The following is a 43,773-nucleotide window of genomic DNA, read 5'->3' on the forward strand; positions in this document are numbered from 1 at the left end:
CGACGTCTTCGAGAGCACGCCCCTCACCGACGCCTGGTTCCCGCGACTCTCCGCCCGCCTCGACGACGGCCGCCTGCTCGTCGAGCTCACCCTGCGGCCGGCTCCGGAGGCGCGGTCCCTCACGAAGCTCAGCACCCGCCTCGACGAGCGGCGCTGGCCGACGCTCAAGGGCCCCGACTTCCCCTCCCTCGCAGAGCTCAGGGCGAGCGTGCACGAGGAGGGTGCGGCCGATGCCCTGCTCGTCGACGAACGCGGCGCGATCACCGAGGCCGCCTACGGGACTGTCGTCGGCTGGCTCGGCGAGACCCTCGTGGTCCCCGCCGCGAGCCGCCGCGTGGCGGGGACGACCCTCGGCGTGCTCCAGAGACTCCTCGCCACAGCGGGCGTCACGCGCGTCGAGGGGGAGATGCTCGCCGACCCGCTCGCCGCATCCGCCGAGCGCGGCTGGGATGAGCTCTGGTACCTCAACACGCTCCACGGCATCAGCCCCGTCTCCATGCTCGACGGCACACGCCTCGGCCTCGACGTCGCCCGCGTGCGCAGGTGGCGGCCTCGCCTGCACGAGACGAGCGCCGTGCCCCGGCCGGATGGGCGCTCGGCGTGATCGTCGTCGTCGACAACCGCGATTCGTACACCTACAACCTCGTCCAGCTGCTCCTGGAGCTCAGCGATCAGGAGGTGCGGGTCGTCGACGCCGGTGACATGCAGGCGGTGGATGCGTGCCTCGGCTGGGTCTCCGAGGGGCTCGTCGCCGGGGTCGTCATCTCGCCCGGCCCCGGGCATCCTGCCGAACCGGCCGACTTCGCGGGCTCGGCCGTCGTGCTCGACGCCGCACTCGCCGAGGAGCGACTGCCCGTTCTCGGGGTGTGCCTCGGCCACGAGGGCATCGCCGTGCGGTACGGCGGGGAGGTCGTGCCGGCCCCCGAGGCGAAGCACGGGTGGCGCAGCCCCCTCTCACACGACGGGTCTGGCCCGTTCGCCGGCGTTCCCCAGGGCTCCCTCGTCACGAGGTACCACTCCCTGGTCGTCAGCGAGCCTCTGCCGTCAGGGCTGCGCGTCACGGCGCGCAGCGAGGACGGCGTCGTGCAGGGCCTCGAGGTCGAGGGCCGGCCGGTCTGGGGTGTGCAGTTCCACCCGGAGTCGATCGCGAGCGAGCATGGCCGGCGGATGGTCGCGAACTTCGTCGACGCCGTGGATGCGGCGGGGCTCGTCGCGCCCGCTCGCGGGGCTCTCGGCGCTCGTCGCGCTCGCGGTCAGCGCGATGCGAGCCGTCGCCCCGCGGAGATCGGGGCGTTCCCGCGGCCCGCAGCTCGCGAGCTGTTCGTCGCGAGTCGCGTCGTGCGCGGCCCGCAGCCGGAGGGCACGGCCGCAGCCGAGGCCGCCGCAGCGGTGATCTACCGCGAGGTGCTCCGCCGAGGCTCTGCCAGCGTCTGGGTGGATGTGCCCGACGACACCGGCCGGCAGGCGCGGTTCAGCATCCTCGCCGACGACGCTCCGATCGGTACCGGGACCTGTACCGGGATCTGCCCCGCGCACGCCGCTCGCCTCGACGGCTCAGATGAGGCAGCGCACGAGACCGAGCCGGGCTGCGAGACGTGCGAGCCCGCTCGGGTGCTGCGCTTGGACGGCGACGGGAGCTTCGAGACCGTGCAGCGGGAGCTCGAGGCCATGCGCGCCGTCGGGGGCGACGGGCTCGCGTTTCGCGGCGGACTGCTCGGCTACTTCGGGTACGAGCTCGGGGTGCGGATGCTCGGCGTGCTGCCCCGGGAGGCGGAGGAGACCGCGTCCCCCCTCCCCGACGCGTGGTGGCTCGACCCGCGGCGCGCGGTGCTCGTCGACCGCGCAACTGGCGCAGTCACCGTCGTCGCGACCGCGTCGAGCGGCGCGCTCGCGGAGGCCGGCGCCGAGCGCTTCAGCGCCGAAGTCGGCGAGGCCCTCGAGGCGTCAGGCGGCGAGCGGCGGCAGGCTCTCCCCGACGCGGGACGCGCCCCGGCGATGTCCCTGGGCTCCGACGCCCTCGCCGACGGCGCCTGGCATACGTCGAGAGAGCAGTACGCCGCCGACATCGAACGCTGCCGCGAGCATCTCCTCGCGGGGGACTCGTACGAACTGTGCCTGACCAACGAGTTCCGGCCGCACGACGACCCCGACCCGCTCAGCCTGTTCCTGGAGGTGCGCGCCGCCGACCCGGCGCCCTACGCCGCACTGCTCGAGTTCGACGGCGGCGCGGTCGTGAGCGCGTCCCCCGAGCGGCTCCTGCGCGGCACCCCGGACGGGGAGTACGAGACGAAGCCCATCAAGGGCACCGCGGCTCGCGCCTCAGACCCCCTCGCCGACGCCGCCGCGGCCAGAGACCTGGCCAACGACCCGAAGGTCTTCGCCGAGAACCTCATGATCGTCGACTTGCTGCGCAACGACCTGGGCCGCGTCTGCAGCCCCGGCTCGGTGCACGTGCCGAGCCTCATGGCCGTCGAGTCGTATACGACCGTGCACCAGCTGGTCACGACCGTTCGCGGTTCGGCCCCCGGCGTGCCGCCGCTCGACGTCGTGCGGGCGCTGTTCCCGGGCGGATCCATGACCGGGGCGCCGAAGCTGCGCAGCGTCGAGCTGCTGCGCGACATCGAAGGCCGCGACCGTGGCGTCTACTCCGGTGCGCTCGGCGTGCTGGGCGCCGACGGATCGACCGAGCTGAGCATCGTCATCCGCACCGCCGTCCGGGATGCGCGCGGCTGGTCGATCGGCGCGGGAGGCGCGATCGTGCTCGCGAGCGACCCGGAATCCGAGACCCTCGAGGTCGAGCTCAAGGCGAGCGCCCTGCGACGCGCGTTCACGCGCGCCGTCTCGCGCTGACGCGCACGCACGGATCGGGCGCGATCAGGCGACGCGGGTGCCCGGCGGCAGCCGCTTCGCGGGTGTCCGCGTGCGCGCCCAGGCACCGAAGAGCAGGCCCCCGGCGAGCACCAGCTGGAGCGCCAGACCGACGAACCAAGTGGGGACCGTCGAATCGAGCACCTCCTGCGACGTCGGGCCGGGCTCGAAGTTCGAGCCAGTCGGGTCAGCGCAGCCGTCGTAGCGCTGCTCGCCCATCTCCGGGGGAATCTGCGACTGACGCAGCAGCAGCTTCGCGCCGGAGAAGAAATCGTCTGGCTGATCGCTCGCGCCGAAGGAGACCGGCGTCGCGTCCGTCAGCACCGCGAACGGATTCGCGGCCAGCACGCCCCAGACGAGGTCGTAGCGCGGAACCTCGTAGGTGTACGTCTCCCAGTCGCCGCACGTGAAGCTGTTCTCGTCGAAGGGCTGCTCCTCGCCGAACTCCGCATAGACGGGGTACCGGGAGGTGTTCGTCACCTCCGCCGTCACCGCAGCACCACCCAGGCCGAACGCGATGCCCGTGCCCACCGTGAGCGCGGCGATCGTCAGATAGCTCGCCGCCACAGAGAAGAGCGGCCTGGCCAGGATGCCGCTGAAGCCGACGCCGATAGCGGCCACGACGCCCACCTCGACGAGCAGCACCAGCAGCGAGACGACCACCTGCACGGGAGCGACGGCCCCCACGAGCCCGGCGAAGATCAGGAACGGCGCCGCGACCGCCAGGAACGCGAGCCCGGTCACCCAGGCGGCCAGGAACTTCGCCGCCACGATCTCGGCCGTCGTCGCGAGCGTCACCTGGATGGGCGCGAGCGTCGCCGCGTCCCGGTCACCGTTGATCGCGTTGCCGCTGAGCGTCGGCGAGACCAGCAGAGCGAGCAGCAGCACGAAGTACACGACGATCGAGTACATCCACGACCCCGACTCCTGCAGGTCGCCGAAGACCACCACCGAGAGCGCGGTCATGCCGAGGAGCAGCACGGCGAAGATGCCGAGCAGCACGTACCAGGCGACGTTGCGGAGGCGCTGGCGCAGTTCGAGGGTGACAAGCGTCGTGACACGGGCGGGGCTCATGACTGCTCTCCGAGGTCGAGGTAGGTGTGCTCGATGTCGCCCAATGCTGGGGCGAACTCCGCGACGTCGATGCCGGCGGTGAGGATCGCGCGCAGGCCGGCCGCGGCCGCGGCGTCAGAGGAGAACGGGACGAGGAACCCGGTCCGTTCGGCGCGGATGCCCGGAGCTCCGGTCCCCAGCACCGCCGCCAGCTGATCAGGCCCGACGCCCTCCGTCAGCACGCGCACCCGCCACTGTCGCTCCCGCGCCGACGCCTGCGCGAGCCGGTCGGCCCGCACCGTCACGCCCGCCTCGATGAAGACGGCATCGTCGACGATCTCGTCGAGCTCGGACAGCACATGGCTCGAGATGAGGATCGTGGAACCGGCCGCCGCAAGCTCCCGCAGGTGCTCGCGCAGGCCGACCCTCGCTCGCGCATCCAGGCCGGAAGCGGGCTCGTCGAGGAGCAGCACGCTCGGGGCGTGCACCAGAGAGCGCGCAAGCCCGAGGAGCTGCTTCTGCCCGCGGGACAGCACGCGAGCCTGCACCTTCGCGAGGTCGCTGAGGCCGACCCGGGCGAGGAGCTCGGTAGCGCGGGCATCCGCCGCGGCGCGCGGCAGGTCGTAGAGGCGGGCCGTCGTCACGAGCGTGTCGTGCACCGACAGCGACGGCCAGGCGCCGAGCGCGTCCGGCATCCAGCCGAGCTGCGCCCGCACCTCGGCTGTCGCCGTCGACGGGTCGAGGCCGTTGATGCGGATCGTCCCCGCATCCGGTCGCAGCAGCGAGGCCAGCATCAGCAGCAGCGTCGTCTTGCCGGAGCCGTTCGGGCCGACGAGCCCCGTGACCGCTCCAGCGCGCGCCGTGAAGCTCACATCGCGGACCGCGTGCGCTGCGCCGAAGGAGCGCCTGACGTTCTCGACGAGGATTCCGCGTTCTGACATGCGGCCAAACGTAGCGAGCGGATGCGACGCCACGCTGAGAGGCGGCGCGGGCCGGTCTGACCAGCATCAGTGCAGGATCAGCCTGTTTCGGCGTCGCGGGCCCGATCTGGCCGCAGATCACACTCATCGCGGACAGCCGCCGCCGATACACCCGCGTCGGGCAGCGCAACCGTCCGTCACACAGCGTCGCGAAGGTGGACCGCACGTGAGGGCTGTCACAGGATAGTCAGATGCTCGTGAGCCGCTCGGCTCCGAACAACACCCGACAGCAAGCTCGACAACCTGGAAGGAGTTCGCACATGTGCCGTCTGCTCGCTTACGCAGCCCCACGTGACACCACCGTCACGAAGGTGATCGGAGACATGAACAGCGACGCCTTCCAGCGCATGACCAGCGTGCACAACGACGGCTGGGGCACCGCCTGGCTCGCCGCCGGCTTCGGCGAGACGCAGCGCGAGATCGAATCCCTGCGCATCTCCACGCCCGGCCAGAACGACCCGCTGCTGTCGACGCTCCTCTCGGACGCCCCCTCCAACGCCCGCATCGTGCACCTGCGCCTCGCGACCGACGACTTCAAACGGACCAAGGTGAACACGCACCCGTTCGTCGCCGAGGGCCTCGCCTTCGCGCACAACGGCTCGATCGTCCCCACCTGGCGCTTCGACGACCTGCTCCGCCCCGAGATCCGCGCCACGGTGGCCGGCGACACCGACAGCGAGCTGTACTTCGGCCTCGTCCGGCAGAACGTGCGCGACGGCCTCTCCCTCGAGGAGGCGGCCACCGCCGCCGTCCGCGTGCTGCGCGACGAGTTCCCCGAGTCGAGCCTCAACGCAACCATCCTCTCCGCAGACGAGCTCGTGGTCGTCCACGCCTCGAGCACGGCACACGTCACGGAAGCGACGTTCGCGCGCTACGGCATCGACGCATCCACCCTCCCCAACGGGCACACCGACGAGTACTACCGGTTGAGCATGCTCCGCGCCGCCGACGGAACCACCGTCTTCTCGTCGACCGGCATCGACACGGCCGGCTGGACCTCGGTGCCCGAGGACACGATCTCCCGCATCGACCTCGCGTCGCTCGACTTCACGCAGCGCGCGCTCTTCTCGAGCACCGCGGAAGCACGCGGAGCAGCGGGCCGTGCAGCGGGCGTCGCCGCTCCCACACCCCCGCGTCTCGTCGCCGTCTAGGCCCGCGACGCACCGCCTCCGCTGGCCGCCTCTCTGGGGCGTGGGTCTCCCCGCGCGTACACTGGCTGGCGTGTCTGTGAACCCTGAACTTGCCGGCCGCCGGTACGAGCTCCCCGAGCCGTACCTCGTGGGCCGAGAGCACATCCGCTCGTTCGCGAAGGCCGTGCTGGCCTCGCACCCGACGCACTTCGACGTCGACGCAGCCCGCGCTGCCGGGTACGCCGACCTCGTCGCACCCGCTACGTTCCCTGCCGTGCTGCAGGATGCGGGGCTGCAGCTCCTGCTCTCCGACCCCGAGGCGCAGATCGAGCTGTCGCACATCGTGCACGGCGACGAGCGCTTCACCTACGAGCGCCCGATCGTCGCGGGCGACGAGCTGCGCGCCGCTCTCGAGGTGAAGAGCGTCAAGTCGCTCGGCGGCAACTCCATGATCAGCGCTCAGACGGTGCTGACGGATGCGGCGGGCGAGCAGGTCGTCACCGCATCGGCAACCCTCGTCGTCCGCGCAACGTCCACCGAGAGCGAGTGACCGCATGACTGACACGATCTCCGTCGCGCAGCTTCCGCGCCCCGACTTCACGAGCCTCGAAGCCGGAACCGTCATCGCGGAGCGCGCCGTCACGCTCACCCGCGATACCCTCGTGCGCTACGCGGGCGCGTCTGGCGACTTCAACCCCATCCACTACCGCGACGACGTGGCCGAAGCGGTCGGGCTGCCCGGTGTGCTCGCGCACGGGATGCTCACCATGGGTGTCGCGTTGCAGCCCGTCGTCGACGCCCTCGGCGACCCTGGCCGCGTCGTCGACTACCAGGTGCGCTTCACGCGGCCCGTCGTCGTCGACCCGCAGACCGGCGCGGAGGTGTCGGTCGTCGCGAAGATCGGTCAGCTCGCCGGCGAGGACGGCGTCGGTCGCATCGACCTCGTCGTGTCCTTCGGCGGGCAGACGGTGCTCGCGAAGTCGCAGGTGCGCGCCGACTTCCGCGGCGAGGTTCCCGCCGTGCTGCCCGCAGAGGCCACCGCGTGACGAGGCTCTCCGAGCTCACGACCACGCAGGTCGGTGGGGAGGCGACGCAGCTCGTCGCCCCCGCGACGCGCCCTGAGCTGATCGCCGCGGCCGAGGAGTTGTTCGCGAACTACGAGCAGCCGCTGATCCTCGGCGGGGGGTCCAACACCATCGCCACCGACGACCGCATCGACGAACCCGTGCTGCACGTCGTGACGAAGGGCATCCACCAGCTGGACGGGCCCGTCGACAAGGTGGGCCAGGCTCGCGTGCGCATCGACGCCGGTGAGTCGTGGAGCGCCCTCGTCGACTACGCCGTCGCTCGCAACTGGAGCGGCATCGAGGCGCTCGCCGGCATTCCCGGCTCCGTCGGCGCGACCCCAGTGCAGAACATCGGGGCGTACGGGCAGGAGCTCTCCGATGTGCTCGCCCGCATCGAGTTCTACGACGCCGACGCCGATACAGTGCGCTGGATCGACGCCGCCGACCTCGGTCTCGGCTACCGCACCTCGGCGATCAAGCGCGGCGAGCTGCGTGGCGTCGTGACTCGCGTCGAACTCGACCTCGTCGAGATGCCGGAGGGCCAGAGCGAACCGGTCCGCTACGACCAGCTCGCGCGCGCGCTCGACGTGCCCCTCGGCGAGCGGATGCCCGTGCACGTCGTCCGCGACGCCGTCATCCGCCTGCGCGCCTCGAAGGGCATGGTGCTGGATGCGCACGACCGCGACTCCGTCTCGTCCGGTTCCTTCTTCATGAACCCGATCGTCCGCTCCTCGTTCGCGAGCGAGCTGCCCGAGATGCCGAAGTTCGACGCGGGCAAGGACGAAGACGGCTCCCCGCTCGTGAAGCTCAGCGCTGCGTGGCTCATCGACCACGCCGGTGTGCAGAAGGGCTTCTCGCTGCCGGGCTCGAACGCCGCCATCTCATCGAAGCACACGCTCGCGATCACGAACCGCGGCGGTGCGACTGCCGAGCAGATCGTGGAGCTCGCCCGCTTCGTCCGTGCGCGCGTCGAAGCGGAATACGGCGTGCGGCTCGTCAACGAGCCTGTCCTCGTCGACCTGACGATCTAGGCACAGCCGGGCGAGACCAGCCGGGTGAGCCGGAAGCCCCGAAGCGCTGCACGCGCTTCGGGGCTTCCCGTTCGGTGCACCCAGCGTCCGCTCGGCACGCGTGTCAGTGGTGCATGCACTGCGCGCACCAGGCGCGGAGTGCGTCCTGCTCGCGGCGGGCGCGCTCCGAACTGTTGCGGCGCCGACGATGCTGCTCGGCGTGGTCCAGTTCGGGTGCTTGACGCCGCGCGCTGCGCATGAGCAGCCACAGTGCGACGCGCAACTCGATGCGGTGGAGCAGCGAAGGCTGCACCGCGGATGTGGGCGTGGACGCGGATGTGGGCGTGATCGTGACGTGCACGGTGCTCGGGTTTGAGGTGTGGACGGTGGTCAGGACGTGATTCATGAGAGTGGTCTCTCCGACAGAAGGCATGCAAGAAGAAGGCGCTCACTCGAGCGGGGCCGCGTTAACGCAGCGCGAGAGACGTGACTGCCGTGCAGTCGACGAATGCGGCGGCTGCTATGCCGCGGCGTATCCGTCGGGTGTGGGGGCAGACTTCACCCACGACACGGAGCTCAGGAGATGTGGGCGCCCAGGGAACGAGTCGCCGACTGCTGAATGCAAAATGTGAACGTACGCATTATCGGGACTCCTCTCTGTCTAGGCGCGTGCTGTGACCCTATCGAGTCTGCGAATACCCGTCAACCTTTTGGCAGGGTAGGGCAGGGCACTCTGGTGGATGCCACGCAGCCCCCGGATGCTCGGGTCAGTCGAGGACGACGGAGGCGCGGGGCTCCTCGCCGTCGAAGCTCACCGTGACAGTCAGCGGCGTGCCCGTGGCGTCGTCGGGGAGGTCGATCTCGCTCGTGTGCGGGGCATAGTCCGCCGTGCATGCCTGGTCGGGGTAGGCCGTGGCCTCGAGGTACTGCAGGTCGAGGGTCTGCGCGTCCACCGCGTTGACTTCGGTGAGGATCGCCGGGCATCCCGAGCTGCCCCACGTCGTGACGGAGATCGAGGAGCCCTCGTCGAGCCACATGACGAGCGGTCCTTCCATGTCGCCGGCTCCGACATCTTCGCCGAATCCCTTGGGCAGGCCGCCGTAGTTGTCGCTCGCGACGCTCGTCGGCGTGGCTGCGGGAGCGCATCCGCTCAAACCGAGCGCGGTGACCGCGATCGTCGGGAGTGCAAGCAGGGCGACGCGTGCAGACTTCATGCGTCAAGCCTACGACTTCGGGCGGAGAGACCCCTGGCCTGGATCCGCAGCAGGGAGGTACGCTTTCGCGCTCATGCGCCTTGGTCCCATGCGGGCCGCTGGGTCCGCCGACGCCCTAGCTCCGGCGGAGCAGGCCGAGATCGAGGCCCCTCGTCACGGCGCGCACCCTGGAGTTGACCTCGAGCTTCGCGAAGACCTTGCCGAGGTGCGTCTTCACGGTCGCCTCACCGATGTGGAGGCGCACGGCGATCTCAGGGTTGGACATGCCGTCGGCGACGAGCTGCAGCACCTGCAGCTCGCGTTCGCTGAGCGCGGGGGCTGAACCGGGCGAACCGGCAGGCGGATGCGCGGTGCTGGAACCGGCGGATGCCGCTGCCCCGGCAGCTCGCGTCTGGGCTACGAGCTTCGCGGTCACCGATGGTGCGAGGGCCAGCTCGCCCGCGGCCACACGACGAACGGCCTCCACGAGCTCTGCCCCGCTGGCCGTCTTGAGCAGGTAGCCGCTTGCCCCGGCTTCGATGGCACCGATGATCGCGTCGTCGCTGTCGTAGGTCGTGACGACGAGGATGCCTGTCTCGGGGAGCGCCGCCAGGATCTGCCTCGTCGCGCTCACACCGTCGGTGCCCGGCATGCGCAGGTCCATGACGACGACGGCGGGCGTCGTCGCGGTCGCGCGAGCAACCGCGTCGGCCCCGTTGGCGGCTTCAGCGACGACCTCGATGTCGGGCTCGTCCTCGAAGATGCCCACGAGTCCGGCGCGCACGATGGGGTGGTCGTCGGCGACCAGGATGCGGATCATCGCTCGGCACTCGCTTTCGCCGGAATCGTCACGGTCACGATCGTGCCACGCCCTGGTGCGCTGGCGATGTCCACGCCACCCCCGATCGCGTTGGCGCGGTCGCGGAGGCTGTCCAACCCGAATCCGCTTGGCTCCGCCTCCAGCTCGAATCCTCGGCCGTCGTCGGTGACGTTCAGCACGACGTTCGCGGCCCCGTGCTCCACTGAGAGCTGCACATTCGTGGCATGAGCGTGCCGCCTCGCATTCGACAGGGCCTCCTGCGCGCATCGCAGCAGGACCACTTCGCTCTCCCGCTCCAGCGTTCCGGCCTCCAGGTCGATTCGAGCCTCGGCCAGCACGCCCGTCTCGCGCCGGAACCGGTCGACGAGGCGCCTCAGGGCATCTGCGAAGGTCGCTTCCGCGGGGTCGGTCGACCGCACCGGCGCGTTCTCGGCGATGAGGCCCCGCGCCTCGGCGAGAGCGTCGCGGGCGAGCGACGCGATGAGGTCGGCCCGTTCCTCCTGCGCGGAGAGCTCCTCGCGCAGGTGAGCCCCCGGGGAGCTCTCGTCGTCGCGCATCCGCCCGATCTCCTTCGCGCTGCGGTCAGCCAGCATCGCGAGGCCGGCCAACGTCTGAGCCAGCGTGTCGTGCAGGTCGCGGGAGATGCGCTCCCGCTCGACGGAGGCGCCGCTCAGCCGAGAGAGCTCCTGCACGTGCTCCTGGGAGGCCGTGAGCTGCTCGAGCAGCTCACGTCGCTCGTCGGCCACTCGCCAGGCGTAGCTGATCGACAGCCCGATGCCGCAGGTCGCCGCAACGCTGAAGAGCTGGCCCGGCAGGATGTCCGGGATCTCCTCGACCCCGTTGTACAGCGCCGACACCGCGCCGATGCCGAACGCGATGCCGATCGAGACGAGGATGCTCCGCCTCGCGCTCACGCACACCAGCCAGACGAGCGGATAGATGAGGGTCTGCACGAAGCCCGTCCAGGGCACGAGCACCATCGAGACCGTCACGAGCAGCGTGACGAGCAGGATCAGCGCCGCGCCGCGGCGCGGGTCGGTGAGCGACCTGACGCCGAAAGCGAGCCACACGACGGGAATGAGCAGGAGCGCCCCCGTCGCCACGAGCGCCTCGGAGCGTTCGGACTCGGTGGCCGCGAAGGCCGCCACCGAGCCCGCGACGACGGTGTTCGCGAGCGCCGTGCCCACGATCAGCAGGTGCCACCAGCGCCCGTCCCGAAACCAGAAGTCGACCATGCGCTCATCCTCCCGCACCCCACCGACATTGCTGCACGGTCGGGTCAGGAGCGTCAACTCCGCCCTCGACTCCAGCGGAAGGTGAGCAGGCTCGCGACGAGCCCGATGACGGTCCAGGCCCCGAGTGTGATCGCCGCGGCCCCCAGTCCCCACGTGCTTCCGACCTCGGCAGCCGCGAAGGCATCTGGCAGGAACACGCTGCGCATCCCGCGCACGAGACCGGCGAGGGGGAAGAGGTTCGACACCTGCTGCATCCACTCGGGCAGGACCGAGAACTGCACGTAGATGCCCGAGAGGAACTGCGGCACGAGCACAAGCGGCAGCACGATGGCGGATGCGGACCGTGCAGAGCGCGGGAGCGCCGAGATCGCGATTCCGAGGGAGGCGAAGCAGAGGATGCCGAGGGCAGCGAGCCAGGCGAAGCGCGCCCACAGCTCGCCATCTTCCGGCAGCGAGATGTCGAAGGCGATGACCGCGAGCCCCATCAGCATCGCCAGCTGCAGCGTGCAGGTGATGAGGACGAGCCCGATCTTCCCGATGAAGAACGACACCGGGCTGAGCGGGGTCGCGCCGAGTCGGGCGAGGCCGCCCTCGTGCTTCTCCGTGGCGATGTCGATGCCGAGGAACTGCATGCCGGAGAGGAGGATCGCCATCGCGAGCATCCCGGTCAGGTAGTACTGCGACATCGTCACGTCGGCGAAGCGTGGGTCGTCGACGACCGTCTCGCCGCTGAAGATCGAGGCGAAGAGCGCGAACATGACGAGCGGGAACAGGAAGACGAAGAACACCTGGTCGGTCTGCCGGAAGTAGCCGCGCAGCTCGAAGGCGATGCGCCGAAGACCGTTGCCGATCGTGGACCTGGGCTGCGACGGTGTGCGTGTGGGCGATTGGATGCTCGGCTGCGCCTTCGCGTCGCCCGAGACCGCGGTCTGGTTCATCGTGTTCCTCCTGCGGGTGCGGCAGCGCGGGCTGCATCGTCGGTCGCCGCGAGTCCCGCGGCGGGTGAGGCAGTCGCGGGCGTTCCGGGGGAGGCGGCCGGGTGCTCGCCGATGATCTCCAGGTAGACGTCCTCCAGGGACGGGCGGGTCACGGTGAGTCCGGCGGGTTCCGGGCCGAGGCGCTCGACGAGCGCGCCGACGAGCTGTGCGGGCGCATCCGTCGTCTCCTCGCGCCACCTGCCGTCCTGCTCCTGCCAGCGAACCCGCGGTGTGCGCGACTTCGGCCCGCCGATCGTCGCGATGTCGCCGATCTCGACGAGCTTCCCGGCGGCGATGATCCCGGCGCGGTCGCTGAGCTGCTCCGCCTCGTCGAGATAGTGCGTCGTGAGCACCATGGTCATGCCCTCGCCCTTGAGCTGCTGGATGAGTCCCCAGAACTCGCGGCGCGCGTTGGGATCGAACCCGGTTGTCGGCTCGTCGAGGAACAGCACCTCCGGGTTGCCGATGATGCCGAGCGCGACATCCACTCGCCGCTTCTGGCCACCGGAGAGGCGACCGACTCGCTGCGACGCGAATGGGGCGATGCCGCACCGCTCGATGGTGTCGTCCACGGCGCGAGGGTTTCGGTAGAGGCTTGCGAAGTGGCGCAGCACCTCGCGGGCCGAGTAGCGCTCGATGTCGGCGCTCGACTGGCTGACGACGCCGATTCGGCCTCGCCACTCGGCGTTGCCGCGGGCCGGGTCCTGCTCGAGCACGCGCGCGGTACCGGAGGTCGCCGTGCGGAAGCCCTCGAGGATCTCGATCGTGGTGCTCTTGCCAGCGCCGTTGGGGCCGAGGAAGGCGAAGGTCTCGCCGTGTCGGACCTCGAAGGAGAGGCCGTCGACGACGTCGCGGTCGCCGTAGCGCTTGACGAGGTCGGTGACCTCGATGGCTGCTTGTGTGCTCATGGTGCAATCAAACGCGCCGCGGGGCGTGCGCGACAGGGCCCGACCGGCGGATACGCATCCACCGTTCGGGGGAGGTGCGGGCCGCGCCGCCGCTGACCAGCTTCCGTGCAATATCCCCTGCACTGGGCCGCAGTGGGGCCCGTTCGCGAGTTTTTGCACTCAAGTTGGTCAGACCTGGGCGGACACACCCGCACATACTGGTGCCATGGCCTCACCCGATCTCGATGAGCTTCGCCGTCTTCGTCGTGCGCGCGACTTCATCGACCGGGAGTTCGCGAGCCCGCTCGATGTGCCGACCATGGCGAAGGCAGCCCACATGTCGGCGGCTCACTTCAGTCGACGCTTCCGAGAGGCGTACGGCGAGACCCCATATGCCCATCTCATGACACGGCGCATCGAGCGTGCCAAGGCGCTGCTGCGCAGCGGCGAGGTGAGCGTGACGGATGCGTGCACGGCGGTCGGGGCCACGAGTCTCGGGTCGTTCAGCAGCCGCTTCGCGGAGATCGTCGGAGAGTCTCCGAGCGCCTATCGGGCGCGTGATGACAGCGGCAGCGTCGTCATCCCGAGCTGCACCTCGCAGATCTGGGGGCGTCCCCGCCGCGTGCGCGACCGACCAGGAATGGCGCAACGGGAAGCCGGCGACGGGCAGGCACGTCTCTGAGCAGTTTCGAAGAAGTGAATGTCGGCGGCCGGTCCTAGCATCGGACACATGACGCTCTCACTCAGCCACGTGCACGTGTTCACCGACGACCCGGATGCGGCGCTCGTGTTCTACCGAGACGCCCTCGGCCTGGAGGTGCGCAGCGAGGTTCCGAATGAGGGGTTCCGCTGGGTCACGCTCTCCGCCCCCGGGCAGCCGGAGCTCGAGATCGTGCTCTCGCACCCTAAGGCGGGGCGTTCGGAGGAAGATGGCGACACGCTCGCAGCGCTGCTGGCGAAGGGGGAGCTGCCCGGCCTCCTGTTCCGAACGAGCGACCTCGACGCGCTGTTCGAGAGGGTGCTGGCGGCGGGCGGAGTCGAGGTGCTGCAAGAGCCCACCGATCAGTTCTGGGGCGTCAGAGATGCCGCATTCCGCGACCCATCCGGCAACATGGTGCGGGTCAGTCAGGCCTAGCCGACGACATATCACCCACATCGATTCGTCCCCGGTCCGGCGCTCGGCTGGCTCCCCGTTTCGAGGCAGAGGATCACGGCATGACTACAGTCGCTGACACGATCGTCGATATCCTCCACGATGCCGGAGTCGAGCGCGTCTACGGGCTACCCGGAGACTCGCTCAACGGATTCACTGACGCCATCCGACGAAACGACGCGGTCGCCTGGTCGCACGTGCGACACGAGGAGGCCGCCGCCTTCGCCGCCTCCGCAGACGCCGCACTCACGGGCGAGCTCGCTGTGTGCGCCGGCAGCTGTGGCCCGGGCAACCTGCACCTCATCAACGGGCTGTACGACGCGAACCGAAGCCGCGTTCCCGTGCTCGCGATCGCCGCCCACATCCCGTCCGCGGAGATCGGCAGCGGCTACTTCCAGGAGACGCACCCGCAGGAGCTCTTCCGGGAGAGCAGCGTGTACTGCGAGATGGTGGGGGTGCCGGAGCAGCTGCCTCGGATCCTGGAGATCGCCATGCGCGCCGCGGTCGAGAAGCGAGGCGTCGCCGTCGTCGTGATTCCCGGCGAGATCTTCCTGCAGGAGAGCGCAGGACGACGCAAGTCGGCACCCATCCTGCCTGCGAAGCCCGTCGTGCGACCTGCCGACGACGAACTGGCGCAGGCCGCCGACATCCTCAACTCGGCGAAGAAGGTCACCATTCTCGGTGGCGCTGGCACACAGGGCGCACACGCGCAGCTGCTTGCCGCCGCTGAGGCGCTGCAGGCACCCATCGTGCACGCGCTCCGCGGGAAGGAGTTCATCGAGTACGACAACCCCTACGACGTCGGCATGACGGGGTTGCTCGGCTTCTCCTCCGGCTACCGGGCCATCGAAGACTGCGACGCGCTCCTCATGCTCGGCACCGACTTCCCGTACCAGCAGTTCTTCCCGTCACAGGCGAAGATCATCCAGGTCGACATCCGCGGCGAGCAGCTCGGCAAGCGCACGCCCCTCGACCTCGGGCTCGTCGGCGACGTCGGCGACACCCTCGACGCCCTCATCCCGCTTCTCGAGGCCAACAAGAGCGGCAGGCACCTCGAAGCCTCGGTGAAGCACTACCGGAAGGCCCGGAAGGACCTCGACGCGCTTGCCGACAACGACCGGGGGCGCGCCCCCATCCACCCGCAGTACGTGGCACGGCTCGTGAGCGAGCTCGCGAGCCACGACGCCGTCTTCATCCCGGATGTCGGTTCCCCCGTCGTCTGGGCGGCCCGCTACCTCGAGATGAACGGCCAGAGGAGGCTCATCGGATCGTTCAGTCACGGCTCCATGGCCAACGCCCTTTCGCAGGCGGTCGGTGCGCAAACCGCCTTCCCTGGGCGCCAGGTGGTGGCGCTCGCGGGAGACGGCGGACTCGCGATGCTCCTGGGGGAGCTGCTCACGCTCAAGCAGAGCAAGCTGCCCGTGAAGATCGTCGTGTTCAACAACTCGTCGCTGAACTTCGTCGAGGTCGAGATGAAGGCCGCCGGATTCGTGAACTACGGCACCGACCTCGACAACCCCGACTTCGCCGAAGTCGCCAAGGCGGTCGGCATCCACGGGCAGCGCGTCGAGAACCCGAACGACCTCGAGGCCGCCCTCCGCGAAGCCTTCGCCCACGACGGGCCCGCGCTCATCGACGTCGTGACCGCACGGCAGGAGCTGTCCATCCCGCCGACCATCACGGCCGAGCAGGTCAAGGGCTTCACCCTCTACGCGCTGCGAACAGTGCTCTCCGGGCGCGGAGACGAGCTCGTCGACCTCGCCGACACGAACCTGCTGCGACGCATCTTCGACTGACCGTCGCCCAGCCGCATGTACCGCCCGCGCCAAGGCAGCTCTCAAGGCAGCTGCCTGGCGCGGGCGGTACTCTCGCAGGCATGACGCAACCGCCCCTCACGCCACCGCCGGGTCAGAACGGCGGGTTCGACCCCCGCCGGCAGCAGCCGGGTGCCGCTCCTCAGGGTGGCCAGGGCGAGTGGGGCGGACCACCGGCCCAGGGCTTCGGTCAGCAAGGGCCTGGTCAGCAGGCCTCTGGTCAGCAAGGTCCCGGTCGGCAAGGTCCGGGGCAGCAGGGCCCCGGTCAGCAGCCTCAGAGGGGAGCGCCGTCGAACGGGCAGCCGCCGGCTCCCGGTCAGTTCCCGCACCCTGGTGCCGGACCTGGCCAGGCTCCTGGCGGCTTTGGCGCGCCGGGTCAGTTCCCTGCTCCCGGGCGACCTCCCGCGCCAGGCCAGCCACAGCATCCCGGGCAGTTCCCAGGCCAGCCGCAGACCGGCATCCCCGGGCAGGCGCCGTTCGTTCAGGCCCCACCGTCGCATCTGCCGGCTGGTGCCCCGCCGCCTCGCTACGCCCCGCAGCAGCAGGCGACACCGCAACCACGGCGTCGAGAGCTCGGCGAAGACCCTGAGCTGCAGAAGCAGCGCAGGCGCCCCGTCGGCCTGCTCCTCGGCGTCGGCATCAGCGGCGTCGCGATCATCGCCCTCGTCGTGGGCCTCTTCATGGCGTTCAGCTCGCCGAACGATCCCACCATCCCCGTCGGCGGCGCCGACCCGAACGCGGCGACCTCGACCCCCGTGCCGACGAGCACGCTCATGCCTGCCGCGCCCCAGGACGCCGCACCCGGGTTCATCCCGATCACGACCGACGTCGTGTTCCCGAACGGCATCACCGTCGTGAACCCACCCCTCGGCGGATGGGAGCAGGACATCTCCGAACGGCAGCCGAACCTCTACATCCTGAGCGACCCCGCATCCGGTGCCTACTTCTCGATCGCCCAGGAGAACCTGCACAAGAGCGAGTACCGGGACGAGGACATGACGAGGTCGGAGCTGAACTCGGCGTCGCTGCAGTTCACCGCCAAGCCGGAGCCGGTTGGCGACCCCGTTCCGCTCGTCCTGAAGGGGGCAGGCGGCTACGAGCTGGAGCTCCTGGCGCAGCGCCTGCGCTGGTCGGACGGCTCCGAGGGAATGATGGCGTCCCGCTACATGCCTTCGACCGGCACCAAGATCACGATCCTGGCGAACGCGTGGGGCGGGGAGCTGGACGACCCGAACTCGCGCATCTCGCAGAAGGTCGCGGAGATCACCTTCACGACGCCGTAGTAACGCCCGCTCGCTGGCCCACGCCCGCCCGCTCGCTGACCCGTCTGCTCGCTGGCCCACGCCCGCCCGCTGACCCACGCCCGCCCGCTGATCCACGCCCGCTTGCAGGCCTGCGCGTCGCCCGCCGCCCCCACGAACCTCGAATAGGCCAGTTTCGCCCCATCCTGAGCGTCCGGATGGGGTGAAACTGGCCTATTCGGGGGAGCGGATGCGCGGCGCGCGGGCGCGGCTGCGAACGCGGGGCCGCGCGGCGCGGGCTAGAGCTCGACGCCCGCGAAGAGCTTCTGCAGGCGCTGCACGCCCTCGAGGAGCGCGTCGTCGCCGAGCGCGTAGCTGAGGCGCAGGTACCCGGATGGGCCGAACGCCTCACCTGGCACGACCGCGACCTCCGCGACGTCGAGGATGAGGTCGGCGAGGTCGAGCGAGGAGTTGATCTGGCGCCCCTCGATCTCCTTCCCGATGAGCCTCTGCACGTCGGCGTACACGTAGAAGGCGCCCTCCGGCGTCGGCACGCGGAAGCCGTTGACCTTGCTCAGCTCCTCGACCATCGTCGTGCGGCGGCGGTCGAAGGCGAGGCGCATCTGCTCGACGGGCTCGGTGGGCCCCGTGAGCGCGGCGAGCGCGGCACGCTGCGCGATGTTGTTGACGTTGCTCGTGAGGTGCGACTGCAGGTTGCCCGCCCCCTTGATGGCGTCGACGGGCCCGACCATCCATCCGACGCGCCAGCCGGTCATCGCGAACGACTTCGCAACGCCGTTGACCAGGATCGTGCGGTCGGCGACCGCCGGGGCGGCCTCGACGATGGACACTGCGCGGACGCCGTCGTACGTGAGGTTCTGGTAGATCTCGTCGGCGATGACCCAGATGCCGTGCTCGGCGGCCCACTCGCCGATGGCGCGCGTCTCGGCCTCGGAGTAGACGGCGCCGGTCGGGTTCGACGGCGAGACGAAGAGCATCGCCTTCGTGGCGGGGGTGCGTGCGGCTTCGAGCTGGTCGACGGTGACCTTGTACTCCTGGTCGGCGCCGGCGAACACGGGAACGGTGGTGCCGCCCGCGAGCTGGATGACCTCGGGGTACGTCGTCCAGTACGGGGCGGGGAGGAGGACCTCGTCGCCTGCGCCGACGACGGTGTTGATGGCCTGGTAGACGGCCTGCTTGCCGCCGTTCGTGACGATGACCTGCGAGGCGGGGACATCCCAGCCCGAGTCGCGCTTCGTCTTCTCGGCGATGGCTTCGCGGAGTTCCGGCAGGCCAGGCGCCGGCGTGTACCGGTGGTTCTTGGGGTCGCTCACGGCGACGAGGGCGGCGTCGACCACGTGCTGCGGAGTCGGGAAGTCGGGCTCGCCCGCCGCGTAGCTGATGACGGGCCGGCCGGCGGCCTTGAGGGCCTTGGCCTTCGCGTCGACCTTGAGGGTTGCGGATTCGGCGATCGCGGCGATGCGAGGAGAGAGACGTGAGTCGGAAACCATGGCCCTGAGTCTAGGTCCGGTGGCCACGCCTCGTCAGCGAGTTGCGCCCGCGTTGGACTTCCGTGTGGCACCTGTCGTATGCTTTCCTGGTTGCCGAAAGCGACATACTGAACCGCGCCTGAAACTGTTCCCTATGGAACGGCTGCAGACGGTATCAGGGTGAACGGATGCACGCATCCGGTGTTCACGCAAAGGGCGGTGGCTCAATTGGTAGAGCAGCGGTCTCCAAAACCGCAGGTTGCAGGTTCGAGTCCTGTCCGCCCTGCATTTCGGTGCTGAACGCACCCACTACGGGGCCCACCATCGAAGGTCTCAACCATCGAAAGGGAGAGCGCGTGAGTCCAAGCAAGTCAGATGAGGCGACAGACGTCGCCGAGTCAAAGCGAGGCTCCGAGCCGAAGCGCGGCATCATCGGCCGTATCGCTCTCTTCTTCCGTCAGGTCATGGGCGAGCTCAAGAAGGTCGTCACCCCGACCCGGGCTGAGCTCTTCAAGTTCACGGGCGTCGTGCTCGTCTTCGTCATCTTCATGATGGCGCTCGTCACGGTGCTCGACCTGCTCTTCGGGTGGGGCGCTTCGTGGGTCTTCGGTCAGGGAAGCTCGTTCTTCCCGAGCGAGCCGGCCGCGACGCCGGTCCCGACGGAATAGCCGGAGCGCGCCAAGCTCTCCACCGGCTCACAGGCCTCCACCGACAACGGGCGAGCAGCCCAGCATCACAGAATCGAGATGAGGAATCGTGTCAGACCCGAACGTCGCCGACCCGAACGGTCTTTACGAGACCGCCCTGGAGCAGGACTCCGAAGTCGTAGAGGCCCAGGAGGGTGACCGCGACATCGACGCAGAGTTCGACGCGGCCCACGAGATCGAAGAGTCCGACGAAGTCGTGACCGAGGAAGACCTCGACGACGGAGAAGGCGCGGACGTCGTCGACCCCGAGGTCGACGCGATCGTCAACGATGTCCTCGAGATCGACACGAGCGAGGAAGAGGCCGCCGCGGCTGCCGCGACCGAGGACGAAGAGGTCGAGGCTCTCGAGGAAGACCCGGACGTCGACCCGTACGAGACCTTCAAGCGCGAGCTGCGCCTCAAGCCGGGCAAGTGGTACGTCATCCACACCTACGCCGGTTTCGAGCGTCGCGTGAAGCAGAACCTGCACCAGCGCACCGAGTCCATGAACATGAGCGACTTCATCTACCAGGTGGAAGTCCCCATGGAAGACGTGGTCGAGATCAAGAACGGCCAGCGCAAGATGGTCACGCGTGTCCGCATCCCCGGATACGTGCTCGTCCGCCTCATGCTCAACGAGGACAGCTGGTCGGTTGTCCGTCACACGCCGGGTGTGACCGGCTTCGTGGGCAACGCCCACAACCCGACCCCGTTGCGCTTCAACGAAGCATTTGAGATGCTGAAGAGTCTGGTCGAAGTCGCTGAAGCACCCGCGAAGGCGAACGCATCCGGTCAGGCTGGCCTCCAGAAGCGCCAGCCCATCGCAGAGATCGACTTCGAGATCGGCGAGACCATCACGATCAAGGAGGGCTCCTTCGAGGGGCTCACCGGATCGATCAGCGAGATCAAGCCCGAGAGCGGCAAGCTCACCGTGCTCGTGTCGCTCTTCGAGCGCGAGACCCCGGTCGAGCTCAGCTTCGACCAGGTCACGAAGCTCTAGATCTCGCTCCAATAGGGCTGCTGCCCTCAGAAACCACCGGAGTCCGGAACCGCCGGGCCACCGGGAGAGCGCCGCGCATCAGCGCGGAGTTCGAATCGAAAGAAGGAAAAGACATGGCACCCAAGAAGAAGGTCTCGGGTCTGATCAAGCTGCAGATCCAGGCTGGCGCCGCTAACCCGGCTCCTCCTATCGGCCCCGCGCTCGGTCAGCACGGCGTCAACATCATGGAGTTCTGCAAGGCCTACAACGCGGCTACCGAGTCGCAGCGTGGCAACGTGATCCCCGTCGAGATCACCGTGTACGAAGACCGTTCGTTCACCTTCATCCTGAAGACCCCTCCTGCTGCCGAGCTCATCAAGAAGGCTGCCGGCGTCAAGAAGGGCTCCCCGACGCCTCACACGGCCAAGGTCGGCAAGCTCACCGCCGCCCAGGTCCGCGAGATCGCCGAGCAGAAGCAGTCCGACCTGAACGCGAACGACATCGACATGGCGTCGCGCATCATCGCCGGTACGGCTCGCTCCATGGGAATCACGGTCGAGGGCTAAGGCCTTCCCGCTCCCAACACCACACGTCGCGCTTCGGGCGCGGTACTGAACATCGCGGGAGAGCCGGCCAGGCTCGCAACCGCAACTCTTGAAGGAGAACAACATGGCTAAGTCCAAGGCATACCGTGCCGCGGCAGAGAAGATCGGCGAGGACAAGTTCTACGGTCTCGCCGAGGCCGTCGAGCTCGCACGCGAGACCGGCTCGTCCAAGTTCAACAGCACCGTCGAGGTCGCTCTTCGCCTGGGTGTAGACCCGCGCAAGGCTGACCAGATGGTTCGCGGCACCGTCAGCCTGCCAAACGGCACCGGCAAGACGGCCAAGGTCATCGTCTTCGCGACGGGTGACAAGGCAGAGGCGGCTATCGCTGCTGGTGCTGACGAGGTCGGCGGCGACGAGCTCATCGCTCGCGTTGCAGACGGCTGGACCGACTTCGACTCCGCGGTCGCCACCCCTGACCTCATGGGCAAGGTCGGACGCCTCGGTAAGGTCCTCGGACCCCGTGGCCTCATGCCGAACCCGAAGACCGGAACGGTCACGACCGACCCGGCCAAGGCTGTCACCGAGATCAAGGGCGGAAAGATCGAGTTCCGCGTCGACAAGCACTCCAACGTGCACTTCATCGTCGGCAAGTCGGCGTTCACGTCGGAGCAGCTCGGCGAGAACCTCCGCGCAGCTCTCGACGAGGTCGTCCGCCTCAAGCCGTCGAGCTCGAAGGGCCGCTACATCCAGAAGGCTGTCGTCTCGACGACCTTCGGCCCCGGCATCCCGCTGGACGTCAACGCGATCTAGTCTGCCGCGAGCTGCACAGCTCAGGTGGATGCCCCGCATCCGCCACGCGAGAACGGCCCAGTCTTCGGACTGGGCCGTTCTTGCGTTTCCGCGGTGGCCGCTACGCGCGTTCGAGCGCTGCGAGCTGGCGTCGCGCAGCGCTCAGGATCGCCTGCACGGTTGCCGACAGCACAGACCGGTCTCGGCCGGCGACCCAGTGTGCGCCTGACGAGTCGTTGTACTCCAGGAGCGTCAGAGCATCGCTGCTGTTGCCGGCGCCGAGCGATGTCTGGTGGAGTGAGCGTATGTCGACGGAGATGCCCGCGTCGGCGAGGAGCTGGGTGACGGCCTCTGCGGGGCCGAGCTCGTCGAAGATGCCGGTGTGCTCGACGCCGTCGACGCTCACGCGAATGCGCGTGCGCGTGACGTCTTCGCGGGTTTCGACGCTGAAGTCGAGCAATTCCACGCCGGACGTGTCGACGCGGAGGTAGCTGCGCTCGAAGAGCTCGAGCAGCTGTGCCGCCTCGATCTCCAGGCCGCTGGTATCGGTGTGCTCCTGGACGCGCCTGGCGAAGTCGATCTGCAGGCGTCTGGGGAGCTCGATGCCGTAGTCCGCCTCGAGGAGGTAGGCGATGCCGCCCTTGCCTGACTGCGAGTTGACTCTGATGACGGCGTCGTAGCTGCGCCCGATGTCGGCGGGGTCGATCGGCAGGTAGGGCACGCGCCACTCGGTTTCGCGTTCTGCCCGCATCTCGAGCGCAGCTCGGGATCGATGCTCGGCGAGTCCCTTCTTGATGGCGTCCTGGTGCGTCCCGCTGAAGGCCGTGTGGACGAGGTCTCCTGCGTACGGGTGCCTCGGGTGGATCTCGAGGCGGTTGCTGTACTCCACCGTTCGGCGAATCGCGTCGATGTCCGAGAAGTCGATCATCGGGTCGATGCCCTGCGCGTGCAGGTTCAACGCGAGGACTGCGATGTCGACGTTGCCGGTGCGCTCGCCGTTGCCGAAGATGCAGCCTTCCACTCGCTGCGCTCCTGCGAGCACTGCGAGCTCGGCGCAGGCGATTCCGGTCCCTCGATCGTTGTGGGGGTGCACGGAGAGGATCACCGAGTCGCGCCTCGCGAGGTGCTTGTGCATGTACTCGATCTGATCCGCGTAGACGTTCGGGGTCGCGACCTCTACCGTGGCGGGAAGGTTCAGGATGACCGGCCGATCCGGGGTTGCCATCCAGAGCGCTGTCATGGCGTCGCAGATGTCGATCACGTAGTCGGGTTCGGTGAGGTTGAACACCTCTGGCGAGAATTCGAATCGGACGTTCGGCAGGTGGCCGGCGAGCTCGAGGACATCTCTGCCCCCGGCCAGGATCAGTTCTTTCAGCTGCTGCTTGCTCTTCCCGAGGACGACATCGCGCCAGGCCGGCGCCGTCGCGGTGTAGAGGTGGATGACGACGGGGTTCCTGATGCCCTGGATCGAGTCCACCGTGCGCTGGATGAGGTCGCGACGCGCTGGCGTGAACACCACGATGGTGACGTCTTCCGGTGCGATGTCGGTGGTCGCGATGCGGCGCACGAAGTCGTAGTCCGTCTGCGAGGCGGAGGGGTAGCCGACTTCGATCTCCTTGTAGCCCATGCGGATCATGAGCTCGAAGAAGACGCGCTTGCGGTCGGGGTCCATCGGCTCCGACAGGGCCTGGTTGCCGTCGCGGAGATCGACTGGCACCCAGAGTGGTGCTGCCGTGAGTCGGCGTGAGGGCCAGTCGCGTTCCGTCAGGGGCACCTCGACCCGCGAGTACACGTCGCGGTATCGGTGCGATGGCATCTGCGAGTGGCGCTGGCGGTTCCAGTGCGGTGCGTTGTTGGGGATCGGGCCGGTTGGGGGAGAGATCCGGGATGCGCTGCTGTGCATGGTCGTGTCCTTGGTTGTCGTGCGATCGTGACGACCGGCGCGCGTCTCAGCTCCACGGCGGGGGACCGGTCAGGCGAGGTCCCGCCGTGGCAGAGAAGCGTGAGCGGAGTGCGCGGCATGCGAGAGAAGCTACCACAACTCCTCAGACAAGTAGACGAGTTGCGGGAGTGCGAGATGATGGGGGCATGAGCACCCTCCACCGTGAACCACTCGCCGAGCAGGCGGCCAAGCTGCTGCTCGAGCGCATCCGGGCAGGCGAGTGGGAACTCGGCCAGAAGCTCCCGGGAGAGACGACGCTCGCACCCCAACTTGGCGTCGGACGGTCGACCATTCGCGAGGCCATCCGCCAACTCGCGGGGAGCGGGGTGCTCGCCACCAGGCAGGGCGCGGGCGTCTTCGTGATTGCGCTGGACGCCCCGGAGGCCCTGGACGCTGTGCTGCTGCGTGCAGATATCCAGACGGTGATCGAAGCGCGCATCGCGGTCGAGGTCGAGGCCTCCTCGCTCGCCGCGGAGCGCCGCACGGGCGAGGAGCTGCTCGCGATGAGGCGGGCCGCCGATGCTCGCGACGCGCAACGATCGAGCATCGAGGCGCATGTGGATGCGGACACCGCGCTGCACCGCAGCATCGTCGCCGCGGCACACAACGAGATCCTCTCGGAGCTCTTCGAGGGCTTCGCGCCCCGCAGCAGGCAGGCCATGATCGGGATGCTGCGCCTTCGCAGCGAGTTCGGCAGTGACGCCGACCACCTCGTCCACACCCGCATCCTCGACGCGATCGATGCGCAGGACGCGCCATCGGCGGCCGCGCTCACGCGCGCCCACCTGCTGGAGCTCGCAGCGAGCGTGGCCTGACGACGGCCGGTTGCTCGCGGCCTACGCGTCGATGTCGAGGACGACCTTGCCGCGCACGTGGCCCTCTGCGATGAGCTCCTGGGCGGCGCCTGCCTCGGCGAGGGGGAAGACGCGGTCGACGTGGGTCTGCAGGGCGCCCTGCTCGAAGAGCTGCGTGATGGTCTGCAGGATTCGGCCCTCTGGCGAGAGCTTGAGGGTCGACGCGACTATGCCGCGGTTCTCGGCGGCGGCCTCCTCGAAGAGCTCCGGGTAGCTGCCAGTCGGCACGTTGATGAGCGTTCCGCCGTCGCGCAGCACCCGCAGCGAGCGGGTCCCTGTCTGGTCCTTCACGTTGCCGATGAGGTCGATGACGACGTCGACCGGCTCGGCGATGGTGTCCTCGAAGCGCGCTGAGCGGTAGTCGATGACCTGGTCTGCGCCGAGCTCGCGCAGCCAGTCGTGATTGCGCTCGGACGCCGTGGTGATGACGTGGGCTCCGTAGTACTTCGCAAGCTGCACGGCGAAGTGGCCGACGCCGCCCGCGCCGGCATGGATGAGGACCCGCTGTCCGGTGTAGACGCCCCCGGCCTCCACCACTGCGGCCCAGGCGGTGAGCACCGCGAGCGGAACGCCGCCGGCCTCGATGAACGACAAGTTCTCGGGCTTCTTCGCGAGGCTCATGAACGGGACGGAGACGTACTCGGCGTACGCGCCGGAGTAACGCGGGAAGAGGAGCATCCCGTAGACCTCATCGCCGGGCTGGAACGGCGCGAGCTCGTAAGGGGCGCGGACGACGACCCCGGAGAATTCGCCGCCGAGGGTCGAGGGGAAGCTCGAGATCGCCTTCGACGCGCCGGCACCTGAGCGGGTCTTGCCGTCGATGGGGTTGACGCCCGCCGCCTTGACGCGCACGAGCGTGTCCGAGTTGAGCGTGAGCGGGACAGGCGCCTCGCCGAGCTGCATCTTCTCGGGCCCGCCGATGCCCGTGACAAGGGCGGCGCGCATCGTGTCGGAGGTGGGCTGGAGGTCGGAGGCGTCAGTCATACGCGCCATTCTCCCCCGGAAAGGGAGACTCCTCCGGAAAGGGAGCCTCCTCCGGAAAGGGAGCCTCCCCCGGAAAGGGAGCCGCTCCCGTGGGGCTGGCTACGCGTAGGTCTCGGCGTCGTAGAACGACTGCGTGTAGTCGCTGCTGCTGTGCGTGTTGCCATACCCCTGGAACGGCGCGGCGTTGCCCGTGGAGTACTGCGCGAACTCACCGCGGTACTTCTCGACGTCTTTGAGGACCTCGTTGGCGAGCGTCACGAGTTTCGCGATCTCGGCCTCGTCGCGGTCGATCCACACGAACTTCGGCTCGCGGTCGACGACGATGAAGTCCTGGTGCCGCTCCCAGACCATGAGGGTGCGCTCGGCGCCGAGCACGTACTGCTGCCACCAGATCTGCCGCATGTACGAGCGGGGGATGCGCTTCCAGACCTTGTTGGTGGTCTTGATCTCGGCGAGGAGGATGCGTCCTTCCTCGTCGCAGTGCAGCCCGTCGGGGGTCGCGAGGTGGCTCTTCGACGCTTCGGCGTGGAAGAGGAGGCCGCTCGCTGGGATGCCGTGGCGCTCCATGACCCACCTGGCGATCTCCGGCTCGCGCTGCCGGCCGAAGTCGGTGTACGCGTTGCCGTTGAAGGAGGTGCCCATGACCTTGTCCTTGACGACCTGCTTGACCGAGGAGGGGGTCGCGAGTCGTGCCGCGTCTGTCGCGGTGACGCCGTCGGAGCGGGCTTTGAGCCAGGCCGCGCGGTCGTTGGAGTCGGCGAGCACTCGAAGGAGGTGGGCGCTCATCGCCTCGACCTCGCGCGTTGCCGGGAGCTCGATGGCGGCGGTCTCGGCGGAGGCCGGGACGTGGGCGCGCCAGACGCCCACCTCGCTTGCCGAGAGCGGTGCTGCTGCGGACGCGGGCCGGGTCTCCGAGGTGTAGAAGCGCGGCAGCGGCTCGGCGGGGAGCTCCGTGAGTCCACCGCTCGTGCGCGGTTGCTCCTGCCGGATCGGCGCGGGCGGCGCCGCGTAGTCGACGAGCGCGGCCGGGCCGTAGAGCTCGCGGTCCCGCCGCCGCGACTTCGGCGCTGTCTTGGGCTCGGTCTTGGGTTCGCCGAACCAGGACGTCTCGTCGACGTCGTGGCTCGGGCGGAACATGACCATCTGTTCATTCTTTCCTACACCACCGACAGATCCGGCAGGGAGTGCCGTCTGTCGGAAGAAAAGACGTCGCTCCACCTCCCCACACCACCGACAGATTCGGTACCAGGCGCCGTTGCCGCGAAAGTCCCCGGCGCGTCGCCCCCGTCGGCCACGCACGTCAGTCGAGGTCGCGCCGCCGCGGCACGTCAGTGCGGGGCTGCCTCGACTGCCATGATCGCCGTCGCGAGCGCCCGCGCGCCGTGGTCGGCGTCCGCGTCTTCGACGTATTCCTCGGGGGAGTGCGAGATGCCGCTCGGGTTGCGGATGAAGAGCATGGCGGTGGGCAGGTGCGCCGCGAGCACTCCGGCATCGTGGCCGGCTCCCGTGTCGAGCACCGGCGCCTCGGGGAGCGCGCGCTGGAGCGTGTCTCGGAGGTTCGCGTCGAACGACACGGTCGGTGAGAGCGACTCCTCGACGAGCACGGCTTCGCAGCCCTGCTGGGCAGCCACCTCGCTCGCTCGAGTACGGATGCGCTCGACGAGTGCAGCGGTCACGTCATCGTCCGGGTGGCGCACGTCGAGCCACGCGTCGACCCGGGATGCGATGACGTTGGTCCCGCCGGGGACCGGCTCGAGTCGACCCACGGTTGCGCGGGCGCCCGGCACGGTGCGGGCGATCTCCTCGATGCCGACGATCAGCCGAGCTGCGGCGACCATGGGGTCGCGCCGGTCGGCCATGAGCGTTGTTCCGGCGTGGTTGCCCTGGCCCGTGAAGCTCACTCGCCAACGGCCGTGGCCGAGGATCGATGAGCCGATCGCGACGGGGCCGGCGAGGTCGATGAGGCCGCGGCCCTGCTCGACATGCAGCTCGATGAAGGCGCTGAACTGCGCGACTCTCGAGGGGTCTGGGCCGAGATGCCTTGGGTCCAAGCCGGCCGCGGCCGACGCTTCCGCGAAGGTCGTGCCGTCCGCGTCCCGCAGCGACCGGGCCCGGTCCGGGTCGATGGCACCGGTGAGGAGCCTCGAGCCGAGGCAGGCCACGCCGAAGCGAGAGCCTTCCTCCTCCGGGAACACCGCGATGGCGATGGCGACGCTGGGTTGGCGGCCCTCGCTGCGGAGGAGGTCGACGGCGGCGAGGGCTGCCGTCACCCCGAGGGGGCCGTCGAAGGCGCCGCCCCCTGGAACAGAGTCGAGGTGGCTACCCGTGATGAGGGCGCCGGAGCGGTTGCCGTCGGGGCGGTCCCACCAGGCCCAGATGATGCCGTTGGCGTCGATCTCGACGTCGAGCCCGCGGGCCGCGGCGGCGGCGAGGAACCACTCGCGGAGCTCGAGCTCGGGATGCGAGTACACGGGCCTGCTGTAGCCGCCCCGCGTCCGGTCGCGCCCGAGGTGCTCGATCTCGCGCATGAGCGCCGACACGGAGCTCGGGTGGGCGGCGTTCGCCGTGGTCGCGGTCGTGGTTGTGCTCATGCTGCGGCTCCTGTCGCTGCGGCGATGCGGAATTCATCGGGAACGGTGCCCGCTCCGGTGAGCAGGTCGGCGGCGAGCTCTCCGAGTAGCGGAGCGAACTTCCCGCCGTGGCCAGAGCAGGCCGAAAGTACCACGAGGTTGTCGACCCGGTCGATCACGAAGTCCTCGCTCGGTGTCGTCGTGAACAGGCAGGTCGTCTCGGCGAACGGCTCTGGCCGCACGCCGGGGAGGAACCTCTCGGCGTACGCGATGAGCGCGCGGCGGTTGGCCGCATCCACGATGCCGTCCTGCGTGAGTGCGGAGTCGATGATCTTGCCGCCGTTGAACTGCGCGACCTTCTGCCCTCGCCAGTCGGCGTCGCGTCCGCCGGGGAGCCCGTAGGTCTGCAGTTGACGCGACTTGCTGATGAAGGTCGGCCAGGGGGCGGCGTCGGGGCCCGAGTCCGCATCGTCGAGGTAGGGGAAGTGGTACGCCTGTTCCTGGCGCACCTCCAGCTTCGGGAACTGATCGAGGAACGCGGTCGGCAGCGACAGCTCTCCGAGAAGCGCCGGGAGCCAGCCGCCGGCGGCGACGACGATGCTGTCCGCGTCGACCGTCGCCCCGTCGGCCGAATGCACGCGGTAGCCGCTGCCGGTGCGTTCGACGCGGGCGACGGGCCACGAGGTGCGCAGCTCGAGCATCCCGGTTGCGGATGCGGCGGCCAGGAGCGCGTCGACGGTCCCGCCAGCGTCGAGAACTCCGGCCCCCGGATGCCAGAGCACGTCGGTCTCGAACCGGAACTGCGGCCAGCGCTGCTTGGCTGCCTCGGCGCTGAGGAGCTCGTGCTCGACACCTGCCGTTTCCAGCACGGCCGCGAGGCCCGCGGGGTCGCGGATGTTCCCGTGGTCGAGTGCGCCGGTCGGGCGGATGAGCTGCGTGCCGCTGACACGCTGCAGCTCGTCCCAGCCCGCCTTCGACCGCACGACGAGGTCGGTGTAGATCTGCTCCGGGTAGGCGTACCGGAAGATGCGAGCGGAACCGTGGGAGCTCCCGTGCTCGTTCGCCGGGGTCGTCCGTTCGAGAACGGTCACGTGGTGTCCGCGTTCGGTGAGATGCCAAGCGGCCGCTGCGCCGGCGAGTCCCGCGCCGATGACGATCGTGTCGGTCATATCCGCTCCCTGCGAGGTTGATCGAGTGGTGCTCGAGTGATGCTCGACCTCCAGTAGGCCACCGAGGTGCGCGTGTGTCCAATATCATTTGCAGAGCATTTGATATGCATCGCGAATGGAAGTCATGGAACTGCGCCAGCTCAAGTATTTCGTCGCCGTCGCCGACGAGCTGCACTTCGGTCGTGCTGCGGCACGCCTGCACATGACGCAGCCACCGTTGACCGTCGCCGTCCGCAAGCTCGAGGACGAGCTCGGCGTGCCGTTGTTCGAGCGGACGACGCGGAGCGTCTCCCTCACTGCGGCCGGCCGGATGTTCCGACAGCGAGCCGGGGCGGTCCTCGACGACCTGGACGCGGCCGTCTCGGACCTCGGGGACGTGGCGGCAGGGACGGCCGGAAGGCTCCGGATCGGCTTCGTGAGCTCGGCGAGCTACAGCGTGCTGCCCAGGGGGTTGCAGGCGTTCCAGCTGCTCAGGCCGCGCATCCAGCTCGAGCCGCAGTCCCTCACGAGCGCCGAGCAGGTGACGCTCCTGCTCGAAGGCGAGCTGGACGTCGGGATACTCCGCGACCCCCTCGCCGTTCCCGGGCTCAGCGCCACGCTGCTCGAGGGGGAGGACCTGGTGGCCGTGCTCCCCGCTGGTGACCCGCTTGCCGCCGAGGCGATCGTCGGACCAGGGAGCTTCCACGGGAAGCCGGTGGTGCTTTTCCCGTTCGAGCTCATGCCGGGCTTCGTCTCTGCCGTCATGTCGTGGCTCAGGGGAGCCCAGGCCGTGCCGCGCATCGTGCAGAGCGTCGTGCATCAGGAGACGGTTCTCGGCCTCGTCGCGGCGGGCGTCGGCGCCTCGATCCTGCCGGCGTCGGTGGCCCGATTCCACATGCCGGGGGTTGTCGCACGCCCACTGCTCGGCTCGCCCCGCACCGAGCTCTACGCCGTCGAAGGCCAGCGTTCTCATCCCAGCTCCAGCCTGCTCATCGAGAGTCTTCGCGACTCGCGTTGACGATCGCCGCGCGAGCATGTACTCTTTCGGAAGCCCAAGACCGCAGGTCTTCGTTGTGCGTGAGAACGCACACGAACGAAGGTTCGCAAGAACGTCCCGCGCAGGTGAACGAAGCAGATCTGCTCTGCGCGCAAGCGCATCCTCTCAGCTCCGGTCCACCTGCGACCGGAGCTTTTTTGTGTGTTGTGCATCGAAGATGCGCCTGCGGTGCGTGAATGACAAACGTCATGCACGTGCAAGAGAGAGAGGAGTGCCATGGCGACCAAGGAAGCAACTGTTGCCGAGCTTCAGGACTTGTTCCAGAACTCGACCGCCGTCCTGCTGACTGAGTACCGCGGTCTCACTGTTGCGCAGCTCAAGACGCTGCGTCGCTCGATCAGTGAGCACGCAAGCTACGCCGTGGTGAAGAACACGCTGACGAAGATTGCGGCGAACAACGCCGGAATCACCGCGTTCGACGACGAGCTGGCCGGCCCGAGCGCAATCGCGTTCGTGCACGGCGACCCCGTCGCAGTCGCGAAGAGTCTTCGTACCTTCGCCAAGGACAACCCTCAGCTTGTCCTGAAGGGTGGTTTCTTCGACGGAAACCCCCTCAGTGCAGAAGAGGTCAACAAGCTCGCCGACCTCGAGTCCCGCGAAGTTCTGCTCGGCAAGCTTGCCGGCGCCTTCAAGGCCTCGCTGTTCGGTGCCGCATACCTGTTCACCGCGCCTGCAGCCAAGGCTGTTCGCACGGTCGAGGCATTGCGCGAAAAGCAGGAGTCCGCGAACTAGTCCTACGGGATCTCGCGGCTAGAACAACACACAAGGAGAAAAAACATGGCAAAGCTCACGACTGAAGAGCTCATCGCAGCATTCAAGGAGCTCACGCTCATCGAGCTCAGCGAGTTCGTCAAGGCGTTCGAGGAGACCTTCGAGGTCACCGCTGCTGCTCCCGTTGCAGTTGCAGGCGTTGCTGCTGCAGCAGCTGACGCACCCGAAGAGGAGGAGAAGACGGAGTTCGACGTCATCCTCGAGGGCGCTGGCGACAAGAAGATCCAGGTCATCAAGGAGGTGCGCGCACTCACGAGCCTCGGCCTCGGTGAGGCGAAGGCACTCGTCGACGGTGCTCCGAAGGCCGTTCTTGAGGGCGTCAACAAGGAAGCTGCTGACAAGGCAAAGGACGCCCTCGAGGCTGCCGGCGCTTCGGTGACCGTCAAGTAGTCATCCCGCAGCGGTTCTGCGCGGTGTGTTCCGACACGCCGAAGGAACTTTTTTCACGAGGCATCGCATCCAGTTTCTGGATGCGGTGCCTCGTTCCTGTTTGCGAGAAAATCCCTGTTGAAGATGCGATTCCTGAGGTCAGTGTGACCAATGTGACTGGTGTGTTGACGAGAATCCGCAACTTTCCGCGTGTCGCTTGACCCCATTTCGGCCTCGACGCACAATAATCCGCCGTGTTAGCGTCCCCTCATGCTTTCCGACACCTTCAAGAGCGCTCGCGCTCGCACCACGGCCCTCGTCATCGCCTTCGGCGTCGTCGCCGGTGGCGTCGCCGTCACGGCCGCGCCTTCGTTCGCAGCGAACGGCGACCAGGTCGACGCGAGTGTCGACCGCGGCCCGGCATCGGCCTCGGTCTCCGAGGAAGCGATCGCGGCGGACGCTTCCGGCGTCACGGTCACGGGCTCTGGCTTCACGCCGGGCAACGTCGTCCACGTGCAGGTTGTCGGCCCCGACGGGCAGACCAACTGGTCCTGGGGAACCGAGTCGCACAAGGTCGACGAAGCTGGTGTCGTCAGCGCTGAGCTGAAGAGCGACGAGGCGTGGAGCGAAGGTGACTACTCGGTCGTGATCTTCGAGTCGGAGGGCCTGCAGGCCTCGACGGCGTTCGCGGCAGTTGCGCCGGCGGGCACGGAGACGCCTGCTCCGACGGAGACGGCAGCTCCCGAGCCGACCGAGACCTCGACCGAGACGGCGACGCCCGAGCCGACGGAGACCGAGACGGCGACTCCCGAGCCGACCGAGACGGCCACAGAGACCCCCGAGCCGACGCTCACCGAGGAGCCCACGCTCGAGCCGACGGAGACCGCGAGCGTCGCCCCGACTGCGACGGAGACGGTCACGCCCTCCCCGACCGAGACCGAGGCTCCCGTTGCGGCCCCCGCTGTGGCAACCGAGCAGGCCAGCTACACGCAGGAGGAGGCCGCAGAGGGCATCACCTACGTCGCGACCGGCTTCGCACCCGGCGCCGAGCTGGGCCTCACGCTCCTGCTCCCGGATGGCAGCTCCGCGGAGTTCGAGTCCGCCGAGCCGATCACTCCGGATGCGGACGGCAACTACGCCGGCATCATCACGTACGACGCAGCCTGGGCTGTCGGCGACTACGGCATCACGCTCACGACCATCAGCCCCGCGGCTGGCGAGGAGACCGACGCTCCTGCTGCCGACTCTGCCCGCGCGGTGCCGCTCATCGTGCAGGAGGAGTCCGAGCTGACGGCGTCTGCTGAGTCGCCCTCGGCGGTGGAGCTCGAGCCCGACGCCGGAGCAGCTGCGGCAGAGCAGACGGCCACGACGTCCTTCTCGGTCACCGGCGAGACGCCAGCCACCGGCGGCACGTCGCCGAGCGCGACTTCTGCCCCGGCTGGAAGTGGCGGCAACGGTACTGGCAACGGCGACACCAAGGGCAAGGCGCAGAGCAAGTCGCTCGCGACCACCGGCGCGGAAGACGCCTTCGGCGCGGCGGGCATCGGCCTGCTCGTCCTCGGCCTCGGTGCCGCCGCGGTGACTGGCGCGCGCTTCCTGAGCCGCCGTCGCGAGAGCTGACAGCAACGAAGATTGCGATGAGCGGGGCTGGGGCCAAATGGCTCCAGCCCCGCTTTCTTTCTGTCGGCGGCGATTTCCATGCGTTTTCACGCAACTGGGGAGAAGTCCCCAGTCTGGATACCGGTCCAAAACCGTGCCAGTAAATGTCGTTTGACCAGGGCTTTAGTCGCCTCGGCACGAACCGAAGCAAGCTCGATTTCGCTATGTTCCGACTTAACCTTCTGGACATCACCTGTGAGTCGGGCCAAGATTTGGTTATGGCTTCCTCATTCTTCTCTCCGTCGCGCAAGCGCGCGTCCGCGTTCGCGATCGCCTTCGGCGTGTTCGCCGGCGGCGCCGTGCTGACTGCCGCCCCTGCGTTCGCAGCAACGACCACCCCTCCCGTCGAGAGCACGACTCCGGCGGAGACGTCCGCCGCATCCGAGGCGACGGGGCAGGCAACGAAGTCGAGCTTCACGCCCGACGAGAACATCACGTACACCCTCACGGGGTTCGCTCCTGACCTCGCTCTCTCCAGCATCACGCTCACGCTGCCCGACGGTTCGACCGTCCCGGTCGAGCCGAGCGGCGACTCGGCTTGGGACGTCGACAGCGACGGCAACTACAGCGGCGAGCTCATCTCGTCCCTGGGCTTCGACGTGGGTGACTACGGCGTCAGGATCACGCAGAACTACACCGACGCATCCGGCCCCGCACAGCACGTCGTGACGTTCGGCTTCACCGTGGCTGAGGAGTCGAGCCCGGAGCCGACCGAGACCGCGACGCCGACCGCGACGGCCACGCCGACCGAGACGGCAACGCCGACTGAGACGGCCACGCCCACGGCAACGCCGACGGCGACCAGCACGCCGACCGCGACGCCGACCCCCACGGTCGAGGCTCCGCTCGCCTACGCGAACGCAGACAGCTTCCTCCCGACGGACAACATCACGTACACGGCGCAGAACTTCACGCCGGGCCTCGCGCTCGACCTCACGGTCACCTCCCCGTCCGGCTCCTCGGTCCAGGTCGACCCGACCGACGACTCCGTGGTCGGGGAAGACGGCAGCTACCCGGGCGTCCTCATCAACCAGTCGGGCACCCCGCTGCCCCTCGGTGAGTACACCGTGACGCTCTCGCAGTCGAGCGGTCTCTCGGCGACGTTCACGTTCCTCATCGCCGAGGCGACGCCGGGCACCACGACCGCGCCGACCACGGCACCCACGGTCACCACGGTCCCCGTGGGCAACGGCGGAGGCACCAACACGGGCCACAAGTCGCCTGAGCTCGCAACGACGGGTGCGGAAGACGCATTCGGCGCAGCCGGCATCGGTCTCCTCGCGCTCGCCACGGGAGCCGGCGTGCTCGTCGCCCGCCGCCTGGCGACCAAGAAGGCCTAGCAGCTCACTGAGCTCTTCGTAAAGAGGGCGTCACCTTCGGGTGGCGCCCTCTTCGCGTTCCCGCACGCGCGCCTGCCCGTCTGCACGCCCTGCCTGCAGCATGACGAAAGCCCCGACCTGGAATCCCTGGTCGGGGCTTTCGTGCACATGGCGGAGGATAGGGGATTCGAACCCCTGAGGGCTTTCACCCAACACGCTTTCCAAGCGTGCGCCATAGGCCACTAGGCGAATCCTCCACGGGAGCGCCAGGCGCTCACCTCGAAAGAGCATAGCGGGTCTGGCGGCCGTTCGTGAACGCGAGGGCCAAATCGACCCGCGGCGAGCCCGCGAGGCGCGCCCTGGCTACAGCTTCTTGACTGCCTCGCCCACCTCGTCGTCGCCAGACACGACCTCGAACTGCTTGTGGATGCCCACGCGGCGAACCAGCAGGGCCGCGATCACCGCCGCCACGTCTGCACGAGGAATGCTGCCGCGCTCGACCTGCTCGCCCACCTTGACGTGGCCAGTCGGCTCGTCGTCGGTGAGGCCGCCGGGGCGCACGATCGTCCAGTCGAGCTTCGCGCTGCGGGCGCGGATATCGGCGTCGGCCTCGCTCTTCGCCCGCAGGTACACCTGGTAGACGTCGTCGGAGTCGCGGTCGAACGTATCCGTGCCGATGGCGGAGACGACGACGAACCGGCGCACGTTCGCGATCTCTGCAGCATCCGCCGAGAGGATCGCGCCGTCGCGGTCGAGCGTGAGCTTGCGCTCCGCGGAGCTGCCGGGGCCAGCACCCGCGGCGAAGACGACTGCATCCACATGGCCGAGCTGCTTGGCGAGGTCGGTCGCCGTGCTCTGCTCGAGGTCGGCGATGACTGGATCCGCGCCGAGCTCCTTGAGGGAGTCCACGTAGTCCGGGTTGCGGATGATGCTCGTGACGCGGTGACCGCGCTCGATGAGCTGGGTTGTCAGGAGGCGTGCGATCTGACCATTTCCACCGATGACTGCAATTCTCATGCCTGCAGTCAAGCTGGTCAGCCTGAGTTCACGGCCAGCGTTCGCGGCGGGCGATCTGCGAGCGGCCGCGGGGCCGGCGATCGAACGGGCAGCTGCGGCCTGAGTGGCGGGGATGAGTCGCAGGAAAAGAAAAGACCCCCCGCGCACCCGCCAGAGCCCGGTTACCCTTGCTGCGTTTCCGCCCTGGGGGAGTTGGCCTGGATGGCGCCACGCGAGGAGCCGTCGACCATCATAGCGCGACGTGAGCGAGACGCGAATCGGGGGCGATTCGAATTGGCAGGATCACGACAGCCCGCTGACTCGGCACCCGACTACCATTGCCTGACGTGGGGACAAGCATCTACATCACGTCATCAGAGGGTCACTCTGGCAAGTCAGCTATCGCGCTCGGCGTGGTGAGTGCCCTGAGCCGGTCGATCGGCCGGGTCGGCGTGTTCCGACCCATCGTGCAGAGCGCTGAGGCGCGAGACGACATCCTCGAGCTCCTGCTCTCGCAGCTCGACCCGCAGAACCGCGGCTTCGAGTACGAGTCGGGCTTCGGGGTCACCTACGACGACGTGCACGCCGATCCCGACGAGGCGCTGTCCCGCATCGTCACCCGCTACCGGGCCCTCGAGCGGCGCTGCGACACCGTGGTCATCGTCGGAAGCGACTTCACCGACATCGGCAACCCCGCCGAATTGGGCTTCAACGCTCGAGTCGCCGCGAACCTCGGCGCGCCGGTCCTGCTCGTCCTGACCGGCCTCGATGCCGACAAGGGGCAGCCGCGCACGCCAGAGCAGCTGGCGCAGGCGCTCGAGGTCACCCTCCCCGAGCTCGACGCTGCGCACGCGACCCTGCTCGCCATCGCCATCAACCGCGCAGACGAGCACGCGACGGAAGAGGTGCGTGCCGCCGTCGCAGACCGCGCGCTCCGCGAGCTCGGTCACAAGGTGCCCGTGTGGGCGATCCCCGAGACGCCGCTCCTCATGGCTCCGTCTCTGTCGCAGCTTCTGGATGCGGTCGGCGGCGAGCTCGTCTACGGCGACCGCGAGCTCCTCGGTCGCGAGGTCCTCGGCGTCGTGCTCGCGGGCATGTCCATGCAGAACGTCCTCGAGCGCCTCAAGGAGGGTGCCGTCGTCGTCATCGCGGCCGACCGCACCGAAGTGCTCCTCGCCGTGCTCCTCGCGCAGCGAGCCGAGACGTTCCCGTCGCTGACGGGCATCGTCGTCAACGGCCCGTTCGAGTTCCCGCCGGCGATCGAGCGCCTCATCAAGGGCCTCAACGTCGAGGTGCCCATCATCCGCACCAACTTCGGCACCTACGACACAGCCCAGCGCATCATGCAGACCCGCGGACGCCTCGCCGCCGCGGGCATCTCACGCCGCAAGATCGACCTCGCACTCGCCAAGTTCGAGCAGCACATCCCGGCCATCGAGGTCGTCGCGCTCCTCAACGTCAAGCCGTCGCTCGTCGTGACGCCGCTCATGTTCGAGAACACGCTCCTCGACCGGGCCCGCTCCGACCGCAAGCACATCGTCCTGCCGGAGGGGAGCGACGACCGCATCCTCGTGGCGGCGGGCTCGCTGCTGGCACGCGAGGTCGCCGAGATCACGATCCTCGGCGAGGAGTCCGAGGTGCGCGGCCGTGCATCCGCCCTCGGCGTCGACATCTCGGCAGCTCACGTGCTGAGCACGAGCAACCCCGACTACGTCGCCCGCTTCGCGGAGGAGTACGCGCGGCTCCGCGCACACAAGGGCGTCACGATCGAGGCCGCGACCGAGCGCGTGCGCGACGTCAGCTACTTCGGCACGCTCATGGTGCACCTCGGCCTCGCCGACGGAATGGTCTCAGGGGCCGCGCACACCACGGCCCACACCATCCGCCCCGGCTTCGAGATCGTCAAGACCAAGCCGGGCGTCTCCGTCGTCTCGAGCGTCTTCCTCATGGCCCTCGCCGACCGCGTGCTCGTCTACGGCGACTGCGCCGTCAACCCCGACCCGACGGCAGAGCAGCTCGCCGACATCGCCATCTCCTCCGCCGAGACGGCCACGCAGTTCGACATCGCCGTGCGCGTCGCGATGCTCTCCTACTCGACGGGGGAGTCGGGGTCCGGCGCCGACGTCGACAAGGTCCGCACCGCGACCGGCATCGTGCGCGAGCGCATGCCGGACCTGCCCGTCGAAGGGCCGATCCAGTACGACGCGGCGACGGATGCGGCGGTCGCGAGCAAGAAGATGCCAGGCAGCCAGGTAGCCGGCCGCGCCACGGTGTTCATCTTCCCCGACCTCAACACGGGCAACAACACGTACAAGGCAGTGCAGCGCTCCGCCGGAGCTGTCGCGATCGGGCCGATCCTGCAGGGCCTGAACAAGCCCATCAACGACCTCTCCAGAGGCGCGCTCGTCTCCGACATCATCAACACCGTCGCCATCACGGCGATCCAGGCGCAGCGCTCCTAGGAGCATCCGCCTCACGTCCCGCCCGCCTCTCGCGGGTCTCGAGAAAGGGTGCTCATGAGCATCGTCCTGGTCGTCAACTCCGGCTCGTCGTCCTTCAAGTACCAGCTGATCGACATGGAGCGCGAGGAGACGCTCGCGTCCGGCCTCGTGGAGCGCATCGGCGAGAGCGTCGCCAGCGTCACGCACAAGACCGGGGGAGCGACCTTCGCGCGCGAAGCGGACATCCCCAACCACACGCGCGGGTTCGAGGCCATGCTGGAGGGCTTCGAGGAGCACGGCCCGAGCCTCGCCGAGTTCCCGCCGGTCGTCGTGGGGCACCGCGTCGTGCACGGCGGGCGCCGCTTCTTCGACGCGGCCGTCATCGACGGCAAGGTGCTGCAGGACATCGAGGACCTCATCCCGCTCGCGCCGCTGCACAACCCCGCCAACCTCGAGGGCATCGTCGGCGCGCGTGACGTCTTCGCAGAGACGCCGCACGTCGCGGTCTTCGACACGGCCTTCCACACGACGATGAGCGAGGCCTCGTCGCTGTACGCACTGGACGCGGCCGTCGCCAAGGAGCACAGGGTGCGCAAGTACGGCGCGCACGGCACGAGCCACAAGTTCGTCTCCGAGGAGACCGCAGGCTTCCTCGGGCGTGACCTGGGGGAGCTCAAGACGATCGTGCTGCACATCGGCAACGGCGCCAGCATGTGCGCCGTCGACGGTGGCCGTTCCGTCGAGACGAGCATGGGAATGACCCCGCTCGAGGGCCTGGTCATGGGCACCCGCACCGGCGACCTCGACCCGGCCGTGCTCGTGCACCTGTCCCGTCGCGGCGGCTACACGATCGACCAGCTCGACGACCTCCTGAACCGCAAGTCCGGGCTGCTCGGGCTCACGGGGTCCGGCGACATGCGCGATGTCCGGCAGAAGGCGAACGCGGGCGACGAGCGCGCTCAGCTCGGCCTCGCCGTCTACGCGCACCGCATCCGCCACTACCTGGGTGCCTACATGCTGCTGCTCGGAGGAGTCGACGCGATCGTCTTCACCGCCGGCATCGGCGAGAACGACGCCCAGCTGCGCGCCGACGTGCTCGAGGGCCTCGAATGGCTCGGCGTGAAGCTCTCGCCCGAGCGCAACGAGTCGTCGTCGCGGGATGCTCGCCGCATCTCAGCAGACGACTCGCGCATCGAGGTGCTGGTCGTGCCGACGAACGAGGAGCTCGAGATCGCGCGGCAGAGCCTGGCCGCGATCGCCTGACCTGAGCCGGAGCTGACCTGGAGGGGCGCGGTATGACCCGGCTCGGCTCGGCCCGGCGGGGTCTGAACCAGACCAGCTTGCCCTTGCCTCGGCCGATCACGGCTTTCCGCATCCGCATCCGCATCCGCATTTCGCATCCGCATTTCGCGCCCTGCCTCCCACGCCCCCGCGTCGTCGGAGAGTGATCGCTGCCCGCCGATTTGCCGCTGAAGGGTGCCTCTGAAGGGTCATTTGGCTGGCAGCGATTTCGGCAGGGGCGCTGCTTCGGGGCCACTTGGCTGGGAGGGAGAGAGTCTGCGCGCGCTGTGAGCCCCACGGTGCGGATAGGGACGGTCCGCGGCGCGCCCGATGTCGGTGGTGGCGTCTACGATGGTGCGCATGGCCACAGCCCTGTACCGCCGCTATCGGCCTGAGAACTTCGCCGAGATGATCGGGCAGTCGCAGGTCACCGAACCCCTCATGACCGCGCTGCGCACCGGTCGTGTCAATCACGCCTACCTGTTCTCCGGCCCGCGAGGGTGCGGGAAGACGAGCTCCGCGCGCATCCTCGCCCGCTGCCTGAACTGCGCGGAGGGGCCGACCGACACGCCATGCGGTGTCTGCCAGTCGTGCGTCGAGCTCGCGCGCGACGGCGGAGGCTCGCTCGACGTGTTCGAGATCGACGCCGCCAGTCACGGTGGCGTGGAAGACGCTCGCGAGCTGCGGGAGCGCGCCATCCTCGCGCCGAGCCGCGACCGCTACAAGATCTTCATCATCGACGAGGCGCACATGGTGACCTCGGCCGGCTTCAACGCCCTGCTCAAGGTCGTCGAGGAGCCGCCGGAGCACGTGCGCTTCGTGTTCGCGACGACCGAGCCCGAGAAGGTCATCGGCACGATCCGCTCGCGCACGCACCACTACCCGTTCCGGCTCATCCCGCCGGCCCTCATGCTCGAGTACGTCGAAGAGCTCTGCACCAGCGAGGGCGTCACCGCCGAGCCCGGCGTGCTGCCCCTCGTCGTGCGTGCCGGGGGCGGTTCTGCCCGAGACACGCTCTCGCTGCTCGACCAGATCATCGCGGGCTCCGAGACGGGTCTCCTCGGCTACCAGCGCGCCGCTGCCCTCCTCGGCTTCACCGGCCAGGAGCTGCTCGACGAGTCGATCGATGCCTTCGCCGACGCCGACCCTGCCGCTGCCTACACGGCGGTCGACCGCGTCATCCAGTCCGGCCAAGACCCTCGCCGCTACGTCGAGGACCTGCTCGAGCGCTTGCGTGACCTCATCGTCGCCAAGGCCACGGGTCCCGGTGCCGGCGCAGTGCTTCGCGGGCTCGGAGCGGACGAGGTCGAGGCGCTTCGCGTCCAGGCCGGTCGATTCTCGCCTGCCGCACTCACGGGCATCGCCGACCTCGTCAACGAGACCCTCACCGACATGAGCGGGGTGACCTCGCCGAAGCTGCACCTGGAGCTGCTCGTCGCGCGGATCCTCGTCGCTTCGCGGGCCGACTTCATCGACAGCGGCACGTTGCTCGCCGTCGCGGATGCGCCGGGCACGTCGCCGAAGCGTCTCGCCGCCCCTGCCGCCTCGGGTGCCACCGCGCCGGCCGCTGGTTCCGCCGCGTCGGCGCCAGCGGATGCGCCTGCCGCAGCTCCGCAGGCGGGCGCGCCTGCCTCAAGGTCCGAACCAGCCGCAGCCCACGCGACGCAGCCGTCGCAGTCGCAGTCGCTTGCCGACCGTGCGCCGAACGAGGCCGTGGTGCCACCGGTTCCCGCTGCCGCGCCTGCCGCCGGGGAGCCCGACACGGCGTCTGCGGCGCGTCTCGCCGCCGCGTCCTGGGCCGCCGCGACCCCAGGGTCTGGGGCGACCTCGAGCTCCGGCGCTCCCGCAGCCTCGGCAACGACTCCGGCGGAAGCTTCGGCCTCGCCGGCTCCAGCGGCGTCCGCACCTACACCTACACCTACACCTGCATCGGCTCCGGCTCCGGCTCCGGTGGTGCTGCCGCCGACCGAGCCCTCGGCGGAACCGGCCTTGGACGCGGGGCCTCCCTCCGCGCCCATCGAGGAGCAGACCACGCCGGCCCCCGTCGGTGAAGCGAGCCAGGACTCCGAGCCCGAGCCCGACGCGGGTCGCACGGCCGAGGTCGAAGCGCCCTTCGACGGCCAAGCGCCGGCGGACGCCGACGCCCCTGCCGAGGACGAGCCACCCGCTCCGCCCGTCGCGGAGTCTGCGCCTGAACCCGAGTCTGCGCCTGAAGCCCAAGCCGAGTCCACGCCGGCCCCCGTCTCCGCGCCGGGCCTCACCGCCGCGCAGGAACCCGCACCCGGCGAGGCCCGCGAGCCGGCTCCGGCCCCGCACGCCACGGCCGCGCGAGCATCCGCTGAGCCGCCCGTGTTCGCGCAACTGCGTGACGCCTGGCCGACGCTGCTCGAGCGCATGCGCGACCTCGGTGGCACACACGCCTGGAGCGTCGCCCAGTCGGTGCACCCGCGCGATCTCGTCGGCGATCTCCTGGTCTTCGAGGTGCCGTCGCGCGCCGTGCTCGATCAGTTCCGCGGCGAACGAGGCGCCGCCGACGCGCCGAGCGCCGTGCTGCGCACCGCCATCCAGGAGATGTTCGGCATCACCGTCAAGTTCCAGCCGCAGCGACCAGGCGGAGCGGGCGGGGCCGGCGCGCCAGGAGGAGGCCAGGCTCCCAGCCGCGGCGACGACCCGGCGCCGGCACCAGCGGAGCCCGACCCGGCACCGGCTGCAGCTCCAGCCAAAGCTCGAGCGGCGGACACTCGCACCGCCGGCACCTCGCGAGAGCAGTCCACGGCTGCACCGACCGCGACTCCGGCGCCCTCCGAGCGCTCATCCACGACCCCTCCGGCGAAGGCCTCATCCTCGTCGAGCGGCCTCAACTGGACCGTCGCGAAGATCCCCGGGCAGGAGTCGGTTCCCGACGACGGCCCCGGTTCCGGATGGGCTACCGCGGCCATCCCCGGGTCCGGCCCTGCCTCGGGCGCGAGCTCGACGCCTCGCGTGCCCGCAGCATCCGCCCCGGGTGCGGTGGCGACCACGAGCGCAGCACCCGCGGTGCAGGCGGCACCTGTGGACGACGAGGTGTCAGCGCCCGTGGCAGCGCCAGCTCCGAAGCGCACCCAGCGCGTCGCGAGCGCACCCGTGATTCCCGGCGTCGAGCGCTACGGTGAGGCCATCGTTCGCGAGCGCCTCGGCGCACGCTTCATCGGCGAGGACATCATCGTGCCCGAACCCGAGGCCGCCGAGCTGCCGCCCGAGGACGACTTCTCCGCACCACCACCACCTGAAGACGGGGGCTATTGAGCCGTGCGTGCACCATCATTCGAAGGTCGGAGCAACTGAGCCATGTATGAAGGCATCATCCAGGACCTCATCGACGAGCTCGGGCGCCTGCCCGGCGTTGGTCCCAAGTCCGCGCAGCGCATCGCGTTCCACATCGTGCAGACGCAGTCCTTCGACGTGTCGCGGCTCGCGCAGATCCTCGCCACCGTTCGTGAGCGAGTGCAGTTCTGCACCGTCTGCGGCAACGTCAGCGAGGGGCCCGAGTGCAACGTGTGTCGCGACCCGCGTCGCGACCGCACCGTCATCTGCGTCGTCGAGGAGCCGAAGGACGTGGCCGCCATCGAGCGCACCCGCGAGTTCAGCGGCCTCTTCCACGTGCTGGGCGGCGCCATCAATCCGATGGAGGGCATCGGTCCGGATGACCTGAACATCCGCACCCTCCTGGCCAGGCTCGAATCGGGGGAGGTCAAGGAGGTCATCGTCGCGACCGACCCGAACCTCGAGGGAGACGCCACGGCGTCGTACCTGAGCCGGCTCCTCACGAGCATCGGCGTGCCCGTCTCCCGGCTCGCCTCCGGCCTCCCCGTCGGAGGAGACCTCGAGTACGCCGACGAGATCACTCTCGGTCGCGCCTTCTCCGGCCGCCGCGCCATCGACTGACCGTCGCGCGGCGGACTGGCGAGTTCCGCCGGTCCCGCCGTCAGTCGCGTCAGCGCCGGCCGCGCCGCCTGCTCCGCCGCTGATTGCCACCCCGCTCCGCCGCGCCCCTCCGCTGATTGCCACCCCGCTCCGCCGCGCCCCTCCGCTTCGCCCTGCTGGCCTCACTTCTGCCGCCCCTGAACCTGCCACCTCCACCCGGGTGGCGCAGAGTTGTGGGTTGGTGCGGTTGCGCGCGTTGTCGAGTGCATCTGCCCACAACTCTGTCGCGGGGATGGGCGGGTGAGTGGGTCGGCGGGTCTGCGGGCCGGTGGGTCCCTGAGCGGGTCGGCGCGACGCCGCGCGGCGCAGAGTTGTGGGTGGGTGCGGTTGCGCGTGTTGTCGAGCGCATCTGCCCACAACTCTGTCGAGGGGATGGGTGGGCGAGTGGGTCTGCGGGTCTGTGGGTGAGCGGACGAGTGGGTCGGCGGGTCGGTGGGGCCCTGCGTGGGGCGGTGCGACGCCGCGCGGCGCAGAGTTGTGGGTGGGTGCGGTTGCGCGTGT

Annotated in this window: 39 protein-coding genes, 2 tRNA genes and 1 other RNA gene (1 of these 42 only partly in view); 25 read left to right on the top strand and 17 right to left on the bottom strand. The window is 69.1% G+C overall.

Annotated elements, in window-relative coordinates; translation table 11 throughout:
• On the top strand, positions 1–604 hold the 3' portion of the coding sequence (locus ITJ61_RS19415; protein WP_194687180.1) for an aminotransferase class IV. Its footprint begins 245 nt before the window's first position; only the last 604 of its 849 coding nucleotides appear in the window; its start codon lies off the left edge, out of view; its stop codon occupies positions 602–604.
• Positions 544–2,850, top strand: a complete 2,307-nt coding sequence (locus ITJ61_RS20450; protein ID WP_194687181.1) for a chorismate-binding protein — start codon at positions 544–546, stop codon at positions 2,848–2,850. The genes ITJ61_RS19415 and ITJ61_RS20450 overlap by 61 nt, the downstream gene beginning before the upstream one ends.
• Positions 2,851–2,874: 24 nt before the next feature.
• On the opposite strand, the gene ITJ61_RS19425 is transcribed toward ITJ61_RS20450, so the two are convergent.
• Together ITJ61_RS19425 and ITJ61_RS19430 are read right to left on the bottom strand one after the other, a co-directional pair.
• The gene (locus ITJ61_RS19425; protein WP_104305953.1) at positions 2,875–3,942 is read right to left on the bottom strand and encodes an ABC transporter permease; all 1,068 of its coding nucleotides are present in this window, start codon (positions 3,940–3,942) and stop codon (positions 2,875–2,877) included.
• Positions 3,939–4,862, bottom strand: a complete 924-nt coding sequence (locus tag ITJ61_RS19430) for an ABC transporter ATP-binding protein (protein WP_104243278.1) — start codon at positions 4,860–4,862, stop codon at positions 3,939–3,941. The genes ITJ61_RS19425 and ITJ61_RS19430 overlap by 4 nt, the downstream gene beginning before the upstream one ends.
• Positions 4,863–5,161: 299 nt before the next feature.
• On the opposite strand from ITJ61_RS19430, the gene ITJ61_RS19435 reads away from it, so the two are divergent.
• The 4 genes from ITJ61_RS19435 to ITJ61_RS19450 all read left to right on the top strand — a co-directional run bounded on the left by ITJ61_RS19435 (position 5,162) and on the right by ITJ61_RS19450 (position 8,129).
• Complete coding sequence (locus ITJ61_RS19435) at positions 5,162–6,052, top strand: class II glutamine amidotransferase (protein ID WP_194687182.1); 891 nt, start codon at positions 5,162–5,164, stop codon at positions 6,050–6,052.
• Positions 6,053–6,122: 70 nt separating this feature from the next.
• On the top strand, positions 6,123–6,581 hold the full coding sequence (locus tag ITJ61_RS19440) for an FAS1-like dehydratase domain-containing protein (RefSeq protein ID WP_194687183.1): 459 nt from the start codon (positions 6,123–6,125) through the stop codon (positions 6,579–6,581).
• 4 nt (positions 6,582–6,585) lie between these two features.
• A complete protein-coding gene (locus ITJ61_RS19445; protein WP_194687184.1) occupies positions 6,586–7,077 on the top strand; it encodes a MaoC/PaaZ C-terminal domain-containing protein in 492 nt (163 codons plus the stop codon).
• Positions 7,074–8,129: a UDP-N-acetylmuramate dehydrogenase gene (locus ITJ61_RS19450; protein ID WP_194687185.1), complete on the top strand. Its 1,056-nt coding sequence runs from the start codon at positions 7,074–7,076 to the stop codon at positions 8,127–8,129. Before ITJ61_RS19445 ends, ITJ61_RS19450 begins: the two co-directional genes overlap by 4 nt.
• Before the next feature lie 103 nt (positions 8,130–8,232).
• On the opposite strand, the gene ITJ61_RS19455 is transcribed toward ITJ61_RS19450, so the two are convergent.
• The 6 genes from ITJ61_RS19455 to ITJ61_RS19480 form a co-directional block, all read right to left on the bottom strand.
• Complete coding sequence (locus ITJ61_RS19455; protein WP_194687186.1) at positions 8,233–8,514, bottom strand: hypothetical protein; 282 nt, start codon at positions 8,512–8,514, stop codon at positions 8,233–8,235.
• Positions 8,515–8,875: 361 nt separating this feature from the next.
• A complete protein-coding gene (locus tag ITJ61_RS19460; RefSeq protein ID WP_104299774.1) occupies positions 8,876–9,322 on the bottom strand; it encodes a hypothetical protein in 447 nt (148 codons plus the stop codon).
• 115 nt (positions 9,323–9,437) lie between these two features.
• On the bottom strand, positions 9,438–10,121 hold the full coding sequence (locus ITJ61_RS19465) for a response regulator transcription factor (RefSeq protein WP_194687187.1): 684 nt from the start codon (positions 10,119–10,121) through the stop codon (positions 9,438–9,440).
• Complete coding sequence (locus tag ITJ61_RS19470) at positions 10,118–11,356, bottom strand: sensor histidine kinase (protein WP_194687188.1); 1,239 nt, start codon at positions 11,354–11,356, stop codon at positions 10,118–10,120. Before ITJ61_RS19470 ends, ITJ61_RS19465 begins: the two co-directional genes overlap by 4 nt.
• 53 nt (positions 11,357–11,409) lie before the next feature.
• A complete protein-coding gene (locus ITJ61_RS19475; protein ID WP_194687189.1) occupies positions 11,410–12,294 on the bottom strand; it encodes an ABC transporter permease in 885 nt (294 codons plus the stop codon).
• Positions 12,291–13,241 (bottom strand): ABC transporter ATP-binding protein, encoded by a 951-nt coding sequence (locus ITJ61_RS19480; RefSeq protein WP_104305960.1) that lies wholly within the window; start codon positions 13,239–13,241, stop codon positions 12,291–12,293. Before ITJ61_RS19480 ends, ITJ61_RS19475 begins: the two co-directional genes overlap by 4 nt.
• 205 nt (positions 13,242–13,446) lie before the next feature.
• On the opposite strand from ITJ61_RS19480, the gene ITJ61_RS19485 reads away from it, so the two are divergent.
• The 4 genes from ITJ61_RS19485 (at position 13,447) to ITJ61_RS19500 (ending at position 17,470) form a co-directional block, all read left to right on the top strand.
• Positions 13,447–13,902 carry a helix-turn-helix transcriptional regulator gene (locus ITJ61_RS19485; protein ID WP_194687190.1) on the top strand — a complete coding sequence of 152 codons (456 nt, stop codon included), beginning with the start codon at positions 13,447–13,449 and terminating at the stop codon, positions 13,900–13,902.
• Between the two features lie 48 nt (positions 13,903–13,950).
• Positions 13,951–14,355, top strand: coding sequence for a VOC family protein (locus ITJ61_RS19490; protein WP_194687191.1), 405 nt, complete (start codon positions 13,951–13,953; stop codon positions 14,353–14,355).
• Between the two features lie 80 nt (positions 14,356–14,435).
• Positions 14,436–16,169, top strand: a complete 1,734-nt coding sequence (gene poxB / locus ITJ61_RS19495) for a ubiquinone-dependent pyruvate dehydrogenase (RefSeq protein WP_194687192.1) — start codon at positions 14,436–14,438, stop codon at positions 16,167–16,169.
• Between the two features lie 80 nt (positions 16,170–16,249).
• Entirely contained in the window at positions 16,250–17,470 is a 1,221-nt protein-coding gene (locus ITJ61_RS19500) for a hypothetical protein (RefSeq protein ID WP_194687193.1), read from the top strand.
• A 257-nt stretch (positions 17,471–17,727) separates the two neighbouring features.
• Here the strand turns inward: ITJ61_RS19500 and ITJ61_RS19505 are convergent, their stop codons facing one another.
• Entirely contained in the window at positions 17,728–18,939 is a 1,212-nt protein-coding gene (locus ITJ61_RS19505) for a pyridoxal phosphate-dependent aminotransferase (RefSeq protein WP_104243248.1), read from the bottom strand.
• Between the two features lie 192 nt (positions 18,940–19,131).
• Here ITJ61_RS19505 and ITJ61_RS19510 point away from each other — a divergent pair.
• From ITJ61_RS19510 to rplA, 5 genes are all read left to right on the top strand, one after another.
• A tRNA-Trp gene (locus ITJ61_RS19510) sits at positions 19,132–19,204 on the top strand.
• A gap of 70 nt (positions 19,205–19,274) precedes the next feature.
• Positions 19,275–19,586: a preprotein translocase subunit SecE gene (gene secE, locus ITJ61_RS19515; RefSeq protein ID WP_104243246.1), complete on the top strand. Its 312-nt coding sequence runs from the start codon at positions 19,275–19,277 to the stop codon at positions 19,584–19,586.
• Between the two features lie 88 nt (positions 19,587–19,674).
• Positions 19,675–20,604, top strand: coding sequence for a transcription termination/antitermination protein NusG (nusG, locus tag ITJ61_RS19520; RefSeq protein WP_104243244.1), 930 nt, complete (start codon positions 19,675–19,677; stop codon positions 20,602–20,604).
• Positions 20,605–20,717: 113 nt separating this feature from the next.
• Positions 20,718–21,149, top strand: coding sequence for a 50S ribosomal protein L11 (gene rplK, locus ITJ61_RS19525; protein WP_104243242.1), 432 nt, complete (start codon positions 20,718–20,720; stop codon positions 21,147–21,149).
• 103 nt (positions 21,150–21,252) lie between these two features.
• The gene (rplA, locus tag ITJ61_RS19530; protein ID WP_068482355.1) at positions 21,253–21,939 is read left to right on the top strand and encodes a 50S ribosomal protein L1; all 687 of its coding nucleotides are present in this window, start codon (positions 21,253–21,255) and stop codon (positions 21,937–21,939) included.
• Between the two features lie 100 nt (positions 21,940–22,039).
• On the opposite strand, the gene ITJ61_RS19535 is transcribed toward rplA, so the two are convergent.
• Positions 22,040–23,821 carry a 2-isopropylmalate synthase gene (locus ITJ61_RS19535; protein WP_194687194.1) on the bottom strand — a complete coding sequence of 594 codons (1,782 nt, stop codon included), beginning with the start codon at positions 23,819–23,821 and terminating at the stop codon, positions 22,040–22,042.
• Between the two features lie 185 nt (positions 23,822–24,006).
• On the opposite strand from ITJ61_RS19535, the gene ITJ61_RS19540 reads away from it, so the two are divergent.
• Entirely contained in the window at positions 24,007–24,675 is a 669-nt protein-coding gene (locus tag ITJ61_RS19540) for a FadR/GntR family transcriptional regulator (protein ID WP_104341878.1), read from the top strand.
• Between the two features lie 21 nt (positions 24,676–24,696).
• Here the strand turns inward: ITJ61_RS19540 and ITJ61_RS19545 are convergent, their stop codons facing one another.
• The 4 genes from ITJ61_RS19545 to ITJ61_RS19560 all read right to left on the bottom strand — a co-directional run bounded on the left by ITJ61_RS19545 (position 24,697) and on the right by ITJ61_RS19560 (position 29,437).
• Positions 24,697–25,698, bottom strand: a complete 1,002-nt coding sequence (locus ITJ61_RS19545; RefSeq protein WP_228497243.1) for an NADP-dependent oxidoreductase — start codon at positions 25,696–25,698, stop codon at positions 24,697–24,699.
• Between the two features lie 99 nt (positions 25,699–25,797).
• Positions 25,798–26,841, bottom strand: a complete 1,044-nt coding sequence (locus tag ITJ61_RS19550; RefSeq protein WP_228497244.1) for a YqaJ viral recombinase family protein — start codon at positions 26,839–26,841, stop codon at positions 25,798–25,800.
• Positions 26,842–27,026: 185 nt separating this feature from the next.
• Positions 27,027–28,289 (bottom strand): allantoate amidohydrolase, encoded by a 1,263-nt coding sequence (locus tag ITJ61_RS19555; protein WP_194687195.1) that lies wholly within the window; start codon positions 28,287–28,289, stop codon positions 27,027–27,029.
• The gene (locus ITJ61_RS19560; RefSeq protein ID WP_104305968.1) at positions 28,286–29,437 is read right to left on the bottom strand and encodes an FAD-dependent oxidoreductase; all 1,152 of its coding nucleotides are present in this window, start codon (positions 29,435–29,437) and stop codon (positions 28,286–28,288) included. The genes ITJ61_RS19555 and ITJ61_RS19560 overlap by 4 nt, the downstream gene beginning before the upstream one ends.
• 115 nt (positions 29,438–29,552) lie before the next feature.
• Here ITJ61_RS19560 and ITJ61_RS19565 point away from each other — a divergent pair, with 115 nt between their 5' ends.
• From ITJ61_RS19565 to ITJ61_RS19585, 5 genes are all read left to right on the top strand, one after another.
• The gene (locus ITJ61_RS19565) at positions 29,553–30,434 is read left to right on the top strand and encodes a LysR substrate-binding domain-containing protein (protein WP_194687196.1); all 882 of its coding nucleotides are present in this window, start codon (positions 29,553–29,555) and stop codon (positions 30,432–30,434) included.
• A gap of 255 nt (positions 30,435–30,689) precedes the next feature.
• Positions 30,690–31,205: a 50S ribosomal protein L10 gene (gene rplJ / locus ITJ61_RS19570; RefSeq protein WP_104243230.1), complete on the top strand. Its 516-nt coding sequence runs from the start codon at positions 30,690–30,692 to the stop codon at positions 31,203–31,205.
• A gap of 45 nt (positions 31,206–31,250) precedes the next feature.
• Entirely contained in the window at positions 31,251–31,634 is a 384-nt protein-coding gene (rplL, locus tag ITJ61_RS19575) for a 50S ribosomal protein L7/L12 (RefSeq protein ID WP_104243228.1), read from the top strand.
• Between the two features lie 249 nt (positions 31,635–31,883).
• Positions 31,884–33,233, top strand: coding sequence for a hypothetical protein (locus ITJ61_RS19580; RefSeq protein WP_194687197.1), 1,350 nt, complete (start codon positions 31,884–31,886; stop codon positions 33,231–33,233).
• A 257-nt stretch (positions 33,234–33,490) separates the two neighbouring features.
• Positions 33,491–34,612 carry a hypothetical protein gene (locus tag ITJ61_RS19585; RefSeq protein ID WP_194687198.1) on the top strand — a complete coding sequence of 374 codons (1,122 nt, stop codon included), beginning with the start codon at positions 33,491–33,493 and terminating at the stop codon, positions 34,610–34,612.
• 148 nt (positions 34,613–34,760) lie between these two features.
• On the opposite strand, the gene ITJ61_RS19590 is transcribed toward ITJ61_RS19585, so the two are convergent.
• From ITJ61_RS19590 to ffs, 3 genes are all read right to left on the bottom strand, one after another.
• A tRNA-Ser gene (locus ITJ61_RS19590) sits at positions 34,761–34,848 on the bottom strand.
• A gap of 106 nt (positions 34,849–34,954) precedes the next feature.
• Entirely contained in the window at positions 34,955–35,608 is a 654-nt protein-coding gene (locus ITJ61_RS19595; RefSeq protein ID WP_194687199.1) for an SDR family oxidoreductase, read from the bottom strand.
• Between the two features lie 127 nt (positions 35,609–35,735).
• Positions 35,736–35,832, bottom strand: an RNA gene (gene ffs, locus ITJ61_RS19600) — signal recognition particle sRNA small type.
• 102 nt (positions 35,833–35,934) lie between these two features.
• Here ffs and pta point away from each other — a divergent pair.
• From pta to recR, 4 genes are all read left to right on the top strand, one after another.
• A complete protein-coding gene (pta, locus tag ITJ61_RS19605) occupies positions 35,935–38,049 on the top strand; it encodes a phosphate acetyltransferase (RefSeq protein WP_194687200.1) in 2,115 nt (704 codons plus the stop codon).
• A 54-nt stretch (positions 38,050–38,103) separates the two neighbouring features.
• On the top strand, positions 38,104–39,291 hold the full coding sequence (locus tag ITJ61_RS19610; protein WP_104243391.1) for an acetate/propionate family kinase: 1,188 nt from the start codon (positions 38,104–38,106) through the stop codon (positions 39,289–39,291).
• Positions 39,292–39,669: 378 nt separating this feature from the next.
• Positions 39,670–42,594 carry a DNA polymerase III subunit gamma and tau gene (locus ITJ61_RS19615; RefSeq protein ID WP_194687201.1) on the top strand — a complete coding sequence of 975 codons (2,925 nt, stop codon included), beginning with the start codon at positions 39,670–39,672 and terminating at the stop codon, positions 42,592–42,594.
• Between the two features lie 42 nt (positions 42,595–42,636).
• On the top strand, positions 42,637–43,233 hold the full coding sequence (gene recR / locus ITJ61_RS19620) for a recombination mediator RecR (RefSeq protein ID WP_068476612.1): 597 nt from the start codon (positions 42,637–42,639) through the stop codon (positions 43,231–43,233).
• Positions 43,234–43,773 lie beyond the last annotated feature (540 nt).

It is taken from the genome of Pseudoclavibacter sp. VKM Ac-2888 (assembly GCF_015351285.1).
Lineage (GTDB): Bacteria > Actinomycetota > Actinomycetes > Actinomycetales > Microbacteriaceae > Pseudoclavibacter.

What these genes read in the sequence shown, in the direction of transcription:
- ITJ61_RS19425 (WP_104305953.1), bottom strand. Translation starts at nt 3,942, where the DNA reads ATGAGCCCCGCCCGTGTCACGACGCTTGTCACCCTCGAACTGCGCCAG.
- ITJ61_RS19430 (WP_104243278.1), bottom strand. Translation starts at nt 4,862, where the DNA reads ATGTCAGAACGCGGAATCCTCGTCGAGAACGTCAGGCGCTCCTTCGGC.
- ITJ61_RS19435 (WP_194687182.1), top strand. Translation starts at nt 5,162, where the DNA reads ATGTGCCGTCTGCTCGCTTACGCAGCCCCACGTGACACCACCGTCACG.
- ITJ61_RS19445 (WP_194687184.1), top strand. Translation starts at nt 6,586, where the DNA reads ATGACTGACACGATCTCCGTCGCGCAGCTTCCGCGCCCCGACTTCACG.
- ITJ61_RS19455 (WP_194687186.1), bottom strand. Translation starts at nt 8,514, where the DNA reads ATGAATCACGTCCTGACCACCGTCCACACCTCAAACCCGAGCACCGTG.
- ITJ61_RS19460 (WP_104299774.1), bottom strand. Translation starts at nt 9,322, where the DNA reads ATGAAGTCTGCACGCGTCGCCCTGCTTGCACTCCCGACGATCGCGGTC.
- ITJ61_RS19465 (WP_194687187.1), bottom strand. Translation starts at nt 10,121, where the DNA reads ATGATCCGCATCCTGGTCGCCGACGACCACCCCATCGTGCGCGCCGGA.
- ITJ61_RS19470 (WP_194687188.1), bottom strand. Translation starts at nt 11,356, where the DNA reads ATGGTCGACTTCTGGTTTCGGGACGGGCGCTGGTGGCACCTGCTGATC.
- ITJ61_RS19475 (WP_194687189.1), bottom strand. Translation starts at nt 12,294, where the DNA reads ATGAACCAGACCGCGGTCTCGGGCGACGCGAAGGCGCAGCCGAGCATC.
- ITJ61_RS19480 (WP_104305960.1), bottom strand. Translation starts at nt 13,241, where the DNA reads ATGAGCACACAAGCAGCCATCGAGGTCACCGACCTCGTCAAGCGCTAC.
- ITJ61_RS19485 (WP_194687190.1), top strand. Translation starts at nt 13,447, where the DNA reads ATGGCCTCACCCGATCTCGATGAGCTTCGCCGTCTTCGTCGTGCGCGC.
- ITJ61_RS19490 (WP_194687191.1), top strand. Translation starts at nt 13,951, where the DNA reads ATGACGCTCTCACTCAGCCACGTGCACGTGTTCACCGACGACCCGGAT.
- poxB (WP_194687192.1), top strand. Translation starts at nt 14,436, where the DNA reads ATGACTACAGTCGCTGACACGATCGTCGATATCCTCCACGATGCCGGA.
- ITJ61_RS19500 (WP_194687193.1), top strand. Translation starts at nt 16,250, where the DNA reads ATGACGCAACCGCCCCTCACGCCACCGCCGGGTCAGAACGGCGGGTTC.
- ITJ61_RS19505 (WP_104243248.1), bottom strand. Translation starts at nt 18,939, where the DNA reads ATGGTTTCCGACTCACGTCTCTCTCCTCGCATCGCCGCGATCGCCGAA.
- rplK (WP_104243242.1), top strand. Translation starts at nt 20,718, where the DNA reads ATGGCACCCAAGAAGAAGGTCTCGGGTCTGATCAAGCTGCAGATCCAG.
- rplA (WP_068482355.1), top strand. Translation starts at nt 21,253, where the DNA reads ATGGCTAAGTCCAAGGCATACCGTGCCGCGGCAGAGAAGATCGGCGAG.
- ITJ61_RS19535 (WP_194687194.1), bottom strand. Translation starts at nt 23,821, where the DNA reads ATGCACAGCAGCGCATCCCGGATCTCTCCCCCAACCGGCCCGATCCCC.
- ITJ61_RS19540 (WP_104341878.1), top strand. Translation starts at nt 24,007, where the DNA reads ATGAGCACCCTCCACCGTGAACCACTCGCCGAGCAGGCGGCCAAGCTG.
- ITJ61_RS19545 (WP_228497243.1), bottom strand. Translation starts at nt 25,698, where the DNA reads ATGACTGACGCCTCCGACCTCCAGCCCACCTCCGACACGATGCGCGCC.
- ITJ61_RS19550 (WP_228497244.1), bottom strand. Translation starts at nt 26,841, where the DNA reads ATGGTCATGTTCCGCCCGAGCCACGACGTCGACGAGACGTCCTGGTTC.
- ITJ61_RS19555 (WP_194687195.1), bottom strand. Translation starts at nt 28,289, where the DNA reads ATGAGCACAACCACGACCGCGACCACGGCGAACGCCGCCCACCCGAGC.
- ITJ61_RS19560 (WP_104305968.1), bottom strand. Translation starts at nt 29,437, where the DNA reads ATGACCGACACGATCGTCATCGGCGCGGGACTCGCCGGCGCAGCGGCC.
- ITJ61_RS19565 (WP_194687196.1), top strand. Translation starts at nt 29,553, where the DNA reads ATGGAAGTCATGGAACTGCGCCAGCTCAAGTATTTCGTCGCCGTCGCC.
- rplJ (WP_104243230.1), top strand. Translation starts at nt 30,690, where the DNA reads ATGGCGACCAAGGAAGCAACTGTTGCCGAGCTTCAGGACTTGTTCCAG.
- rplL (WP_104243228.1), top strand. Translation starts at nt 31,251, where the DNA reads ATGGCAAAGCTCACGACTGAAGAGCTCATCGCAGCATTCAAGGAGCTC.
- ITJ61_RS19580 (WP_194687197.1), top strand. Translation starts at nt 31,884, where the DNA reads ATGCTTTCCGACACCTTCAAGAGCGCTCGCGCTCGCACCACGGCCCTC.
- ITJ61_RS19585 (WP_194687198.1), top strand. Translation starts at nt 33,491, where the DNA reads ATGGCTTCCTCATTCTTCTCTCCGTCGCGCAAGCGCGCGTCCGCGTTC.
- ITJ61_RS19595 (WP_194687199.1), bottom strand. Translation starts at nt 35,608, where the DNA reads ATGAGAATTGCAGTCATCGGTGGAAATGGTCAGATCGCACGCCTCCTG.
- ITJ61_RS19610 (WP_104243391.1), top strand. Translation starts at nt 38,104, where the DNA reads ATGAGCATCGTCCTGGTCGTCAACTCCGGCTCGTCGTCCTTCAAGTAC.
- ITJ61_RS19615 (WP_194687201.1), top strand. Translation starts at nt 39,670, where the DNA reads ATGGCCACAGCCCTGTACCGCCGCTATCGGCCTGAGAACTTCGCCGAG.
- recR (WP_068476612.1), top strand. Translation starts at nt 42,637, where the DNA reads ATGTATGAAGGCATCATCCAGGACCTCATCGACGAGCTCGGGCGCCTG.